Below are 55529 nucleotides of genomic sequence, written 5' to 3'. Positions count from 1 at the left end.
CGTTGCATCGGCTGCAAAACCTGCGTTGTCGCCTGCCCGTACGGGGCGATGGAGGTGGTGGTGCGCCCGGTGATCCGCCATAGCGGCGCCGGACTGAACGTCGTGGCGGAAAAAGCCGAAGCCAACAAGTGCGATCTCTGCTTCCACCGCGAGAGCGGCCCGGCCTGCATGGAAGTGTGCCCGACGCACGCCCTCGTGTGCGTTGACCGCAACAAACTTGAGCAGATGAATATCGAGAAACGTCGCCGTACGGCGCTGGCCTGGTAAGTCAAGGCATGAACGGGGTGCAAATCCGCATTCGCGGTAAAGTGCAGGGGGTCGGTTTCCGCCCCTTTGTCTGGCAGCTGGCCCGGGCGCAGGCCCGCTGCGGCGATGTCTGTAACGACGGCGACGGCGTACTGGTGCGGCTGGTCGGGGGCGACGACGGTTTTACTGCCGCTCTGGCTGACCACTGCCCGCCGCTGGCGCGGATCGACAGCACCGCCTGCATTCCCTATCGCTGGGCGGCCACGCCGCAGGATTTCACCATCCGCGAGAGTGGGGCGGGACGGATGCGGACTCAGATTGTGCCCGATGCCGCGACCTGCCCGGCGTGCCTCGCGGAGATGAACGATCCCCGGGGGCGTCGCTACCGCTACCCCTTTATCAACTGCACCCACTGCGGCCCGCGGTTGACCATTATTCGCGCCATGCCCTACGACCGGCCCTTCACCGCAATGGCGCCGTTCCCGCTCTGTTCCCCTTGTGAGGCGGAATTCCGCGATCCTGCCGATCGCCGTTTTCACGCCCAGCCGGTGGCCTGCCCCGACTGCGGGCCGCGACTGGAATGGCGGGCAGAGGGGGAAACGCTGGACGGCGAGGCGGCGCTGCAGGCGGCTATCGCCCGGCTGGCGGCGGGCGACATCGTGGCGATAAAAGGCATCGGCGGCTTTCATCTGGCCTGCGATGCCGGTAACCCCGCTGCCGTTGCCACGCTGCGGGCGCGAAAACACCGCCCGGCAAAACCGCTGGCGGTAATGCTGCCGACGGCAACGGGCTTACCCGCCGCCGCTGCGGCGCTGATGGGCTCCCCGGCGGCGCCCATCGTACTGATTGCCAAAGCGCAGGTCTCCGGCCTGTGCGACGAAATAGCGCCAGGGCTTGCGGAAGTTGGGGTGATGCTGCCGTCTAATCCGCTGCAGCATTTGCTTCTGCAGGGCCTGGCGCGCCCCATCGTAATGACCTCCGGCAATCTTAGCGGCCGTCCGCCGGCGTTAAGTAATGCTCAGGCGCTCAATGAGTTAGCCGACATTGCCGACGGCTTTCTCTTGCATAATCGCGACATCGTACAGCGGATGGATGATTCACTGGTGCGCTCAAGCGGTGAAATGCTGCGCCGCGCCCGGGGCTACGTCCCGGACGCGCTGCCGCTGCCGCCGGGGCTAGGAGACATCCCGCCGCTGCTGGCTCTCGGCGCGGATATGAAAAATACCTTCTGCCTGGCGCGCGGCAGCGAAGCGGTGCTGAGCCAGCACTTTGGCGATCTTGGCGAGGAAGGTGTTGAACAGCAGTGGCGCAGCGCCCTGCAGCTGATGCAGAGCATTTACGCGTTTGTGCCGCAGCGGGTGGTGGTTGATGCCCATCCCGGCTATCGCTCAACGCAGTGGGCGGCCTCCCTGCCCCTGCCGCTGGAGACAGTGCTGCATCACCATGCCCACGCCGCGGCGTGCCTGGCGGAGCACCGCTGGCCGCTTGACGGCGGGGACGTTATCGCCCTGACACTCGACGGTATTGGTATGGGGGAGAACGGCGCGCTGTGGGGCGGGGAGTGCCTGCGGGTCAACTATCGCGAATGCGAACATCTTGGCGGGCTGCCGGCCGTCGCGCTGCCAGGGGGGGACCTGGCGGCACGCCAGCCGTGGCGAAATTTGCTGGCCCACTGTCTGGCGTTTGTCCCTGACTGGCAGGATTATCCGCAGGCCGCCACCCTGCGCCAGCGCAACTGGCCGCTGCTGGCGCAGGCCATCGAGCGCGGGATTAACGCGCCGCGCGCCTCATCCTGCGGACGGCTGTTTGATGCCGTTGCCTGCGCCCTGGATTGCGCGCCGGAGAGTCTGAGCTATGAAGGCGAAGCGGCCTGTCGGCTGGAGGCGCTGGCCGCCAGCTGCCCCGGCGTCAGCCACCCGGTTACGCTGCCGTGGCGCGACGACGCGCTGGATTTAGCGACCTTCTGGCGGCAATGGCTGAGCTGGCAGGCGACTCCGGCGCAGAAAGCCTGGGCATTCCACGACGCCCTGGCCTGTGGGCTGGCGGCGATGGCCCGCGACTGCGCCACCGTCCGCGGCATCGACACGATGGTCTGCAGCGGCGGGGTGCTGCATAACCGCCTGCTGGCGGCGCGATTGACCTTTTATCTGGCGGATTTTACTCTGCTGTTTGCACAGCAGTTGCCGGCCGGCGACGGCGCAATCGCCTATGGTCAGGCGGTGATCGCCGCCGCCCGCGGGCAGGCTCAAGGAATACAACCATGATAATGACAGTTTTACGCCAGCAGCCGCGCGCCGCGGGTCTGGTGCTGGGGTTGATCGCGGCGAATTTTCTGACCTGGTGCTGGGCGCTGCAGGCCTTTGGCGACAGCGGCGCGCTGATGGCCGCCAGCCTGCTGGCCTGGGGCTACGGCCTGCGCCACGCGGTGGACGCCGACCATATTGCGGCGATTGATAACGTGACCCGCAAGATGATGCAGCAGGGGCGGCGGCCTTTCGCCGTCGGGGCGTGGTTTTCGCTGGGCCACTCATCGATTGTGGTGCTGGCCTCGGCGGCGATTGCCGCGACCGCCACCGCCTTCAGCACGCAGATGAGCTGGCTGCATGATACCGGTAGCGTTATCGGCACCGCCGTGTCGGCCCTGTTTTTACTGGCGATGGCCTTTATCAACCTGGTGATTTTACGCAGCGTGTGGCGCAGCTTTCGGGCATGGAAGCGCGGAGAGCCGGTGAGCGACGAAATCGTCAGCGGCGGCGGGGTGATGAGCTGGCTGTTTGGCAAGACCTTCCGTCTGATAAGCCGCAGCTGGCAGATGTACCTGGTCGGTTTCCTGTTTGGCCTCGGTTTTGATACCGCCACCGAAATCGGCGTACTGGGTATCTCCGCCGCCGGTGCGTCGAGCGGGATTTCCGTCTGGTCGATTATGGTCTTCCCGGCGCTGTTCGCCAGTGGTATGGCGCTGGTGGATACCCTCGATAACGTGCTGATGGTCGGCGCCTACGGCTGGGCGTTCAGCAAACCGCAGCGCAAGCTCTATTACAATATGACCATCACCGGCACCTCGGTGGTGGTGGCGCTGTTTATCGGCGGCCTGGAAGCGCTGGGTTTGCTGATGGATAAGTTTGCGCTCAGCGGCGGAATATGGCGCTGGGTAGGGGCGTTAAACGACAACCTCGGCGACGCCGGATTTGTGGTGGTCGGGTTGTTTGTCGCCTGTTGGGCGCTATCGGTGCTTAACTATCGCTGGCGCGGCTACGACAATCTGGCGCGCTAGGCTGGATATGTTCCCGGCTTGCGCTGCGCTTAGCCGGGCTACCAGGACAATACCGTAGCCCGGCTAAGGCGTTTACGCCGCAAGCCGGGAAAACCATCAACTTACCAGTTGTTTGAGCAGCGCAAAGGCTTCCTTCATTTTGTCTTCGCTGACCACAAAGGCGCGCAGCTGGTTTTCGGCATCCACGCCTTTCGCCACCAGCCCCTCTTTGGCGGCTACGATGTTCCACGTCAGATCGTCGCGGCGGGTGTCGCCGGCCAGATGCAGCGGCAGATCCGGGGTTTTCACCTTCACCAGCATTGGCGGCAGCTTGAGTTCTCCCGCCTGCGCCAGCAGATTTTTACTCAGGCACATGGCGCTGAGTAAAATCGGCTGCAGGAACGGCAGTACCACGCCGTTGATTTCCGCACAGTCGCCGAGCGCATAAATCGCCGGGTCGCTGGTTTGCAGCTGGCTATTGACCACAATACCGCGGTTAATCTGCAGTCCGGCGTGGCGCGCCAGCGACGTTTCCGGGCGCAGGCCGGCGGCGGCCACCACCGCATCGACGGTTATCGCGCGCTGGCGATCGAGACTGACGCGAATGCCGTCGGCGGTTTGCTCCAGCCCCTCCAGCTGCGTTTTCAGCATCAGATGTACGCCCATCTCGGTGAGCCGATGCTGCAGGCGGCTGCTGGCCTCCGGCGGCATCAGCGCCGCCAGCACGCTGGCGGAGTTATCGACTACCGTTACCGCTTTACCGGCGCGGCAGAAATCCATCGCCAGTTCGCAGCCAATCAGGCCGCCGCCGACGATCAGCACGCGCTTCGCGTCGTGCAGCTGGCTCTGCGCCGCGCCATATTCGCGCTGGCTATTGAGCGTTAGCATCAGCTCGCGCCCCGGCACCGACGGGATAAACGGCGTCGCGCCGGTGGCCAGCACCAGTTTGTCGTAGCGCCACTGGTTATCGTGGCTCTTCACTAACCGGTTTTCGGCGTCGATATCGCTTACCCAGGTATGGGGAAACAGACGCAGAGTGTACTGCTCGGCGAACTCGCCGGCACTTTGCAGGGTCAGATCGTCGGCCTTCTGTCCGCGGCTGATGACATGGCTGAGGTCCGGTTTGTTGTATTCATCCATGCTATCGGCGGCGATGAGGGTCAGCGGGATTTGCGCATCCTGCTTACGAATATTTTTCACCAGCTGGCGGGCCGCGAAGCCCGAGCCGATGATGACGATGCCATCACTCATTTTGCCTCCGTCGCCAGTACGTCAAAGACATCTTTGCCAAGAGAACACTCAGGGCAGAGGAAATTGTCCGGCACTTCGCTCCACGGCGTACCCGGCTGTACATCCTGATTAGGTTCGCCTTTCGCCGGGTCATAGACCCACTGGCACACGCTGCACTGCATCATGGGACCGAGATCGGCGGCCGCGGCCGCGGCACAGGCGCAGTCCTGTGGTTCCGGCGTTGTCGCTGCTTCAGCAACCGGCAGCGGCGAGAGGGCCCACTGGCGGGCGATGTCGCGACCGTGTTGGCGGCACAGCTCCAGCGCGTCGATATCCGGGCGCCATTTGGCTTTCAGGCTCAGCGACATCTCAAAGCCGGCATCCTGCAGGCGGGTGGACAGGCGGTCTACCGCGCCGCCGCTCCAGCCGTGCGAGCCAAAGGCGCTGGCGCGTTTATTGCGAAAACGCAGCCCGGTCATCTCTTCCACCAGCCCGGCGATTTTCGGCATCATCACGTTGTTCATGGTGGACGTGCCGACAAGTACGCCTTTCGAGCGGAAAACATTGGTGAGGATGTCGTTTTTGTCGCTGCGGGCGACGTTAAAGATTTTCACCGCTACCCGTGGGTCAACCTCGGTGATCCCCTGGGCAATGGCGTCCGCCATCATGCGGGTATTATTGGACATGGTGTCGTAGAAGATGGTGATGCGATCTTCCTGATAATCCGCCGCCCACTCGAGGTATTTCTCGACGATTTGCGTCGGGTTATCGCGCCAGACCACGCCGTGGGAGGTGGCAATCATCTCCACCGGCAGGTTGAAGCCGAGGATTTCAGTAATTTTCGGCGTCACCAGGCGGCTAAAGGGCGTCAGAATGTTGGCGTAGTAACGCTGGCACTGTTCGTACAGTTCAGTCTGGTCCACTTCGTCGTTGAACAGGTGTTCGTCGCAATAGTGCTGGCCGAAGGCGTCGTTGCTGAACAGCACCGCGTCGCCGGACAGGTAGGTCATCATGCTGTCCGGCCAGTGCAGCATCGGCGTTTCCACGAAGATCAGCTGTTTACCGTTACCGATATCGAGAGTATCGCCGGTTTTCACCACGTGGAAGTTCCACTCCGGATGATGATGGTGGCCGTTGATCGAGTCGATGGCGTTGGCAGTGCAGTAGATCGGCGTATCCGGGATCTGCATCATTAGTTCGGTCAGCGCGCCGGCATGGTCCTCTTCGGCGTGGTTAATGACGATATAGTCGAGGTCGGCGAGGTCGATTTCGCGGCGCAGGTTCTGTACGAACTCGCGGCTGAATTTATGATCGACGGTATCGATCAGCACGTTTTTCTCTTCGCGGATGAGATAGCTGTTGTAGCTGCTGCCGCGCAGCGTTTTATATTCGGTGCCGTGGAAATCACGCACTTCCCAGTCACGTTGGCCAACCCAAAGAATGTTATTTTTCACCACAATAGACATAGCAACCTCAATCAATACAGTGTGTTTAAACTCAGTTGACTGGCTTATATCAAGTTGCGTGCCAACTTTTTAATTCATTGATAATTATCTGTTTTTAATTTTTTCTGATTTTGGTTGTTGTCAAAATGACAATGGTTAAAATAGTCGATATGACAATGCGTATTGTCAAAATGACAATGGAGCGACAATGAGTTTTTCCGTCGACGAGCTGGCGAGAATCGCCATAGATTTACAAAGCGATATTGGTCACACCGACCGCTTTTCGCGCCTGATTACTACCCTGCGGCAAATTCTTGGCTGCGATGCCTCGGCGCTGCTGCGCTATGAGGCGCATCAGTTTGTGCCGCTGGCGATCGATGGCCTGGCGCAGGATGTGCTCGGTCGGCGCTTTGCCCTGGAAGGACACCCGCGGCTCGAGGCGATTGCGCGCGCCGGGGATGTGGTGCGCTTCCCGGCGGATAGCGACCTGCCCGACCCCTATGACGGGCTGATCCCCGGTCATGAGAGCCTCAAAGTCCATGCCTGCGTGGGACTGCCGCTGTTTGCCGGGCAGACGCTGATTGGCGCGCTGACCCTGGACGGCATGGATGCCGATCGTTTCGATAGCTTCAGCGATGAAGAGCTGCGGCTGATTGCCGCGCTGGTGGCCGGGGCGCTGAATAATGCGCTGCTTATCGCCCGCCTTGAAGCGCAAAACGTCCTGCCGGCGCAGGCGGTGAATTACCCGCTGCCGGAGCGCCAGGAGATCATCGGCCTGTCGGGGCCCATGCTGCAGCTGAAAAAAGAGATCGATATCGTCGCCGCCTCGGATTTAAACGTGCTGATCAGCGGCGAAACCGGCACCGGCAAAGAGCTGGTGGCGAAGGCGGTGCACCAGGGGTCGCCGCGAGCCGCCAACCCTCTGGTGTACCTCAACTGCGCGGCGCTGCCGGAAAGCGTAGCGGAGAGCGAGCTGTTCGGCCATGTGAAAGGGGCATTTACCGGGGCTATCAGCAACCGCAGCGGTAAATTTGAGATGGCGGATAACGGCACCCTGTTTCTTGACGAAATCGGCGAACTGTCGCTGGCGCTGCAGGCCAAACTGCTGCGCGTGCTGCAGTATGGCGATATTCAGCGCGTCGGCGATGACCGCAGCCTGCGGGTCGATGTGCGGGTGCTGGCGGCGACGAACCGCGATCTGCGCCAGGAGGTGGTGGAAGGGCGCTTTCGCGCCGATCTGTACCATCGGCTGAGCGTCTTCCCGCTGTCGGTTCCGCCGCTACGCGAGCGGGAAAGTGACGTGGTGCTGCTGGCGGGCTATTTCTGTGAGCAGTGCCGCCTGCGGATGGGGCTGGCGCGGGTCATTTTGGCTGAGGCGGCGCGAAACCGGCTGCAGCAGTGGTCCTGGCCGGGCAACGTGCGCGAACTGGAGCATGCTATCCATCGGGCGGTGGTGCTGGCGCGGGCCACCCAGGCCGGTGATGAAGTGGTCCTGGAGCCGCAGCATTTCCAGTTTGCGGTGGCGGCGCCGATGTTGCCGACTGAGACGGCGGCAGCGGCGCCCGCGACGGGAAACATCAATCTGCGCGAGGCGACCGACTCTTTTCAGCGAGAAGCCATTAGCCGCGCGCTGGAGGCGAATCAGGGCAACTGGGCGGCGACCGCCCGAGCGCTGGAACTGGACGTCGCCAACCTGCATCGGCTGGCGAAACGTCTGGGTCTTAAAGGATCCCCGCCTGGTAAAAGTTCTGCAGGTTAATGGCGCCGACCAGTTGGCCGTTCTCATCCACTACCGGCGCGGCGCTGATTTTGTGTTTCATCAGTCGCTCTTTGGCTTCCACCGCGCGGCTATCCGCCTGCAGCGTTACGCCATTGCGGGTCATCGCCCGAGTGACGCCATCGTTGAGCGTACCGCCAGCAACCAGCCAGCGGCGCAGGTCGCCGTCGGTGAAAACGCCCTGCACGCGGTTGGCTTCATCGCAGACCGCCACCAGGCCGAGCCCGGTTCGGCTTAGTTCGAGCATGGCGTCCATGACGTTGGCCTCGGTATTGACCCGCGGCACTTCTTCATCACGACGCATCAGGTGATGCACTTTGTTCAGCAGCCGCGCGCCGAGGGCGCCCGCCGGGTGGGAACGGGCGAAATCCTCTTCATTGAAACCGCGCGCCTGCATCACCGCCATCGCCAACGCGTCGCCCAGCATCAGCGTATTGACGGTGCTGGAGGTTGGCGCCAGATGCATCGGGCAGGCCTCGCGCTCCACGGCGATATCCAGCACCGCTTTCGCCGCCAGCGCCAGCGGCGAGGTGGATTTGCCGGTCATCGCCAGCAGCGGAATGCCTTTTTCTTCCAGCCGCGGCACGATGAGATCCAGCTCTTTCGCGCTACCGGAGTAGGAGATAAACAGCATCACGTCGCGGCTATCGAGCATGCCGAGATCGCCGTGCAGGGCTTCCGCCGGATGGACGAAAAAGGCCGGGGTGCCGGTGCTGGCGAAGGTTGCCGCCAGCTTTTTACCGATGTGGCCGGATTTACCGATACCGGAGACAATCAGTTTGCCCTCGCAGTGGATAATGGTTTCCGCCGCGCGGATGAAGTCGTCGCCCAGGCGCTCCGGCAGGCGGCTCGCCTCCTGCAGCTCAAGCATCAGGGTCTGGCGTCCGGCCTCTAACAAAAAGTTACTCATGATGTTCTCCAGTAATAATGACTTCAATGCCTTTGGCTTCCAGCGCCCGCTGGAATTCCGGGTCAATATCGGCATCGGTAATCAATTTATCCACGCGTTCAAGGCCGCAGACAATATTGGGGCTTTTACGACCAAACTTGGATGAGTCGGCCATCAGGATCACTTCGCGGGCGGCGTTGCACATCGCTTTGCTGACGGTATAGACCTCATTAAAGGTAGTGACTCCGGCGTTCAGATCGATACCGTCGGTGCCCATAAACAGCTTGTCGAAGCTGAACTGTTCGAAGGCGTTTTCCGCCAGCTGGCCGTGAAAAGAGGCCGATTTTTTACGGAAGGTGCCGCCCGGCATCAGGATGGTCTGCTCGTTATCGAACTCTGATAGCGCGTTGACGATATGCAGGCTGTTGGTCATCACCGTGATGTTATTAAAGTGACTCAGCAATGGCACCATCTGCAGCACGGTGCTGCCGGCGTCGAGGATAATTGAATCGCCATCGTGGATGTATCGCACGGCGGCCTCGGCAATCTGGGCTTTTTTATGGGTGTTGATCAGCGTTTTATGGTCAATCGGCGGATCGGCTTCATCCTTGTTGAGTACCACGCCACCGTAGGTGCGAATGACGGTGCCGGCGTTTTCCAGCGTGACCAGATCCTTGCGGATGGTGGTGCCAGTGGTATCGAAGTGTTGCGCCAGCTCTTCGACCGAGCATTTTCCCTGCGACTGCAGGAACTCGAGAATGGCTGCCTGGCGCTGACGTGGTTTCATAGGCGTCTATCCTGCGTTTAAGTTTCGAAGTGATAATTTCGCAAGATATTTACTTTTACAACGAAATTATCCATGTTTCGGATTAAGCGCTAATGATAGTGCATTCTGACAGCGCGGATCATGGGGAAAGATCACATCAGGCTGCAATTCCGCAATATGTTTGCCTGCCAGAGCCGGGATCTTTTGCGGACTGGCGAAAATGGTGAAGCCTTTCATCAGCAGCGTGTCGCTAATGCGGTCGTTATCATCGACGGCGATGGCGACGATGGCGCGCGGTTGAAAGCGCCCGGCGGAGCGGCCGACGCCCACCCGCCCCTGCTGGCACAGGCTATCAAAGGCGCGATTGAAGCGGCGGATCTGCCAGCCGCCAAAGGCCAGCTGGGTAAGCCAGGCGATGGCGGCGACGATGATTAATGCAGTAACCATAGGTCTCTCCTTAAGGGGGGCGGGAACAGCCCAGGTCACGGCGCGAGCGCCTAACCCGAGCGACCCGCGGTGCCGTTTTTTTGTCGGGTGGCGGCTAACGCCTTACCCGACCTACAGTTTTGTAGCCCGGATAAGCGCAGCGCCATCCGGGAACCTGTTAAAACATCACCTGGCCGCCGGTGACGTTGATCGACTGCCCGGTGCAGTACGACGCCTGTGGGCTAGCGTAAAACATCAATACGTTCAGCACATCCTGATATTCGCAGCCGCGCTTCAGCGGCACCTTGTCGATGTAGTACTGCTCGACTTCGCTCTCATCGATACCGAGCTTGGTGGCATACTGCGGCAGCAGCGACTGGAACATCGGCGACTTCAGCAGATTGCCGAGCATCAGCGAATGCACGGTAATGCCATATTCCGCCAGATCCAGCGCCAGCGACTGGGTCAGCCCGACGCCGCCGAACTTCGCCGCGCTGTAGCCGGAGTTGTGCTTACTGCCGACTTTGCCGGATTTCGAGTTGATCTGAATGATCCGCCCCTTAATGCCGTCGCGGATCATCAACCGCGAGAACTCGCGGGCGCAGAGAAAATAGCCCACCAGATTGACCTGCAGCGAGCGGTCGAAATCCCCCAGCGCGAAGTCGCTAATAAACGCCGCCTTGGCGATCCCGGCGCTGTACACCAGCAGGTCGACGCGCGAAAAAATCTCATCCACCCCGTGGGCCAGGGCGGTGACGCTGGCCTCGCTGGTGGCGTCGGCGCCGAAGCCGTACGCCATACCTTCGCCATACTCAGCGTTAATCTCCTGGGCGACGCGGCTGGCTTTTTCGCTCTGAATATCGACCACCGCCACGCGGTAGCCCTCGGCGGCCAGCCCGCGGCACAGAAACTCTCCTAAGGTTTGTCCACCGCCAATGACAACAGCAACCTGATTCATCTCTCTCTCCTTTTAAGCAACAAACTTCAGTACGCAGCCGGGCGCGATGGCGTCCGGCACCGGGCCCGCCACATGGACGGTACCTGGGAACTCCGCTTCACGATGGCCGTCAAAGCGCAGGGTGATGTGGCCCAGCTCGCGCAGGTTTTGTTCAGCGACCTCGCCGACGGCGGTCACCGGGTAGCGCTGTTCGCCAAGCTGCAGCTCTGCCCCCGGCTGCAGCGTGCCAGCAAGCTCGCCGTGGTTGTGAATAAAGCAGTACTCTTCGATATCCGCCGGGGCGCCCTCGCGGAAGGTGATCAGCATTTGCTCTTCCAGCGCCATCGTCGCGCAGGCGCCGATGTGCGTAATGGTGGTCTGGTAAATCACAGTCATCTGCAGGAACCTCTTACTGGTAAATAAATCCGGAAACGAACCACGCGATCAGCACCGTTGGTGCGCCGGTCAGAAAGCGGCTGACCAGCACCGACGGCACGCCGACGCGCACGGTATCCTGGCGGGCTTCGGCTAGCGACAGGCCTACCGGAATAAAATCGCAGGCGGCCTGGGCGTTAATGGCGAATAGGGCGGGCAGGGCGAGGTGCGGCGGAATGTTGCCGAGGCCGATTTGAACGCCGATCAGCACGCCGATCACCTGGGCAATAACCGCGCCGGGGCCGAGAAACGGCGACAGCAGCGGGAAAGAGCAAATCAGCGCCAGGGTTACCAGCCCCAGCGGATGGCTGGCGAGCGGCGCCAGGCCGTGGGCGATCCAGTCGCCGATGCCGGAGGCCATGATGATGCCGATCAGCGCCGAGACGAAAGCCATAAATGGCAGAATGGTTTTCAGCACCGTATCAATGGTGTCGCGCCCGGCCTGGAACAGCACCGCCACCACCGAACCCATGCCCATCCCGACCTTCGCCAGCAGGCCATCGCTCTGTTCAGTAATCTTCTTGCTGGTGTCGTAATCGCGACCCGCGCTCTTGTTTTCCGCCGGCGGCTCGGAAACCCCTGCGCTGTCGGGAGCGATGCACTGGATGTTGTCCTCTTTGACGCCGGAGACATAAATATCTTCCGTGATGTACTGGGCCAGCGGCCCTGATTTGCCGGTGGCATGGATATTCACCGTCGGGATGCGGCGTTTAGGATAGAGCCCGCAGCGCAGGGTGCCCCCGCAGTCGATAATCGCCACGCCGATCTCGCTTTCCGCTGGTTCTCCCTCTTTAAACCCGTCCACCGGCTGCCAGCCGGTCAGGCTGGCGATGCGGTCAACGATCGCCGGGCGGGTGCCGGCGGTGATATAGACGATCTTTTTGCCTTCGACGGCGTCGAGCTCAAGCGGGCCGCCCCAGCCGCCGGTGCCTTTCTCTATACGAATACGGGTCATGATGTCGCTCCTGACAGATGCACTTTCTGGGAAAGCTGAATCGCCATTTTTCTCTCGAAAATCGAGGTGGTCAGGTCGGTGACCCAGCCGCGGAAGAAGTTAGTCACCAGCCCGACCAGCAGGTAGCTCACCGCCAGCGGACCGAGCGGTAGGCCGAGGGTAGTGAGGCCGTTGGCGATGCCGAGATAGACGAACAGCTCGCCGGGGTTGATATGTGGAAACAGCCCGTTCATTGAGTGGCAGCTATACGACGCCGCCGCGTAATAGCTGGGCTTGTACTTCTCTGGCATAAACCGGCCGAGGCTTAACGTCATTGGGTTACAAAACACGAAGGTGCCGATGCAGGGTAGCAGCAGGTAGCGGGAGATTGGGTTTCCTGCGCAGCGCTGCGCCAGCTTCTCGATCCGCTGCTGGCCGATAAAGTTGATCAGCGCGTTCATGATCACCAGCAGGCTGATCAGCAAGGGGAGGATCCCGGTCACCATGCCGGTAAATACCTCGCCGCCTTTCTGAAACAGGCCGATAAACCACTCCGCGCCGTGGGTCACGACGTCAATCATTGTTCTCTCCTTCAGCATGTTATTTTTCTTGCTAATCGCAGGCTGATTTTAATCATTTTGAAAGGTTTAAAAGTGTTAAATGGATCGCAAAATGAAAGATAAATATTTTATTTTGAAAGATGATGCGGGCGAGATGAAATGTTGCAGGGCATAAAAGCACGCAGGGGAGGAGCCGTTGAAGGACTATTTTGTCTACAAACAGATTGTCGCTTTCTTGTTGGTCGTCGCATGCTTTACCATAATTATCCCTTGCTGAATTTGTTAAACGGAATTCCCATGTTGAAGCGTCGCTATCTGGCTTTACTTCCCCTTTGTGTGCTCCTCGCTGCCTGCAGCAGCAAACCCAAGACCCCCGCGGAAACGGAGATGGCGAGTGGAACCGGCGGCTTTTTGCTGGAACCGCAGCATAACGTGATGCAGATGGGCGGCGACTTCGCCAACAACCCGGCGGCGGCGCAGTTTATCGATAAGATGGTGGCGAAGCACGGCTTCGACAGGCAGCAGCTGCAGGAGATCCTGTCGCAGGCAAAGCGCCTGGATTACGTCCTGCGGCTGATGGATCGTCAGGCGCCGACCGGCCTGCCGCCAACCGGGCCGACCGGCGCCTGGCTGCGCTACAAGAAACAGTTCATTACCCCGGATAATGTGCAGAACGGCGTGGTGTTCTGGAATCAGTATCAGGACGCGCTCAACCGCGCTTATCAGGTTTACGGCGTGCCGCCGGAAATCATCGTCGGCATTATTGGCGTGGAGACTCGCTGGGGCCGGGTGATGGGCAAAACCCGGATCCTCGACGCGCTGGCGACGCTGTCGTTTAGCTACCCGCGCCGCGCCGAATACTTCTCGTCGGAGCTGGAAACTTTCCTGCTAATGGCGCGCAGCGAAAGCGACGACCCGCTGGATCTGAAAGGCTCTTTCGCCGGGGCGATGGGCTACGGTCAGTTTATGCCGTCCTCCTATAAGCAGTATGCGGTCGATTTTAACGGTGACGGACATATCAACCTGTGGGACCCGGTGGATGCTATCGGCAGCGTGGCCAACTACTTCAAACAGCATGGCTGGGTGAGCGGCGATCTGGTGGCGGTGCAGGCGCTGGGGCAGGCCCCGGGGCTGGAGAATGGTTTCAAGACTAAATACAGCGTTTCGCAGCTGGCGGCCGCAGGGCTGACCCCGACCCAGCCGCTGGGTAACCATCAGCAGGCCAGCCTGCTGCGGCTGGACGTCGGCACCGGCTATGAGTACTGGTACGGGCTGCCGAACTTCTACACCATCACCCGCTACAACCACAGCACCCACTACGCGATGGCTGTCTGGCAGCTGGGTCTGGCGGTTGCGCAGGCCCGCGGCGGTTATTAATCCTTTCATCCGGCTGACAATTTCCCAGCCTCCCCGGATAGCGGCGCGTAGCGCCTTATCCGGGCTACGGTCTGGTATCCGGTTGCTAGCCCCGGTAAGCGCAGCGCGACCGGGGGATGACGCCGGGGAGGCCGCGCTTATCCCCCCGTTTTTTCCCGTCTCCATGCCTCTTGTTGACCTTTGTTACATTTCCGCTGACTGACGCTGATTTACATTCTTTCTTCGCTTCGTTATTGTTATGTTATAACATTAAATTAAGGCGGGGATATGTTCACATCGATTTTTATGGCATCCGGCGCGGCGCGCGCGGCTATCGCAGGCGTGCTGCTGGCGGCGCTATGGTTAGCAACCTGGTGGGCGGTGACGCTGCCATGATTGAACTGGAGCAGTTGGTCGCCGGCTATGACGGGGTAGCGATCACCCCTCCGCTGAGCGGGATGATATGCCCCGGCAGCCTGACGGCAATTGTTGGCCTCAATGGCTGCGGAAAATCAACGCTGCTGAAAACCCTCGCCGGGTTTCTTCCGCCGGTCAGTGGCCGCCTGCGCTGGCAGGGAAAACGGCCGGTGATCGGCTGGCTGGCGCAGCGCCATGCCCTCGAGTCGCAGTTTCCTCTCAACGTGCAGGATGTGGTAAGCCAGGGCGCATGGCCTGGCGTGTCGCTGCTGCGCGGTCTGGGGGGCGGCACCCGGCGACGCATCGGCGCGGTGCTGGAGCGGGTCGGGCTGGCGGGCCTGGCGAAAACGCCGATCGAAGCGCTCTCCGGCGGCCAGTTTCAGCGCATGCTATTTGCCCGGGTGATGGTGCAGCAGGCGCCGCTGGTGATGCTCGACGAGCCCTTCACCGGTATCGACGAAGCGACCAGTCGCGAACTAATGGATTTGATCCTCGAGATGCACCGGCAGGGACAGACCATCCTGGCGGTGCTGCATGATAACCAGCGGGTGGCCGACTTTTTCCCCGAGACGCTGCTGCTGACTCCCCAGCGCGCCTGCTGGGGCGCTACCCGGGCGGTGCTCCCGGCCTTCAGTCATGTGAGGTCGGCATGATCTGGCACACCTTCTTTCAGCCTTTCATTGAATTCGGCTTTATGCGTCGGGCCCTCGTGGTGTGTCTGGCGCTGTCGCTGAGCACCACCATGCTGGGCGTCTTCCTGCTGCTGCGGCGCATGAGCCTGATGGGCGATGCGCTGTCGCACGCCATTCTCCCCGGCGTGGCGGTGGGGTATCTGCTGAGCGGCATGTCGCTGCTGGCCATGACCCTCGGCGGCTTCATCGCCGGTATCGTGGTTGCCCTGGTGGCCGGGTGGGTGAGCCGGCGGACACCGTTAAAAGAGGACGCCAGTTTTGCCGGATTTTATCTGGGCTCGCTGGCCCTGGGCGTCACCCTGGTGTCGCTGCGCGGCTCCAGCGTGGACCTCCTGCATCTGCTGTTTGGCTCCATTCTGGCGGTCGACCGCGATGCGGCGCTGTTTGTCAGCGGCGTCGCCAGCCTGACGCTATTGTGCATTGCGCTGTGCTACCGCGGTCTGGTCAGCGAGGCGTTCGACAGCGCCTGGCTGCAGGTGAATCACCGGCGGCTGCCTGCGCTGCTGCATGGGCTTTTTCTGGCGCTGCTGGTGCTTAATCTGGTGGCCGGGTTTCAGGTGCTCGGCACGCTGATGGCGGTAGGGGTAATGATGCTCCCGGCGGTCGCCGCGCGCTGCTGGGCGCGCACGCTGCCGGGCATTCTGCTGCTGGCGGCGGGAATGGGCGCGCTCTGCGCCTGGCTGGGATTAAGCCTCTCCTGGGCGATTAGTCTTCCCGCCGGGCCCGCTATTGTGCTGACCGCCAGCGCACTGTTTTTTGTTTCGCTATTTTTTGGCACGCGCAGCCGGCTGCTGGTCGGTTGGCGCACATTGATGGGGTAAGGAAATGATGAAACGTAGTGCAATAGTGGTCGCGCTGGCCCTCGGCCTGATGGCGCAGGGGGCCATGGCGAAAACGCTGAATGTGGTAAGCAGTTTTTCGGTGTTGGGTGATATAGCGCAGCAGGTCGGCGGGGAGCATGTCCATGTGGATACCCTGGTCGGCCCGGACGGCGATCCGCACACCTTCGAACCGTCTCCGAAGGATAGCGCGCTGCTCAGCAAGGCCGACGTGGTGGTGGTTAACGGCCTGGGGCTGGAAGGGTGGCTGGATCGCCTGATTAAGGCCTCTGGTTTTAAGGGCGAGCTGGTGGTGGCATCGAAAGGCGTCAAGACCCATACCCTTGATGAAGAGGGTAAAACGGTGACCGATCCCCACGCCTGGAACAGCGCAGCGAACGGCGCATTGTATGCGCAGAATATCCTCGATGGTCTGGTGAAAGCCGACCCTGAAGATAAAGCAGCGTTGACCAGCAGCGGCAAGCGCTATATCGACCAGCTGACGTCTCTCGACGGCTGGGCGAAAGCGCAGTTCAGCGCCATTCCGCTGGCCAAGCGCAAGGTCCTGACCAGCCATGACGCTTTCGGCTATTTTGGCCGGGCTTACCACGTGACCTTCCTCGCGCCACAGGGGCTCTCTTCAGAGAGCGAGGCCAGCGCGGCGCAGGTGGCGGCGCTGATTAAGCAAATCAAAGCGGATGGCGTCCATACCTGGTTTATGGAGAACCAGCTTGACCCGCGGCTGGTGAAGCAGATTGCCAGCGCCACCGGCGCGCAGCCGGGGGGCGAACTCTATCCGGAAGCGCTATCTAAGCCGGGCGGCGTCGCCGATAGTTACGTCAAAATGATGCGTCACAACGTTGAGCTTATCGCTAACAGCATGAAGTAACAGGTTGTCTGGTCGTCCTGGTTATCACAGGACGACCCATTTCTGGATCCCCCCTCGTAAAATCGCCACTTCATCCCCATATCTCTGTCGAAAGTGCTATCTTTGATGGCCTCTTTATCCAGAGCAAAGCGGGGCGATAATGACCGATTCAGAATTAATGCAGCTAAGCGAGAAGATTGGCCGGGCGCTGAAGGCGCGTGGGGCGACGGTGACCACGGCGGAATCCTGTACCGGCGGCTGGATTGCGAAAGCGATCACCGATATTGCCGGCAGCTCGGCGTGGTTTGAACGCGGCTTTGTCACCTACAGCAACGAAGCTAAATCGCAAATGATCGGCGTCAGCGAAGCGACGCTGCGCGACAACGGCGCGGTAAGCGAACCGGTGGTGGTGGAGATGGCGATTGGCGCGCTGCGCGCGGCGCGTGCGGATTATGCCATCTCCGTTAGCGGCGTCGCCGGGCCGGATGGCGGCAGCGTCGAAAAGCCGGTCGGCACGGTATGGTTCGGCGTCGCCAGCGTGAGCGGGCAAGGGGTGACGCGGCGGGAATGCTTTGCCGGAGACCGCGAAGCGGTGCGTCGTCAGGCGACGGCCTATGCGCTAAATCTGCTCTGGCAACAATTTCTACAAAACACTTGATACTGTATGACCATACAGTATAATTGCCTCAACTGAACAAATATTAACGGCGAAGCGAACACGCTTTACCCTGCATGATTAGGAGTAACAATGGCGATCGACGAAAACAAACAGAAAGCGTTGGCGGCTGCACTGGGCCAGATCGAAAAGCAATTCGGTAAAGGCTCCATCATGCGCCTGGGTGAAGACCGCACCATGGATGTGGAAACCATCTCCACCGGCTCGCTTTCTCTGGATATCGCGCTGGGCGCCGGCGGTCTGCCAATGGGCCGTATCGTCGAGATCTACGGTCCGGAATCCTCCGGTAAAACCACCCTGACGCTGCAGGTTATCGCCGCAGCGCAGCGCGAAGGTAAAACCTGTGCGTTCATCGATGCTGAACATGCGCTGGATCCTGTCTATGCACGCAAACTGGGCGTCGATATCGACAACCTGCTGTGTTCTCAGCCGGACACCGGCGAGCAGGCGCTGGAGATCTGTGACGCGCTGGCGCGCTCTGGTGCGGTTGATGTTATCGTCGTCGACTCCGTCGCGGCGTTGACGCCGAAAGCGGAAATCGAAGGCGAAATCGGCGACTCTCACATGGGCCTTGCGGCGCGTATGATGAGCCAGGCGATGCGTAAGCTGGCGGGTAACCTGAAGCAGTCCAACACGCTGCTGATCTTTATCAACCAGATCCGTATGAAAATTGGCGTGATGTTCGGTAACCCGGAAACCACTACCGGTGGTAACGCGCTGAAGTTCTACGCCTCTGTGCGTCTGGACATTCGCCGCATCGGCGCGGTGAAAGAGGGCGACAATGTCGTCGGCAGCGAAACCCGCGTCAAAGTGGTGAAAAACAAGATCGCCGCGCCGTTTAAACAGGCCGAATTCCAGATCCTCTACGGCGAAGGCATCAACTTCTACGGCGAGCTGGTAGACCTCGGCGTGAAAGAGAAGCTGATTGAGAAAGCGGGTGCCTGGTATAGCTACAACGGCGACAAAATCGGTCAGGGTAAAGCGAACGCGATCACCTGGCTGAAAGAGAACCCGGCGGCGGCGAAAGAGATTGAGAAGAAAGTGCGCGAACTGCTGCTCAACAATCAGGATGCGAAGCCAGACTTCGTTGTTGACGGCAACGACGCAGAAGAAACCGAACAGGATTTCTGATATCGTCTGCAAGACTGACAGGGCTGCTTAGGCAGCCCTTTTGCTTTGTGAGATTATCGAGGTGCCTGTGACTGAACCTTCATCACGCCGCTCCGGCTACGCCCGCCTGCTGGACCGTGCTATCCGCATTCTGGCGATGCGCGACCACAGCGAGCAGGAGCTGCGACGCAAGCTGGTCGCTCCGGTGATGAGCAAAAACGGTCCTGAGGCGCTGGACGCCACCCCCGACGAGCTGGAGCAGGTTGTCGCCTGGTGTATCGAAAACCGCTACCTTGACGACAACCGCTTCGTCGGCCAGTTCATCGCCAGCCGGAGCCGCAAAGGCTATGGTCCGGCGCGCATTCGCCAGGAGCTCAGCCAGAAAGGCATTGCGCGCCAGGTCGTTGACCAGGCGATGCGCGAATGCGATATCGACTGGGTGAGCCTTGCCAGGGAGCAGGCACAGCGTAAATACGGCGAACCGTTACCTTCCGCCTTTACTGAAAAAGTGAAAGTTCAGCGATTCCTGCTTTACCGCGGCTACCTGATGGAAGATATCCAGGAAATCTGGCGAAATTTTGCAGATTGACCCATCCGGGATTTTACTTCGCCGTAAAGAAAACTTATCTTATTCCCACTTTATTCCGTCGGGCCGCTGGTTGTGACTGTGCAGGCAGCGGCCTGGGCGATTATTCCTTTACACAAAATCATTCAAGCTGCATCAGGGCGGCAAGAGAGACTCTCTTTCGCAACGTACGTCAGTTCGGTGCCGGAAGAGCAAGCGCAGCCAGGACAGAGGCGACTTGAAGGATGACGTGTAGCTTGATTTCAGGATAATTATGAGCAAGAGCACCGCTGAGATCCGTCAGGCGTTTCTCGACTTTTTCCATAGCAAGGGACATCAGGTAGTTGCCAGCAGCTCCCTGGTGCCGCACAACGATCCGACCCTGCTGTTTACCAATGCGGGGATGAACCAGTTCAAGGATGTCTTCCTTGGTCTCGACAAACGTAATTATTCGCGTGCGACCACCGCACAGCGTTGCGTGCGTGCGGGTGGTAAACACAACGATCTGGAAAACGTCGGTTACACCGCGCGTCACCACACCTTTTTTGAAATGCTGGGCAACTTCAGCTTTGGCGATTACTTCAAGCAGGATGCCATCAAATACGCGTGGGAACTGCTGACCGGTGAGAACTGGTTCGCGCTGCCGAAAGAAAAACTGTGGGTTACCGTTTACGAGACCGATGACGAAGCTTTCGACATCTGGGCCAATGAAGTAGGCGTTCCGCGCGAGCGTATTATCCGCATCGGCGACAACAAAGGCGCGCCGTTTGCTTCTGACAACTTCTGGCAGATGGGCGACACCGGTCCGTGCGGCCCGTGCACCGAAATCTTCTTTGACCACGGCGATCATATCTGGGGCGGCCCTCCGGGAAGCCCGGAAGAAGATGGCGACCGTTACATTGAGATTTGGAACATCGTCTTCATGCAGTTCAACCGTCAGGCTGACGGTACCATGGAGCCGCTGCCGAAGCCGTCCGTCGACACCGGTATGGGTCTGGAGCGTATTGCCGCGGTGCTGCAGCACGTTAACTCCAACTATGACATCGACCTGTTCCGCGATCTGATCGCCAGCGTGGCGAAAGTCACCGGCGCGACCGATCTGACGAACAAGTCGCTGCGCGTTATCGCCGACCACATTCGCTCCTGCGCCTTCCTGGTTGCCGACGGCGTGATCCCGTCGAATGAAAACCGCGGCTACGTGCTGCGTCGTATCATTCGCCGCGCGATCCGTCACGGCAACATGCTGGGCGCGAAGGACACCTTCTTCTGGAAACTGGTTGCCCCGCTGATCGATGTGATGGGCTCCGCCGGCGACGAGCTGAAGCAGCAGCAGGCTCAGGTTGAGCAGGTGCTGAAAACCGAAGAAGAGCAGTTTGCCCGCACCCTCGAACGCGGCCTGGCGCTGCTGGATGAGGAGCTGTCGAAGCTGAAAGGCGACACCCTGGACGGCGAAACCGCCTTCCGTCTGTACGACACCTACGGCTTCCCGGTCGACCTGACCGCCGATGTGTGCCGCGAGCGCAACATCAAGGTTGATGAAGCTGGTTTTGAAGCCGCGATGGAAGAGCAGCGCCGCCGCGCGCGCGAGTCCAGTGGTTTCGGCGCCGACTATAATGCGATGATACGCGTTGACGGCGCCTCTGAATTTAAAGGCTACGATCATCTGGAGCTGAACGGCAAGGTTACCGCCCTGTTTATCGACGGCAAAGCGGTGGATAGCGTTAGCGCTGGCCAGGAAGCGGTGGTGATCCTTGACCAGACCCCGTTCTATGCGGAGTCCGGCGGCCAGGTGGGCGATAAAGGCGAATTAAAAGGCGCGGGCTTCTCTTTCGCAGTTAGCGACACGCAGAAGTACGGCCAGGCTATTGGTCATATCGGTAAAGTCGCCAGCGGCTCACTGAAAGTGGGTGACGCGGTGCAGGCCGACGTAGATGAGGCTCGCCGTCAGCGTATCCGTCTCAACCACTCCGCGACGCACCTGATGCACGCGGCGCTGCGCCAGGTGCTCGGCACCCATGTGGCGCAGAAAGGTTCGCTGGTCAATGATAAAGCGCTGCGCTTTGACTTCTCGCATTTTGAAGCGATGAAGCCGGAAGAAATTCGTGCGGTGGAAGACCTGGTCAACGCGCAGATCCGTCGTAACCTGGCTATCGAAACCAACATTATGGATATCGATGCCGCGCGCGCATCCGGCGCCATGGCGCTGTTTGGCGAGAAATACGACGATCGCGTGCGCGTTCTGCGGATGGGCGATTTCTCCACGGAACTGTGCGGCGGGACTCACGCGGCGCGTACCGGCGATATCGGCCTGTTCCGCATCACGTCAGAGTCTGGCACCGCTGCTGGCGTGCGCCGTATCGAAGCGGTGACTGGCGAAGGCGCGATGGCCATCCTGCATGCGCAGAGCGATCAGCTCAATGATATCGCTCAGCTGCTGAAGGGTGACAGCCACAATCTCGGCGAGAAGGTTCGCGCCGCGCTGGAGCGTACCCGCCAGCTGGAAAAAGAGCTGCAGCAGCTGAAAGAGCAGGCTGCGGCGCAGGAGAGCGCAAACCTCTCCAGCAAAGCGGAAGAGATTAACGGCGTTAAGCTGCTGGTCAGCGAACTGACCGGCGTTGAGCCGAAAATGCTGCGTACCATGGTTGACGATCTGAAGAACCAGCTCGGTTCGACGATCGTTGTATTAGCTACGGTAGCGGATGGTAAGGTTTCTCTGATTGCAGGTGTGTCTAAGGATGTGACAGACCGCGTGAAAGCAGGGGAGCTGGTTGGTATGGTCGCTCAGCAGGTGGGCGGTAAAGGGGGCGGTCGTCCGGATATGGCGCAGGCCGGTGGTACCGATGCGTCTGCTCTCCCTGCAGCGTTAGCCAGTGTGAAAGGCTGGGTCAGCGCAAAACTGTAATAACTATAAACGCATTTACCCTAAATAATTCGAGTTGCAGGAAGGCGGCGACGCAGCGAATCCCCAGGAGCTTACTCAAGTAAGTGACTGGGGTGAGCGAGGAAAGCCAACACGCATGCAACTTTAAGTATGAGGGGTATAGGTGCCATAACCAGAGGGTTATGGCACCTTGCGTCAGAAACACTGATAACGATAAAGTCGGGTTGAAATTGTGTATATCGGCTAAACTTAGGTTTAACAGAATGTGATGCCATGACTGCTTATACCCTAAGGTATTTGTCATCGCTTACTTTTTGGCGTTATATGATGGATAATGCCGGGATACGAGAGACCCGACTCTTTTAATCTTTCAAGGAGCAAAGAATGCTGATTCTGACTCGTCGAGTTGGTGAGACCCTCATGATTGGAGATGAGGTCACTGTGACAGTTTTAGGGGTGAAGGGTAACCAGGTTCGTATTGGCGTAAACGCCCCTAAAGAAGTGTCTGTTCACCGTGAAGAGATCTACCAGCGTATTCAGGCTGAAAAATCCCAGCAGTCCAGTTACTAAGGTTTCCGCGCCTCGCTGTGCAGTGAGGCGCATCACTTACCGCCGCTTTTTCCCTTTTTCTGTTTTTTCCCCCTGCGCCATAACGCTTTTCATTACCCTTTGCCGCTTTGGTCGTTTGGCGTTATGCCAGCGTCAGGGCTGATTTCCTGTTGATAAATTGCCCTTTTTGCCGTTTTTGCACGCGAATTGCGTGCGAAGTGTGCAAACGAAAAAAGGTCTCGAAAAAGTGTTTGACTTATAAGTACCAGAAAGTAATATGTGCGCCATCGCAGCGACGAAGAGCAGAAACAAGTTCTTCGAAGCACTCGAAAGAGGCGTGTGTGGTGAGGTGGCCGAGAGGCTGAAGGCGCTCCCCTGCTAAGGGAGTATGCGGTCAAAAGCTGCATCCGGGGTTCGAATCCCCGCCTCACCGCCATTTTGCATCCGTAGCTCAGCTGGATAGAGTACTCGGCTACGAACCGAGCGGTCGGAGGTTCGAATCCTCCCGGATGCACCATCTTCTTTCTGAATTAAGAGAGAAGAGCGCTGTGAAAGCAGCGGCCCGCAGTGCGAGGCATAATCGAGTCACTCTACCGATTAGGCCATCATACTCAGTGTGGCATGTGTTAGTTGTGACACTGACGCGTAGTAAAGCAAGTTTCCCGATGCATCCGTAGCTCAGCTGGATAGAGTACTCGGCTACGAACCGAGCGGTCGGAGGTTCGAATCCTCCCGGATGCACCATTCTTTAATAAGAATAGCAAATCGCGAAATTTGATATCAGAATTACAGCAGTAATCCCGATGCATCCGTAGCTCAGCTGGATAGAGTACTCGGCTACGAACCGAGCGGTCGGAGGTTCGAATCCTCCCGGATGCACCATATTCTCCTTGATAACAGCGACGATGTTGTTTTATGGTCTGCGAAATTATCGCCAGCACCAGGGAGGATAACGTTGCGTAAGCAACGGCCCGTAGGGCGAGGCGCAGCCGAGTAATCCTCCCGGATGCACCATATTCTCCTTAGTAACAGCAACATTGTTGTTATTTGGTTTGCGAAACCATCGTAAGTGCCAGGAGAGTAACCCCGCAGTAAAATAGCTTTCCCGATGCATCCGTAGCTCAGCTGGATAGAGTACTCGGCTACGAACCGAGCGGTCGGAGGTTCGAATCCTCCCGGATGCACCATATTCTCCTTAATAACAGCGACGACGTTGTTTTATGGTCTGCGAAATCATCGCCAGCACCAGGGGGGATAACGTTGCGTAAGCAACGGCCCGAAGGGCAAGGCGTAGCCGACTCATCCTCCCGGATGCACCATATTCTCCTTAATAACAGCGACGATGTTGTTGCGTAGGCTGCGAAATTATCGCCGCACCCGTTCTGAATGCATAATCTTCACTCTTCTCTCACCATCCCGATTACCTCGTTTTCCATCACTGGCTTCATCCTGACTTTTTTATTGGCAAGACGCGCTTTCCACTATAATTTATCCTTGTATATCAGCGTTATCAGGCTGAGATAAATGCAAGGAGAGAAATCCATGAAATGGTTCAAAGCAATACCTGCTTTTTGCGCGACGCTGCTGGTAACGACGGCCCTCGCTGGCTGTGCGGGATCGGCTACAAAGGAGAGTACGGGCGGCTATATTGACGATACCGTGGTGACCACCAAGGTGAAAACGGCGCTCTTTAACGATAAAGACATTAAGTCCTCAGAAATTAGCGTCCAGACCTTTAAAGGCCGCGTCCAGCTGAGCGGATTTGTCTCCTCCGCGGAGAGCGCTAAACGAGCCGTAGAAGTCACACGCCGAGTGCAGGGCGTGCGAATGGTCGAGAACGATCTGCGTATTAAATAAGGCTGGTTATCCGGCCTAATGTTTGGGGGCGCCTGAGGGCGCCTTTGTCGTCTGCGCCGCTGGCCGCGACAACGGCGGGCTTTTGCGTTACAGTAATCATTCCCAAACCGGTTGGTGAGAAGACAATGTACGAAGGTTACGCAGGACTGATCTTTGATATGGATGGCACCATTCTCGATACCGAGCCGACCCATCGGCAGGCATGGAACGAGGTGTTGGGCCGCTACGGTATGCGTTTCGACGAACAGGCGATGGTCGCGCTCAATGGCTCACCAACCTGGCGAATCGCCCAGGCGATTATCGAACTCAATCAGGCCGATCTCGATCCACATCGCCTGGCGCAGGAAAAAACCCAGGCCGTCAAAGCGATGCTGCTGGACAGCGTACGCCCGTTGCCGCTGATTGAGGTGGTTAAGGCATGGCACGGCCGTCTCCCGATGTCGGTGGGAACCGGCAGCGAGAGCGCCGTCGCCGAAGCGCTGCTGGCGCACCTGGGGCTGCGTCATTACTTCTCCGCGGTGGTGGCGGCCGATCATGTGGTCAACCATAAACCCGCGCCCGATACCTTCCTGCTGTGCGCCGAGCGCATGGGCGTCGCGCCGGAAAAATGCGTCGTCTTCGAAGATGCCGACTTTGGTCTGCAGGCGGCGAAGCGCGCGGGAATGGACGCAGTTGACGTGCGTTTGCTGTGAGCGACGCGCTGTCACTCACCTCGCTGTTTGCCAGTAGCTTTTTAAGCGCCACGCTGCTCCCCGGCAATTCGGAGGTTGTGCTGGTGGCTATGCTACTTGCGGGGGTCAGTCATCCGTGGTGGTTAGTATTAATAGCAACAATCGGCAATAGCCTTGGAGGGGTAACTAACGTTATTCTGGGGCGCTTGTTTCCGCTGCGCAAAACCTCGCGCTGGCAGGAGCGGGCGGCCGGCTGGCTTAAGCGCTACGGCGCGGTCACGCTCTTACTGAGCTGGGCGCCGGTTGTCGGCGATTTACTGTGTTTGCTGGCGGGATGGATGCGCATTTCCTGGGGACCGGTACTCTTTTTCTTATGCCTTGGTAAGGCGCTGCGCTATATCGCTATTGCGGCAGCGACGCTTCAGGGCATGACGTGGTGGCACTAATTGGACTGACAGTTCATCCATTACAATTATGCTTATTCAAACGATTTCGACAGGCGGGAGGTCAAATTGATCCCGGACGTATCACAGGCGCTGGCCTGGCTGGAAAAACATCCGCAGGCTCTGCAGGGTATTCAACGTGGTCTGGAGCGGGAAACGCTGCGCGTGAACGCAGACGGCACCCTTGCAACGACCGGTCACCCTCCGGCGTTAGGCTCAGCGCTAACGCATAAATGGATTACCACCGATTTTGCCGAAGCTTTACTTGAGTTCATTACGCCAGTAGATGGCGATATTGAGCATATGCTGACCTTTATGCGCGATGTCCATCGCTATACCGCTCGTCAGCTTGGCGACGAGCGGATGTGGCCGCTGAGCATGCCATGCTATATCGCCCCCGGTCAGGATATTGAGCTGGCGCAGTACGGCACCTCTAACGTGGGGCGCCTGAAAACGCTATATCGCGAGGGGCTGAAGAATCGCTATGGCGCGCTGATGCAGACTATCTCCGGCGTGCACTATAACTTCTCCCTACCGATGGCCTTCTGGCAGGCAAAATGTGGTGTGGAAGATGCCGAGAGTGGTAAAGAGGCCATTTCGGCGGGCTATTTCCGCTCAATTCGTAACTACTATCGCTTTGGCTGGGTGATCCCCTATCTGTTTGGCGCCTCGCCGGCGATTTGCTCCTCATTCCTGCAAGGCAAACCGACAACGCTGCCCTTTGAGGAAACGGGCAACGGCATGTATTACCTGCCGTATGCCACCTCGCTGCGCCTCAGCGACCTTGGTTATACCAATAAGTCGCAAAGCAATCTCGGAATTACGTTTAACGATCTGCACGAGTATGTGGCAGGATTGAAGCGGGCGATTAAAACGCCGTCGGAAGAGTACGCCAAAATCGGGCTGCAGAAAGACGGCAAGTATCTGCAGATCAACAGCAACATTCTGCAGATTGAAAATGAACTTTATGCGCCGATCCGCCCGAAACGCGTCACCCGTCGGGGCGAAACCCCGTCCGATGCGCTGTTGCGCGGTGGTATTGAGTATATCGAAGTGCGTTCGCTGGATATCAATCCGTTCTCGCCGATCGGCGTTGACGCCCAGCAGGTGCGTTTCCTCGACCTGTTTATGGTCTGGTGCGCGCTGGCCGACGCGCCGGAGATGAGCAGCGATGAGCTGCTGTGCACCCGCACCAACTGGAATCGGGTGATTCTGGAAGGGCGTAAGCCGGGCTTAACGCTGGGGATTGGCTGCGAAAGCGCGCAGTTCCCGCTGGCTCAGGTGGGCAAAGATCTGTTCCGCGATTTACGCCGCGTGGCGCAGACCCTGGACAGTATCCACGGTGGCCAGGCATATCAGCAGGTCTGCGACGAGCTGCTGGCCTGCTTTGACGATCCGGAATTAACCTTCTCAGCCCGCATTCTGCGTTCTATGATTGAAGAAGGCATTGGCGGTACCGGCCGTGCGCTTGCCGATCGTTACCGGACGCAGCTGCGCGAAGAGCCGCTGGAGATCCTGAGCGAAGACGATTTTATCGCCGAGCGCGACGCGTCGGTGGCGCGACAAAAGAAAGTGGAAGCTGAAGACAGCGAGCCGTTTGAGGCGCTGCTGGCGCGGCACGCGTAGCGCTGGAAAAGAAAAAGGCCACATCACTGTGGCCAAACTTTCATCTCTGATTCAGGGATGATGATGATAATAAATGCGCGTCTTTCATATACTGAGACTCGCAGCTGAACAAAGAGTACATTTTATTTTAAAAAAATTCACTCCCGGAGGTGACGAATGCCGTTGTTAGATAGTTTCACAGTCGACCATACCCGAATGGAAGCCCCAGCGGTGCGTGTCGCGAAGAAAATGAACACGCCGCATGGCGATGAAATCACCGTTTTCGATCTGCGCTTCTGCGTACCGAACCAGGAAGTGATGCCGGAACGCGGTATCCACACCCTGGAGCATCTGTTCGCGGGCTTTATGCGCGATCATCTGAACGGGAATGGCGTGGAAATTATCGACATTTCGCCAATGGGCTGCCGCACCGGCTTCTATATGAGCCTGATTGGTACGCCGGACGAGCAGCGCGTCGCTGACGCCTGGAAAGCGGCGATGGCCGATGTGCTGAAGGTGAAAGATCAGAACCAGATCCCGGAGCTCAACGTCTACCAGTGCGGAACCTACACCATGCACTCGCTGGAAGAGGCCCAGGACATCGCTCGCCATATCATTGAGCGCGATGTGCGCATCAACAGCAACGACGAACTGGCGTTGCCGAAAGAAAAACTGCAGGAACTGCACATCTAGTGCTTCCGCCACGGCCCGACGCCTGTCGCCGGGCCGCTCTTCTGACGCCGCGATGACGACGACGCTTTCCTTCTCCTTTCAGCACCGCCCACTGGTGCCCTTTGCCCATGATTATGCCCACGGTGACCAGGAAGACTGGCATCAGCATGACTGCGCCCAGCTGCTGCATATACTAAGCGGCGTGGTGCGGGTCGCGACGCCGGTAGGCTACTGGGTGGTGCCGCCCGGGCGCGGCGTCTGGCTGCCGGCGGGAACGCCGCACGCGCTGCGCATGACCGGCAACGTGGCGGCGCGCACCCTGTTTATCGATCCGCTGGCGCGCGCCGATCTTCCGGCGGGCTGCCAGATCGTACAGATCACGCCGCTGCTGCGGGAACTGATCGTGTCATCCCTGGCGCTGGCGGAACGCTATGCCCCCGCCAGCCGCGACGAAAGAATTTATGAACTGATCCTCGATGAGATCCGCGGGATGGCGATCCTGCCGTTTGGCCTGCCGGAGCCGCAAAGCGAAACGCTGCGTCGGCTGTGCCAGCAGGTACGCGAGGCGCCGGGCGAGGCCTGGAGCAGCGGCCAGGCGGCGAAGGCGTGCAGCATGAGCGAGCGAACCCTAAACCGCCATTTTCAGCAGCAGACTAGCCTGACGTGGAGCGAGTGGGTGCGCCGGGCGAAGCTAATGGAAGCGCTGGTGCGCCTGGCGCAGGGCCACTCCGTGCTGCGGGTGGCGCTGGAGCTGGGCTACGGTAGCCACAGCGCCTTCAGCGCCATGTTTCGTCGGGTGATGGGCGTCGCCCCCAGCGACTATTTTCGTCCCCCGGCCTGATCGGCGGCGCTGAGCGCATTGCACAGCGCCTGCAGCGAGGCGCGCGCCACGTCATTATCGATACCCACGCCCCAGTAGCTTTCTCCTTGCGGAAAAACGCAGCGGATATAGGCCACCGACCGGCTGTCGCTGCGCGCGCCGAGGGTATGCTCATGATAGTCCTTGATCATAAACGGCTGCCGAAACAGCGCGCTGAGCCCGCTGGCTGCGGCGGAGAGCAGGCCGTTGCCCTGGCCCTGCAGGCGTCGGGTTTCGCCGTGGTGACGCAGCGTTGCCTGCAGGGAAAGCTGGCCATCCTGCTGGCTGGCGCTCTGATAATCGAGCAGCGTCAGCGCCGGCTGCGCCTGCAGCCCGTAGCGCGTGCGGAACAGCTGCCACAGCGCATGGTGGGTCATCTCTTTGCCGTCGCTATCGGTGGCCTGCTGAACGTGCTGGCTGAAGTCCTGCTGCAGCCCGCGGGGCAGTTTCAGACCATGATTTTGTTCGATAAGCCAGGCGCTGCCGCTCTTCCCCGACTGGCTGTTGACGCGGATCACCGCCTCATAGCTGCAGCCTATATCCTGCGGGTCAATGGGCAGGTAGGGCATCTGCCACGGATCGCCAGGCTGACGGGCATCAAACCCTTTTTTGATCGCATCCTGATGGGAGCCGGAGAAGGCGGTGTAAGCCAGACTTCCCGCCCACGGGTGGCGCGGGTGAACGGGGATCTGGTTGCAGTTTTCCACCACCTCCACCACCCGGTTCATCTGCTCGAAGCGAAGCTCAGGGTCGATGCCCTGGCTGTAGAGGTTCATCGCCAAAGTCACCAGACAGACGTTGCCGGTGCGTTCGCCGTTGCCAAACAGGCAGCCTTCTACCCGATCGGCGCCGGCCATCACCGCCAGCTCGGCGCTGGCGACGCCGGTGCCGCGATCGTTATGCGGGTGCACGCTGATGCAGACCTCGCTGCGGCGGGAGAAGTGGCGGCAAAAATACTCGATCTGATCGGCATAGACGTTGGGGGTGTTGACTTCCACCGTCGCCGGCAGATTGACGATCATCGGTCGCTCGGCGCAGGGCTGCCAGACATCCGCCACCGCTTCGCAAATCTCAAGCGCAAACTCGGGCTCGGTGAAGCAGAAGGTTTCAGGCGAATATTCATATTGCCAGCGGGTCTCCGGCTGCTGTTCGCACTGCTGACGGATAAGCCGGGTGGCGCGGGTCGCGAGGGCGATCACCTCGGCCTTGTCCATGCCGAAAACCAGCTCGCGGAACAGCGGCGCGGTGGCATTGTAGAGGTGGACGGTAGCCCGGCGGGCGCCGCGCAGCGCCTCAAAGGTGCGCAGGATCAGCGGGTCTCGCGCCTGGGTCAGCACCTGGATGGTGACATCCTCCGGGATGCGCTGTTCGTCAATCAGCTGGCGGACAAAGTTGAAATCGGTTTGTGAGGCGGAAGGGAAGGCGACTTCAATCTCTTTAAAGCCGCACTCCAGCAGCAGATCCCAGAACTGCAGTTTGCGGGCGCTGTCCATGGGCTCCGCCAGCGCCTGGTTGCCGTCGCGCAGGTCAGTCGAGAGCCAGCGCGGGGCGTGACTGATTTGCCGGTCTGGCCAGCGGCGGTCAGGCAGGGCGATCGGCGGATAGGGACGGTACTTTTCAGCAGGATGGCTCAGCATAGTGTTCTCCTTAATGGTCAGCCTTTATCCTGCCCGAGCGCAGGGTGACGGGCTTTCGCAAACGAGACAGAAACTAGCGAGAACTGGACAACCTGACGCCGTAAAAAAGGGACCCGGAGGTCCCTTTATGTGAGGCTTAGTGCGCGCCGCCGCCGCCTCCGCCGGCGCTGAACGGTGGTCTGGCGAACCACACCAGCCCCAACAGCAGGATGAAAATAGCCGCAGAAATCCAGAAGATTTCGTTGGCGGAGATAATCAGCCCCTGGTTGGTTATCTGCTGCGCTATCCAGCCGGACGCCTGCTGCTGCGTCATTCCCATGCCCTGCAGCTGATCGTATATCTGCTGCGCGTTGGGGTTAAAGGGGGTCACCGATTCGGTGAGCTGCGCATGATGCAGCGCCTCGCGGTTGGTCCACAGGGTGGTGGTGATCGAGGTCCCGATGGAGCCGGCAAGGGTACGGGTGAAGTTCGACAGGCTCGACGCCGCCGCCAGCCGCTCCGGCGGCAGGCCGGAGAGGGTGATGGTGGTCAACGGCATGAAGAAGCAGGCCACCGCGAAGCCCTGGATAAACTGTGGCCACGCCGAGGCGCCAAAGTCCATCCCCGGTTCGAAGGTCCAGGCGCGCCAGTAGAAGCAGACCGCGTACATAATAAAGCTGAAGGTGACCAGCCGCCGCATGTCGAGCTTATGCGCGAAGCGGCCGATAATCGGCGACAGAATGACCGGGATCACTCCCACCGGCGCCGACGCCAGGCCGGCCCAGGTCGCGGTGTAGCCGTAGACCTCCTGCAACAGCTGCGGCAGCAGCACGATGGCGCCGAAGTAGAGCATATAGGCCAGACTGATACAGAGGCAGCCGATGGTGAAGTTGCGCGACTTAAATAGCGATAGATCGACAATCGGGTTATCGTCGGTTAGCTCCCAGACGATCAGGAAGCTTATCGCCACCACCGCCACGATGGTCAGAATGATAATCTCATTGGAGGAGAACCAGTCCAGCTCTTTACCCCGGTCCAGCATCACCTGCAGGCTACCGATACCGATGATCAGCAGCGCCAGACCGACACCGTCGATCCGCCGCTGTTCGGTTTTGGTTTCCCGGTTGCGCAGGGTCTGCAGGGTCATCAGCACCACCGCCACGCCAATGGGCACGTTGATAAAGAAGATCCAGCCCCAGTGATAGTTATCGCTGATATAGCCGCCGAGGATCGGACCGCAGATGGGCGCGACAATCACCGTCATTGACCACAGCGCCAGAGCGATAGAGCGCTTCGCCGGGGGATAGTTGCTGAGCAGCAGACTTTGCGACAGCGGGATCAGCGGTCCGGCGACGATCCCCTGAATGACGCGGAAGAAAATCAGCATCGTCAGGCTGTTGGAGACGCCGCAGGCCCAGGAGGCAATGGCGAAGGCGGTGGTTGACCACAGGAACAGCTTCACCTCGCCGACGCGCTTGGCCAGCCAGCCGGTGATCGGGATGGAGATGGCGTTAGCGACCCCGAACGAGGTGATGACCCAGGTCCCCTGGCTCAGCGACGAGCCAAGGTTGCCGGCAATGGTCGGGATCGCCACGTTGGCGATAGTGGAATCCAGCACCTGCATGAACGTCGCGAGCGACAGCGCAATGGTCATAATGACCAGCTGCGCGCCTTCCAGCGGTTTTTGCTGTTGCATTACACTCACCCCGAATTATCCGGCGTTGGCCTGAATGATCTCGTCTATCAGCTTATTAACCGGATCGAGAGCGATTTCGCGGGCATTGCTCTCGTAAACCGGGGAGCTCCGCACCTGGCTGGCCAGCATTTCACCATCGCGATCGGTGGTGTTGACTTCCACCAGCGTCGAGAGGCCGATGCGCAGCGGGTGTTCCGCTAGTTGTTTTTCATCCAGCTCGATACGAACCGGCAGGCGCTGTACCACTTTGATCCAGTTGCCGGTGGCATTCTGCGCCGGCAGCAGGGAGAAGGCGCTGCCGGTACCCATATCCAGACCGACCACTTTACCGGTGTATTTCACGTCATCGCCATAGATATCGCTGATCACGGTGGCCGGCTGGCCGATACGCATATGCGCCAGCTGAGTCTCTTTAAAGTTAGCATCGATCCACAGGTTGGTCGCCGGGACCACCGCCATCAGCGGCGTGGTGGTGCCGATCTGCGCGCCAGGCTGTACCGAGCGACGGGAAACGTAGCCGCTAATCGGGCTGACGATCTGCGTACGCTGCAGGGCCAGCCAGGCGTTACGCACTTCAGTGGCCGCCTGGAGCACCGCCGGCTGCTGTTCCAGCCTGGTGCCCAGCACGATCGCCTGGTTGGCGTTGTACTGCTGGATTGCCACGTCGAGTTCGGCCTGTGCGCTGGCGACGGTATCGCGGGCGTGCTGCAGCTCTTCGCGGCCAATGAGGTTCGCGGCGCCCAGCGGGATGCGGCGGTTCAGGTCAGCCTGCGCCTGGGAGAGGGCGGTTTTTTTGACGTCGATATTTGCCTGCAGCTGCTTGCTGTTGATCATCTGCTGGCGGGTCTGACGGACGCTGGCGGCCAGTTGGGTCTTAGCCTTTTCAAACGCCTGTTGGGCATCGGTCCGATCGAGAGTGACCAGCGGATCGCCTTTCTGCACGTAGTCCGTGTTGTCAGCCCAGACTTTGGTCACGCTGCCCGCGACCTGAGCCATAATTTGTACCTGATTCCCTGCCACGTAGGCATCGTCGGTCTCTTCGTAGTGACGCAGTACCAGAAACCAGTAAATCCCATATGCCACGGCAATAATAATGAAGAGCAATGTCAGCAACAGAAGGGCGCCTTTACGCTTTCCTTTTTTGCTGCCTGGTTGCTGCGGGGTTTGGCTCTCCGCATTTGCACTCATGTTATTCTCCACGATCTTATTATTTCACATCGGCTGAGCCGACCTGTTTATCAGAAAGGCCAGCAGAGATCTGCTGGCCTGGCTGTTTTCCTTGCAACGTAAAAATGGGCTGAGCGACGCCGCCCTTAGCGTAGAGAGTCCGCTAGCACGCCTTCTTCTTCCATCTGATCAAGGCGGCTCAGGAGTTTGCGGGTGATGTGTTCGAGCTGATCTTTTTCGCTGGTGCTAAGTGAAGACCACAGCTGATGCAGGCAGTTATGCTGCGGCGGCAGGACTTCACGCAAAAACTGATGGCCCTTTTCGGTCAGTTGCAGATGCAAACAGCGACGATCGTTATCGCTCTCGCGGCGCTCAATCCAGCCGCGTTTTTCCAGTTCATCAGCGATACGGGTGGCGTTGGTACGTGACGAGCCCAGCGCACAGCTCAGCTCGGACGGCTGGATGCTGTGGTTTTCCTGTGACTCCAGCGTAATCAGCGCCATAAATAATGTCTCGTTAATTCCCTGCGCTTTGAGCATTTTATTGCGATTTTCCAGCAGCTTACCTTGCATATGCATGCAAAGACGAGTTAACAGGATCTCCTGAAACGGGAAATCTTCATGGCGGCTGGCGCGGAACTTGAGCATTTGCTCAATGGGAGTAAACGAACTATCCATTTGGGTATGACCTCATTAATTACAGCCGATATAATAACTATTGTGACAAATAAATCAAATGAATTATTGACCAAAATTGATACGTAAAGCTTAGAGCCCGTTGGTGATTTTCCATGCCAGACCATAGGCAAACGCCGACAGCAGGGTCGGGACAATGATGCTGCGGGTTTTCCAGAAGGCGGCGCCCAGCACCAGGAAGCCGGTCAGCGTCGGCGCCAGACGATGGGCATCGGCGAGGATCTCCGGCACGCTGGAGACCACCAGCAGCGCGCAAATCGAGGCGATGCCAATGGTATCCAGCAGCACGCTGACCGGGCCGCGGCGGGCAGGACGGGCGTGGCCGACGCGCAAACGCAGAGGAAGATAGCGAAAGAGATAGTTGACGCCGCCGACTATCACCCCGAGCAGAAGGACTTCACTGTTCATCCGGCATCCCCTTGAGCATGGCCTGAAGCAGCGCCGTCAGACACCCGCAGACAATTCCGGCGAGGATCGCCGCCGGAATGGAAAATAACAGAATGCCGCCCAGCGCGCCCGCCAGCGCCGCCGTGACGCAGAGTGACTGCTGACGCTGGAAAGAGGCCAGCAGGAAGCTCATAAACAGCGCCGGCAGCATAAAGCCGAGGGCGGCTTCCACCGCCGGATAATCCACCAGCAGGCCGTTGCCGGACCAGGCGCCGGCCAGCGTGCCGCACACCCACGATGCCCACGAGGTAAAAGCGAGACCAAGCATCCAGTTTTCGCTCCAGCGGCGGTTATCGCGAACCAGCCTGGCGGTAGCGGCGGCGAAAACCTCATCGGTCAGGCCGAAGGCCCAGAGGGCGGTTTTCTTTTTATCCAGCGCTGAGCGAATGCGGCTGCGCAATGAGGGGCCATACAGCACGTGGCGGACATCCATCGCCATTACCGTCAGGGCGGCGACCCACAGCGAACTGCCGGCGGCCAACATGGCGGTGATCACAAACTGGCTGGCGCCAGCGTAAATAATGCAGGAGAAGAACAGGCTTTCCAGCGGGGTGAAGCCCAGCCGGGTGGCATTGAGTCCGAAGGCGAATGCCACCGGAAGGTAGCTGATGACGATGGGGAGACTGTCTTTGACGCCTTCGCCGACGGTGGCGACGCGTTCAGGTAAGGCACAGGTTAAGGGTGCGGGGTTTTCCATATGAATAACTTATCGCTGGATCCATGTGAAGATGGCAATTTGACCGATGTCTCCACCTTAACAGAGCGCGATGCGCCTTAACACTATGGAAATTCCTGGAATCGCGTTTCTATGACCTGGCCACGAGAAAGGGGGCAAGGGGGCCGGATAAGGCGCTGGGCCTTATCCGTGAGCGGGTTTACTGCTGCGCGGCGAGGGCGGTTTTCACCCAGCTGTCGAACAGCGGCTGGTGGGCTTTGATCCAGCCATCAACGTGGCCGTTAATGTCGGCTTCGGAAGCATGGCCTTCGTGCATCATCGCATTCTCGGCGTTGATGTCGGCGATCGGCAGCTTCATGACGCTAAACAGAGTGGCGGCGGCCGGATTTTTCTCCGCCCAGGCTTTGTTAGCGACGATGTGCATGGTGTTCACCGGGAAGCCATAGTTGGCGCCGTTGGCCAGTTTGGTGTCGATGTTTTTCTGTTCGCCCGGCAGGGAGGAGAACGGCACCTGCAGCCAGACGACGTCCTTGCCAGGCTTCAGCACGTCGCTAACCCAGTACGGCGTCCAGGTGTAGTAGAGCACCGGTTTACCCTCTTTATACCGGGCAATGGTGTCGGCCATCATCGCCGCGTAGTTGCCCTGGTTATGGGTGACGGTTTTGCTCAGGCCATAGGCGTCAATCTGATGGTTAATCACTGCTTCGCAGCCCCATCCTGGGGTACAGCCGGTGAGATCCGCTTTACCGTCATTGTTGGTATCAAACAGTTTGGCGATCTGCGGATCTTTGAGCTGATCGATGGAGGTGATGTGGTACTGCTCAGCGGTTTTTTTGTCGATCAAATAGCCCTGGGCGGCGCCTGAGACGTACACTCCTTTGCGATAGAATTTGTTATCACCGCCCGCCGCGGCGTACATGTCATCGTGCAGCGGTTGCCAGTTGGTGGCGATAAAGGTGGTATCTCCGGCGGCAATCGACGTATAGGCAACGTTATAGTCCACTTCGCTGGGTTTCTCGACGGTGTAGCCCAGCTTCTCCAGCGCGCGACTGACCAGCAGGGTCTGGAAGCTCTCTTCGGAGATAGTGCTCTGAGCGGGCTTCACCGTAATCCCTTTACCCGGCAGGTCGGCGGCGAAGGCGCTGGTGGCGAGCAGGGTGGCAAAGGCGGCGGTGGCCAACATCGTACTATGTCGCATGGTGGTTCCTCTTATTGTTTAACGGGAAGGGCCGCTCCCGGGCATCGGCTGGTGTCGGGGAGCGGCGCTGTTATCGACTTATCGACAGAAAGGGCGAGTGATAAGCCCCAGCGGGCCGGTGGTGTACCAGCGGCGGTTGCCGCGACTGCGGGCGTCGCGACCGACGGCCTGGGTGAGGCGGTCAAGAATAATCGCCAGGATCACGATCCCCACCCCGCCGACGGTCGCCAGGCCCATATCCAGGCGACCGATACCGCGCAGCACCATCTGGCCGAGGCCGCCGACGGCGATCATCGAGGCGATCACTACCATCGACAGGGCCAGCATCAGGGTCTGGTTAACCCCGGCCATAATGGTGGGCATGGCCAGCGGCAGCTGCACCTTAAACAGCAGCTGGCGCGGGCTGGCGCCAAATGAGCGCGACGCTTCGATCAGATCCGCAGGCACCTGGTTTATCCCGAGGATGGTCAGACGGACGATCGGCGGCAGGGCGAAGATAATCGTCACCACCACGCCCGGTACGTTGCCGATGCCGAACAGCATCACGATCGGCACCAGATAGACGAACGCCGGCGTGGTCTGCATGGCATCCAACAGCGGGCGGATGATTTTCGCCGCCCGCGGGCTGCGCGCTAGCCAGATCCCCAGCGGCAAGCCGATAACCATGCAGAACAGCAGGGCGGTGAGGACCAGCGCCAGAGTGACCATGGCTTGCGACCACGCGCCGATGGCGCCGATGGCAATCAGCGATACCAGAGTGGCGACCCCCATGCCGAGGCTGGAGATCTGCCAGGCGATTAGCGCGAAGACGATAATCGCCACCGGCGCCGGCATCCCCAACAGCAGCTGCTGGAAGGCGCTGAGGATGTAGTCGATCGGCACGCGGATCCCCTGGAACAGCGGACGGAAGTGCAGCACGATCCAGTCGATGGCGTGGGTCACCCAGCTGTCGAGCGGGATCAGGGTCTTATGGAACGGATCCATGATATTGAACTGTTCCGGTTGCGGCGCCGGGGCGCTGTGCAGCCAGTCGGCGCCGCCGCCATTAGCCGGCGCGGCAGTAGAGGCGCCACCCCAGGCGTCGGCAGCCTGCGCGGCGCTGTCGGTTGACGGGGCGCTGCCCCATGGATTGGTCTGATCAGCCATGATTCACCCCCTCGCGATCTAAAGCCTGGAGCAACATCCGTTTGGAAATGATGCCAATATATTGTTGTTCTTCATCCACTACCGGCACGGCGCACGGAGCGTGGCCGACGTGGGAGAGCAGATCGCTGAGCGGGGTTTGCGCTTCCACCGCCAGCGGGGCGTCAATCAGCGCCGCCTCGATCCCCTGCCCGGCGCTGAGGGCTGTTTTCAGAGAATCAATCGAGACAATCCCGACAAAGCGATTACCGCGCTCTATGACATAGCCATATTCCCGGTCTTCATCCTGTAATAATTTCAGCGCCGAACGGGGGCCAAAACCAGGCGTTTTACGAATCAGGCCAACCGGGCTGCGGCGGGCAATATCTTTCGCGCTGAATACCTGGCTAATATCCACGCCGCGGAAGAAGGTGCGCACATAATCATTGGCCGGATTATTTAATATTTCATCCGGAGTGCCGACCTGGACCACTTCGCCATTTTGCATAATGGCGATACGATCGCCAATTCGCATGGCTTCATCAAGGTCATGGGAAATAAAGACGATAGTGCGTTGATGCTTCGCCTGTAATTTGATGAGCTCATCCTGCATTTCGGTACGAATGAGCGGATCGAGCGCAGAGAAGGCTTCATCCATTAACAGAATATCGGGATTAATCGCCAGGGCGCGAGCTAAACCGACGCGCTGGCGCATGCCGCCGGAGAGTTCATCCGGCCAGGCGTGGGCATAATTCTCCAGCCCCACCTGACGCAGCGCCTCCCGGGCTTTTTGCTCTCGTTCGGCGGCGGGAACGCCGGCAAGCGCCATGCCAAACGCCGTGTTGTCGAGCACGCTCATGTGCGGCATCAGCGCAAAGGACTGAAAAACCATCGCAATTTTCTTGCGACGCACCTCGCGCAGCTCGGCATCCGACATTTTGGCGATATCGACCCCGTCAATCAGCACCTGGCCGCGGGTGGGTTCAATCAGGCGATTGAGAAGGCGAACCATGGTGGATTTCCCCGAGCCGGAGAGCCCCATGATGACGAATATCTCGCCTTCTTCAATGGCCAGACTGGCGTCTTTGACGCCAAGCGACAGCCCCGTTTTTTCCAGTATTTGCGCTTTGTTGAGTCCTTTCTCAATATATTTGAAAGCACGGTGTGGATGCTCGCCAAATATCTTATAAAGATTTTTGATTTCTAATTTAATTGCCATGCAATAGAGAAGTTCCTGTTATTTGTTTATTGCGATATGATACCCGATGGTGATTATGATCTTTTTACACCCTAACATACTCAGATTCTGTGACAACCCTCAATGGCAAACTCTCGGCAAAATCAGATGGGGACAACTGTGGCTAAGCCCCCGTGATATAAGGGCTGGGCGGTAATTTGTTGTTGGTAATATTTTTTGATTATCTTTGGATAATTCGACTGAAATGGACCGGTTTTCTGCTAAATATGACGAAGTGATGACGGTTAGGTCATGGAGAGAATATTTGGTGGATTAAACGCTATTTTTTGAAATTAATCACCAGGAATCCGCCTGCGATATTCCTGGTGAAAGTACGGTTAAAAGTCCCAATCGTCGTCGGCGGTCTCTTCCATTTTTCCTATCACGTAGGAGGAGCCGGAACCGGAGAAAAAGTCATGGTTTTCGTCGGCGTTGGGCGACAGCGCTGCGAGGATTGCCGGATTGACCGCCGCCATCTCCGCCGGGAACAGCGCCTCGTAGCCGAGGTTCATCAGCGCTTTGTTGGCGTTGTAGCACAGGAAAGCGCTGACGTCGTCGAACCAGCCGCTCTCGCCGTACAGCTCCCGGCTGTAGGCCAGTTCGTTGTCGTAAAGATCCATCAGCAGATCGAGGGCGAAATTTTTCAATTCTTCGCGCTTGCCGGGGCTGACGATCTCCAGTCCTTTCTGGTACTTGTAGCCGATGTAATAGCCATGCACCGCTTCATCGCGAATGATCAGGCGGATCAGATCCGCAGTGTTGGTCAGCTTTCCCCGGCTGGAGAAGTACATCGGCAGCCAGAAGCCGGAGTAGAAGAGAAAGGATTCGAGGAACACGCTGGCGATTTTTTTCTTCAGCGGCTCGTCGGCCTGATAGTAACCCAGCATCAGCTGCGCCTTGCGCTGCAGGGGATCGCAGCTTTCGCTCCAGGCGAAGGCGGCATCCACCTCCTTGCTGTGGCACAGCGTGGAAAAGATGGAGCTGTAAGAGCGGGCATGAACCGCCTCCATAAAGCTGATGTTCGACAGCACCGCCTCCTCATGCGGGGTTAAGGCGTCCGCCATTAGCGCCGGGGCGCCGACGGTGTTCTGAATGGTGTCAAGCAGGGTCAATCCGGTAAAGACGCGAATGGTCAACTGCTGCTCCGCCGCGCTGAGGGTTTGCCAGGCGGGAATGTCGTTCGACAGCGGCACTTTCTCCGGCAGCCAGAAGTTGCTGGTGAGACGGTTCCAGACCTCAAGATCTTTATCGTCATCAATGCGGTTCCAGTTGATTGCGCTGACGCGCGTTAAATGGGTCATCCTGTTCTCCTTACAGCGCGCAGGACACGCAGCCTTCAATTTCAGTGCCTTCCAGCGCCAGCTGGCGCAGACGGATGTAGTAGAGCGTCTTGATGCCTTTCTTCCAGGCGTAAATTTGCGCCTTGTTGATATCGCGGGTGGTGGCGGTATCGGGGAAGAACAGGGTCAGCGACAGCCCCTGGTCGACGTGGCGCGTCGCCTCGGCGTAAGTGTCAATGATCTTCTCCGGCCCTATCTCATACGCATCCTGGTAGAGGGCCAGATTGTCGTTATTCATAAATGGCGCGGGGTAGTACACCCGTCCGGTTTTCCCCTCTTTGCGGATCTCAATCTTCGAGACGATCGGGTGAATGCTGGAGGTGGCATGGTTGATGTACGAGATCGAGCCGGTGGGCGGCACCGCCTGCAGATAGCGATTGTAGATGCCATAGCGCATGACATCGTCGCGCAGCTGGCGCCAGCTTTCCCGGTCGGGCAGAGAGATGCCGGCGCGGGCGAACAGCGTGCGCACCCGTTCGGTTTTCGGCTGCCACTCCTCCTGCAGATATTTGTCGAAGTACGCCCCGCTGGCGTAGCGCGACTGCTCGAAGCCGGCGAAGCGCTGGCCGCGCTCGCGGGCCAGCTGCATCGAGGTGTGCAGCGCGTGCCAGGTCACGGTGTAGAAGTAGATATTGGTGAAGTCCAGCCCCTCCGGGCTGCCGTAGGCAATGCCTTCCCGCGCCAGGTAACCGTGCAGATTCATCTGCCCCAGGCCGATGGCGTGGGAGGCCGCGTTGCCGGCCGCCACCGAGGGAACCGACTGAATATCGCTCATGTCGGACACGGCGGTCAGGGCGCGCACCGCGGTGGCGATTGTGCGGCCGAAATCCGGCGAGTCCATGGTATGGGCGATGTTCAGCGAGCCGAGGTTGCAGGAGATATCTTCCCCGATATGGGCATAGCTGAGGTCTTCACTATAGGCGGACGGCGTACTGACCTGCAGGATCTCCGAACACAGATTGCTCATGGTGACCCGCCCGGCCACCGGACTGGCGCGGTTCACGGTGTCTTCAAACATGATGTACGGGTAGCCGGATTCAAACTGGATCTCCGCCAGGCGCTGGAACAGGTCGCGGGCGCGGATCCAGCGCTTGCGGACCCGCTCGTCGGCCACCAGCTGCGGATAGAGGTCGCCGATGGCGCAATCGGCGAAAGGTTTGCCGTACAGCCGTTCGACGTCATAAGGCGAGAACAGGGCCATCTGCGCATCTTCTTTCGCCAGCTGGAAGGTGATATCAGGGATCACCACCCCCAGCGACAAGGTTTTGATGCGGATTTTCTCATCGGCATTTTCACGCCGGGTATCAAGAAAGCGTAAAATATCGGGATGGTGAACATGCAGCCAGACCGCACCCGCCCCCTGGCGGGCGCCGAGCTGATTGGCATAGGAGAAGGCGTCCTCCAGCATCTTCATCACCGGCACCACCCCAGAAGACTGGTTTTCGATGCGCTTGATCGGCGCCCCGGCCTCGCGCAGGTTGGAGAGTAAAAAGGCCACCCCGCCGCCGCGCTTCGACAGCTGTAGCGCCGAGTTCACCGCCCGGCCGATGGACTCCATATTATCCTCAATACGCAGCAGGAAGCAGGAGATCAGCTCCCCGCGCTGCTGTTTGCCAGCGTTAAGGAAGGTCGGTGTGGCGGGCTGAAAGCGGCCGTTGAGTATCTCCTCCGTCAGCTGCCGCGCCTGCTGTTCATCGCCCCGGGCCAGCGTCAGGGCCACCATCACGCTGCGTTCGGCGAAATCCTCGAGGTAGTGCTTGCCGTCAAAGGTCTTCAGCGCATAGCTGGTATAGAACTTCCAGGCGCCGAGGAAGGTCTGAAAGCGAAACGGAGCGCGCCGGGCATGGGCGAACAACGCCAGCACAAACCCGCGGTCATAGCCGGCCAGCACCTGCGGATCGTAATAGCCCTCGCTGACGAGCCAGCTGAGCTTATCCTCCTGGCTGGGGAAGGTGAGGGCGTTGGGCTGAACCTGGGTCGCCATAAAGGCCTCAACCGCCTGGCGATCTTTTTCAAACGGGATGCGGCCCTCGCTGTCGTACAAATTCAGCATCGCGTTGAGGGCGTGAAAATCCACGGCGGCGGTTATACGTTCTGCGGTTGTCGTTGCCAAAATTCGCTGACTCCTTTACGCACGGTGTTGATATCGTCGGGGGTTCCCATCAGCTCGAAGCGGTAGAGATAGGGCACGGCGCATTTTTGCGCGATGACATCTCCGGCACGCCCCCAGCCGTCGCCAAAGTTGCGATTGCCGGCGGCAATCACTCCGCGGATCAGCTGGCGGTTATGCACGTCGTTTAAAAAGCGGATCGCCTGACGCGGTACCGCGCCGGCGGTGCCGCCGCCGCCATAGCTGGGAACGATGAGAATATAGGGCTCGTCTACCCGCAGATGTTCACGCTCGTTCAGCGGGATGCGCACCGCCGGCAGCCCCAGGCGCTGCACAAAGCGATGGGTATTCTCCGAACGGCTGGAGAAGTAGACGATGAGGCTCATGCGCTGGCCGCCGTAAAGGAGGGGCGCAGGCGATTGATCATATCCGGGCGGAAGCCGCTCCAGCGCAGCTCACCGGCGATCACCACCGGCAGCTGGCGAAATCCCTGCTCGCGCAGGGTGTCGGCGGCATCCGGCTGCTGGTCGACGTTGACCATTTCAAAGGCCAGTCCCCGGCTCTCCATGGCTCGCCGGGTGGCATGGCACTGCACGCAGTCATTTCGAGTGTAAATAATAATGCGCATGATTCGTATTTCCATTTAAGATAACAGCACGGCGCTAAACATAGCGTCGAACGTAGTGGGCCATTCGATAAGGAAATACTAGATGTAGTTATTTAAAACTTCAACCACTCAATATATAGCGTTTTTGGCAAGCGAGTCCCCCGCCGGGATAGATCGGCGGAGGAGGGGGGAGGCTGTGCGGAACTACAGGCGCATGGCCACGGCGAGGCGGTTAAAGGCGTTCATCAGACTGACGGCGAAGGTCAGATCGCTTATCTGACGCGGGGTAAAATGTTCGCGCAGCGGCTGGTAAACCTCATCTTCCGCATGGCTGGTGGCAATGTCGGTGACCGACTCGGCCCAAGCCAGCGCCGCGCGTTCGGCCGGAGTAAAGTGGGCGCTTACCCGCCAGCCCGCAAGGGCATCCAGTTTGCTTTGCGCCATGCCGCCTTTGCGCAGCGCCTGGCTATGTTTCTCAAGACAGAAGGCGCAGCCGTTGATCTGCGAGACGCGTAAATAAACCAGCTCTACCAGGGCGTTGCCCAGCTCGCTTTTCTCCAGCGCGATGCTGGCCTGTACCAGCCCTTTATAGACTTCCGGGCTCAGTTCACTGAATGGCTGACGTAATTGGTTCATGGTGTTCTCCTCTCTAAGACGGCAGCCAAAATAGCACTATAATGGACTGCAAAAGATAGCCATATTCTGATGAAAAAAGCAGACCATAATGGAAGCAATTAACCTCCCGCTTTATCAGCGTATCGCCCGCCAGTTGAAATCGGCGATTGAACGTGGCGAACTGACCCCGGGCAGCCGTTTGCCCGCCAGCCGGGTGTACGCTCAGGAGCAGGGCGTCTCCCGGGCGACCATCGAAAACGCCTGGGGAGAGCTGGTCGCCCAGGGATGGCTCGAGCGGCGTGGGCAGGCGGGGACCTTTGTCAGCGAGCGGCTCAGCCCGCGCCAGCTGGCGCCGGTACCGCCAGTGCAACCGGCCGCGCCGACGGAGCCGCTGCCGTTTCAGATGGGGCTGCCGGCGCTGGATCTCTTTCCGCGCGGGCAGTGGGCGCGGGTGATGGGGCGTCGGCTGCGGACGCAGTCGCGGTTCGATCTTGCACCCGGCGATCCCGGCGGCGATCCGCTTCTGCGCCAGGCTATCGTCGATTATCTACGCCTGTCGCGTAGTATCGACTGTCAGCCGGATCAGGTGTTGATCACCGGCGGCTATGCCGCCTCCATGAACCTTATCCTGCGTACCCTGGCGCAGCCGGGACAGCATATGTGGATGGAAGATCCGGGGTATCCCTTTATCCGGCCGGTCGTCGAGGCTGGGCAGCTGGCGGTGGATGCGATTCCCGTGGACGACGAAGGGATGGACGTCGGCTGGGGCCAGCGTCATCACCCGCAGGCGCGATTTGCCCTGCTCACACCAGCCCATCAGAGTCCGCTGGGGGTCGCGCTGTCGCTTCCCCGACGCCGCCAGCTGCTGGCGTGGGCCGCGGAGCGCGACGCGTGGATCATTGAGGACGATTACGATAGCGAGTTTCGCTATCACGGCAAACCGCTGCCGCCGCTGAAAAGCCTTGATGCGCCGCAGAGGGTCATCTACGCGGGCACCTTCAGTAAGTCGATGTTCCCGGCGCTGCGCACCGCCTGGCTGGTGGTGCCGACCCCGCTGGTGGCGCGTTTTCACCAGACCGCGGAGCGCCAGTCCTGCACCGTTCCCACCCTGTGGCAGCAGACGCTGGCGGATTTTATCCAGCAGGGACATTTTTGGCGTCATTTGAAGAAAATGCGTGCCAGCTATAGCCAGCGTAGACAGTGGCTGGAGTCGGCTCTGCAGGCGCAGGGCTTTCAGGTCACGCCGCAGCTGGGGGGAATTCAACTGGTTATGTCGGTCAGCGGCGACGATCGGCTGCTCGCGCGGCGGGCGGTTGTGGCCGGGCTGGCGGTGCAGGCGCTGAGCGACTGGCGGATTCGCCACGCGGGCGAGGGGGGATTACTGATGAGTTTTACCAATATACGTTCGCCGGCGATGGCTGACGGACTTGCCCGACGGCTGAGAGAGGCGATTGCGATTTGATGGCGCTTAAGTCGGGGAAGCAGAAAAACCCCTGCGGCCAGAGGCGCGCAGGGGCTGACGCGTATTTGTTATCTTCATTGCCTTCCGTAAAGCTCGCGGGCTACCGCGCGCCAATCGCGCGGCGGCAGCCGACGCTTAAGCTATTATCGACGTAAATTGAGCAATACGCCAATAAATACCCCGACGGCGGCGGCGGCGCCCACACTGTGCCACGGTTTATTGCGCACGTAGGTATCGGCACAGCCCAGCGCATCGCACGCTGCCTGGCGCGCATCCAGCGCCGCCTGCTGCACCCGGTTGTGGCCATTAAGGCGGGCACGAGTCTCTTTTAACAGCGACTGCGCTTTGACACGCGCCGCTTCCGCTTCCTCTTTGGCGTCACTGCCCCATGATTTCAGCACCTCTTCCAGCGTATCCGCTAATTGGCTGACATCGTTATGAATATCTTCGGCGTTCTCGTCAAAATTGTTGCGGTTCACATGGTTAGCCATCGTTATCTCCCTTAATTCCATCGAGTGAGTAAGTGTAGGACAAGATTTTGAATTATGCTTACTGTTGTGGTTTCTGGAATTTTCCGAAAGCACTGTCCTTAATGAATAAGGTAAGGTCAATGTGCGGTAAAAGATAACGAGGAATCAGTATGTATTTAAGACCCGATGAGGTGGCGCGTGTTCTTGAAAAAGCCGGCTTCACCATGGATGTTGTGACGCAAAAAGCGTACGGCTATCGCCGCGGCGATAATTATGTTTATGTGAACCGCGAAGCGCGCATGGGGCGAACAGCGTTAGTTATTCATCCGGCGTTAAAAGAGCGCAGCAATATGCTGGCCGAACCGGCTTCAGATATCAAAACCTGTGATCATTATGAACAGTTTCCGCTGTATTTAGCCGGGGATGCGCAACAACATTATGGTATTCCGCATGGATTTAGCTCACGCATGGCGCTTGAGCGTTTTCTGAATGGGCTATTTGGCGAAGCCCAGCCGGCAATGTCGACGAATTAATACGGCGATAGGCATTTAAGGATCCAGGCGAGGCGGGCTGGCGGGAAGAGGCGACTGGCAGAGCCAGTCGCTGCTAACGCGTTGGTCAGGCCTTCGCCTGCTGATAGGGCGCCACGCGGAACAGGCGGCGGCAATAGTCGAGGAAGTAGCCGTAGGCGGCGCCCATCATCATCGATACCGCCAGGTTCGAGCTCACCGCGGCGACAATCTGGTGCCAGTCAGCACCCACGCTCCACAGAATAGCGACATACACCGGCGACTGAAAGGTGACGTAGGCCAGCACGTCGGCCATATTTTTCATCCACCTGGCCGGGCTGATGCGCCGGGCCTGACGCATGGCGAAATCGCGATAAATCCCATAGGGTACGGCAATAATAATGTTGACCGGGATCGCCACCAGACGCGACGATAACGACTGCTCAAACGTCATACCAGAGAGAAAAATTTCGATCATCATGTTGACGACGGTGCAGTAAACCACCATCGCAAAGGTGTCTGCAACCGCATGCCGCAAGCGGGAGTGCGCAGAGAACATCGGAGTGCTCCTCGAAAATGAAGTCATTAACGCCGAAAAATGCGCGTTGGTATAGCGTTTTTGGGCTGCCTGTTTTGATGTGCGTAGAGTATATCTCTGCATTAAAAGTGGCAACTAGCTATAAATTTTTATTTATCGCCTTTTTGTCGATAAAATACTCTGCGCTGGTTTGTTTTTTGTTCGTTACGCTACTTTTATTCCTGTTTTTGAAAATATCAATATTTATCAATGTGTTACTCTTGATTGCGAAATCGAGACTGGCCGAGGGAACGGCGCCTGATAGCCAACCATGGCGCAACATCACGCGAGTGTGTGATTCCGCTCTCTTTTAGGATTTTTTATGCCGTAAGTCGCGTTTTTATGGTGAAAAATTCTGAATTGCGAATTGTTGTTTTATTCCCATTTTCTGATTAACTATTCACTGTGGCCAAAGGTATGTATCAGTGCGTCCACGTATGAACAGCAGGTAACCCGCTGACCATAAAGCTAATATTCCTGGCGAGAACGGTGGTTTTTCCCGTCATTCTGCCTTTTTTATTTATTCACTCTCTTTTTTGCCTGTGCTTATGAAAAAGGCTCAGGTATTTGCCAATATAGTTCCAGGGGATAACCGCTAATATCCACCTTATATATTTATCTGGACAACCGAAGGCTGGAAATAAATAAACGTTTCTATTACACTTGCCGCGTTGTATCTTTTAATTTGCTATTTGGAATTTTTTAATTTTATGTCTTCAATGTTACACAAACTGAATAATATCCGTTCACTGCGTGCCCTGTCCCGTGAATTCTCCATTGACGTGCTTGAAGAGATGCTGGAAAAGCTCAGGATCGTCACTGAAGAAAAACGTACGCAACAGCAGCAGGCAGCTCAGCAGCAGGCTGAATATCAGGAGAAAGTGAATACCTGGCTTGAACTGATGCGCGCCGACGGTATTTCTCCTGACGAGCTGGTGGCCGATATTCAGCCGCCAAAGGCGGGAGGCAAAAAGCGTCAACCGCGCCCGGCGAAATATCGTTATACCGATCATACTGGCGCAGAGAAAACCTGGACCGGACAGGGAAGAATGCCGAAGCCGATTGCCGAGGCTGTCGCCCAGGGTAAATCGCTGGATAGCTTTTTAATTTAACGCCTTCGGGCCAGCGCCAGGCCGGTGGTGAGAGACCCACCGGCCTGGCCTTATGACTTTAAGCGAGGGGCTTTAGCAGACGCCGAAGTCTCCCTCTTCCTGATACGGCGTGACCTCGTCCGACTTCAGCGAATAGCGCTCTCCCTGCTCCTGTGCGGCCTGAACCACCACCAGTTGCTCCCCTTGCACTTCCACCACTTTCAGTTTTGGTCCGCCCGCTCGGGGTTGTACCAGATCGCCGACAGCAAACATAATTCACTCCTCACTGTTAACACCATGGATAAACCTAAACCATAGCTCAACGCCCGCTCACTGAACACCGGGCGTGCTGTTTTTTGTTAAAACAATTTGGAGTTATATGTATTAACATTGTTAATGTTTTGCTGGCGCCATACCGCTGCTGAGAAAGGGGGACGGCGAGGGTAGGGTTACCACCAATCAGGTCAGGAAAGACACCATGAAGTATATCATTCTGTTGATCATTGTTATTGCTGTACTGTATGTCCATTACCGCGGACGGGTGCGCTATCGTTTCTGGCGGCAGCTCTCCGACCATTCCACATTTACCGCGCCGCTGAATGGATTTATGTATTTATTTTCCCGCGTGCCGAATACGCCTTATCTGCGGCCGGAGATGTTTCCCGAGCTGGCGATATTGCAGCAAAACTGGCAGGTTATTCGCGACGAAGGTCTCCACCTTCAGCAGCTGGAGCAGATTAAAGCGGCCGATAAATATAACGATGCCGGGTTTAACTCATTTTTCAAAACCGGCTGGAAACGCTTTTATCTGAAATGGTATGAGGATGCCCATCCTTCCGCCAGCCAGCTCTGTCCGCAAACTACCGCGCTGCTGCGCGATATCCCGTCGGTGAAAGCGGCCATGTTTGCCACTCTGCCGGACGGTAGCCGTCTGCCGCGCCATCGTGACCCCTACGCCGGCTCGCTACGCTTTCATCTGGGCCTGGCAACGCCGAACGATGACCGCTGCTTTATCGAGGTGGATGGCCAGCGTTACAGTTGGCGCGATGGAGAAGGCGTGCTGTTTGACGAGACCTATATCCACTATGCGGAAAATACCAGTGGTGAGAATCGCCTGATTCTGTTCTGCGATATTGAACGGCCGATGCGCTACCGCTGGGCGCAGAAAGTTAACCACTGGCTGGGACGCCATCTGATGAGCGCCGCTTCGGCGCCCAACGATATCGGCGATCGCACCGGCGGGATTAACCGGGCGTTTCGCTATATTTACCAGATCCGTATTGTTGGTAAGCGGTTGAAAAAATGGAATAAGACGGTCTATTACATCGTCAAATGGCTGCTCTTCGGCGGCATTGCCTGGCTTATCTGGAGCGCGTTTTAACCCCCTGGCGCCGGTTCCACGGCATGGTCGCCAGCAGACGCGCCATGCCGCAAAAGCCGGTTACGCCGGCGAAGGTGAGCCCGGCGCCGACCGCGCCGCTGAGCAGGAAAAAGCCGCCGTTAACGGTATAGCCCAGCAGCACCCCCAGTAAAATCAGGGTGCCAGCGGCAATTTGCACCTGGCGCATCAGCGGCAGCGGCTGTGATGAATCTTCCACTACCGGCAACCCCGCGGCTTTCCACGCCTGAATTCCTCCTGCCAGCAGGCAGGCCTGCGCCGGCGCGGCGGCCGCGGCCAGACGAATCGCATTATTCTGCGTCCGGGAACCCGCCTGGCAGTGAAAGATGACCGTCTCTCCGGCCCGGGCATTGAGGGGCGCACCGCTGGTCAGAGTGGCGAGCGGCACCAGCTCGGCATCGGGGATATGTTCGCGCGCATATTCATCCGCATCGCGGATATCAATCAGTCTGGCGCCCTGGGCAATCTGCGCCTGGGCCTCGGCGGGAGTTAAGGTGGCGATGGTCATAGGATCCTCACGGGCAATAGAGCGTTTTCAGCGTATTGATCACCTGCTGTACCGCAGGGTGGGTGATGGAATAGTGGATACGCTGGGCGTCGCGCTCGCTGTCGATCAGCCCCTCGTCACGCATCCGCGCGAGGTGTTGCGAGGTGGCGGAGGGGCTCAGCCCTGTAGCCCGGGCGAGTTCGCCGGCGCTGGCCCTGGGCGCATCGCACAGCATGCACAGGATCAGCAATCGGTGAGGATTGCTCATCGCTTTCATCAGCGCGGCGGCTTCTCCGGCGCGGGCCTGCAGGTCTTCAGGTGTGGTCATTTATTTTATCTTTGTCTAAATTTAGATAACTCTAAAATAAAAAGGCCGCCAGCGCCAGCACAATTTCTCCACGACTCAGGCCGGAACGGCGAGCCGGGCAATCTGCGCCCGGGCGCTGGCGATCCCGGCGTCGCGACCATGCGGGCGATTGTCCAGCCCTTCGGCATAGATAAATTCCACCTCCTGGATCCCCATCAGCCCCAGTACCGCGCGCAGATAGGGCGTGACGGCGTCGGTAGTTTCTCCCTGGTGAATACCGCCGCGGCTGCTGACGACCACCGCCCGGACGCCCTCCACCAGCCCCTGCGGCCAGCTCTCGGTGTAGCGAAAGGTTTCCCGCGCCCGCGCCACGAGGTCGAACCATTTTTTTAGATCGGTCGGGACGTTGAGGTTATACATCGGCGCGCCAATCACCAGCAGGTCGCTGGCCTTTAACTCGGCGATAAGCTGGTCGGAGAGGGCGACCGCCTCGCGGATAGCAGGCTGCGGATCCACTGCCCCGCGCAGGGCGGCGAACAGGGGGCGATCCAGCGTTGGCAGCGCCATGGCGCTGAGATCGTGTTCGGTGAGCCGATCACCGTGTCCCGCCGCCTGGCGCGCCGCGAGAAATTCGTTAATCAACTGATTGGTCAGGGATGTTTCGCCATTAATGCTGGATTTTAAAACCAGAACGTTAGCCATGATGAGTGCCTCAAATGAAAGATAGAAGCAAAGACTAACACTGTCTTTTTTGTCTCAGGAGTGACATTATTTTTCCCTATTGTATCCCGTAAGGAACCAATCTGTGCGCGACGATCTGAATGCGATCCCGGTATTTGTCACCGTGGTCGAGAGCGGCAACTTTGCCAGCGCGGCGGCGATCCTCCATGTGACGCGTTCGGCGGTGGGAAAAACCATTGCCCGGCTGGAAGCGCGTCTCGGCGTGGCGTTATTCCAGCGTACCACCCGACGGCAACTGCTGACGGAAGAGGGGGAGCAATTCTATCTCCAGTGCCGGGAAGCGCTGGAGCGCATCCGCGAGGCCGAAGAGACGCTGCAGCGCGGCAAAGATGAGGTGCAGGGGCGGCTGCGGGTGTCGCTGCCGGTGCTGTTTGGCCAGCGCTGCGTGGCACCGCTGCTGTTCCGCCTCAGCCAGCGCTATCCGTTACTGAAGCTCGAGCTCCACTACAGCGACCGGCAGGTCAATCTGCTGGAGGAGGGGTTTGATCTTGCGGTGCGTATCGGGAGCCTGGCCGATACCGGGTCGCTGCGGGCCCGGGCGCTGGGAGAGCACGGCATGGTGCTGTGCGCGGCGGCGGAGTACCTGCGCCAGCAGCCAGCGCCGCAGACTATTGCCGGGTTGAACGAGCACCGTACCCTCGGCTATCTGCACAACGGCCAGCTGCAAAAATGGCAACTGTATGACCCGCAGCAGGGCGAAGTGCGCTTCAGTCCGCAGACGTGGCTGATACAGGATGATTTTGCCGCCATCGCGGCGGCAGTGCAGCAGGGGATGGGCATCGCCTGGCTGCCGGACTGGCTGGTGGCGCAGGCGCTTGCCGATGGGACATTGCAGCAGGTGTTGGCGCCCAGCGCTCAGGTGCGTTTCGCCATCCACGCGGTATGGCCGGAGGGGCCGTGGCTGCCGCAAAAAACGCGGGCGGCGATCGATGCCCTGCGGGAAGGGCTACCTCTTACCGCAACACCTGGTTAGCGCAGAGAGAAATAACCGCCATCTATGGCGGCGGAGGTTTTCCGACAGCGTGCAAGCTACCGGCGCGCTTTACGCCATAGCCTCAGCGACGAGGCCGTCCGGCACGGGCGGCACGGCGGTACAACGTGCTGCGGGCGATACCCAGTATCTGCGCCGCCCGGCTGACGTTGCCGTTGACCCTGGCCAGGGTATCGACAATCAACTGCTCATCATGGGCCTGCAATCCCCCGCGCGGCAACGGCGCAGGCGCGGCGCGATACGCCTCCGGCAGCGCGTCGGGCGTCAGCGTGTCGCCCTCATCGGCGAGAGCCAGCATTACCTTCAGGACGCTCTGCAGCTGGCGTACGTTTCCCGGCCACGGCAGCTGGCTGAGGTGAACCAGCAGCGCGTTTGAAAGCGTCACCCGGCGTGAAGCACCGCCCAGGTCGTGCCACAGGGTGGCGATAAAGGTTTCCAGCGCCGGCCACTCGCGCAGCGGAGGCAGCGCCAGGGCGTATTCCCGGAGGCGCCACAGCAGATCTTCACGGAATTCTCCGGCGCTGACCCGCTGGGTCAGGTTGCGGTGGGTGGCGCAGATCAAGGCGAAATTCACCGGCACGCTGCGGCTGGCGCCCAGCGGAGCGACCTCTTTCTCCTGCAGGACGCGCAGGAGGCGGGTCTGCAGCGCCAGCGGCATATCGCCGATCTCATCAAGAAACAGCACCCCGCCGTCAGCCTCGCGGATTTTACCGATATAGCCATTTTTGCTGGCGCCGGTAAACGCCCCCGGCTGGTAGCCGAAGAGCTCGGATTCGATCAGCGATTCCGGAATGGCGGCGCAGTTAATGGCGACAAATTTACCGCTGCGCCAGCGGCTGTGCCGGTGCAACGTGCGGCTGACATACTCTTTGCCGCTGCCGGTTTCTCCTTCAATGCACAGGGCGATGCCGGCGTTGAGCAGCCGCAGCAGCTTTTCGCCTTCGCGCGGACTGGTAAAGGGGAGATGCATGGCCGGCGGGGCGCTTACCGCCACCCGGCGGCGGGTGGGCTCCCGCAGGCGATAGTGGTAGCGGCCCTGCGGCGTGGTCAGCGGCAGCGGGACGCTGACCGCCGTTTGCGTCAGCGTCGGAAAAAGCGAGGCAAAGGTGAGCTGGCCAAACTGCGCCGCGCTCAGGCCGAACTCGCGCATCGCCAGCCGGTTGCCGGCGGTGAGGACGTTGTCGGAAAAGACCAGCAGCAGCTCCTCGACGCTGTCGAGTTTGTCCACCTGCCGGTGCAGGCTCATCAGCCACTGCTCAGGATGCAGACTCTGTTTCACCCACAGATATTCAATTTGCTTTGCCGCCGCTTTTACCCAGCCAAAGGTGTGCTGGTGGGGAAAATTCGCCGGGCCGGAGATATCCAGCACCCCGGCGATGCTTCCGTCCGGTCGCTGGAGCGGCATCGCCGCGCAGTACAGATTCTGGTTGCGGGTAAGAAAGTGCTGACGGCCATCGATCTCGCAGCCATCGTCAATCGCCAGCGCGGTGCCGATGGCGTTGGTCCCGCGCCCGCTTTCACTCCACAGATTGCCGGGAGCCAGCGCCACGCGCTGGGCCTTTTGCAGCGCCTGGGTATCGCCGAGAGTATGCAGCACCAGGCCGTCGGGGTCGGAAAGGATCACCACCGACTGCAGGTCTGCGACCTGGCGCGACAGGGCTTCCACCACCGGCTGCGCCAGCTGCTGCAGGCCGCGGTGGCTGGCGAGCCGGTCCGCCAGCTCGCCGGCGCCGAGGCGGGGAAAATCCTCGGTGGCGGGATCCAGCCCGTAGCGCTGGCAGCGAGACCACGAATCGCTCAGCAGGGGATTCGCATTAACCTCTGGTGCGAGAAGAAAGGGATTGCCTGCCACAGGGCACCTCTGGGTCGATGTTGCTGTGTTGCAATATTGTAGCCATTTGGTTTATTTGGTGTTGCGATTTGCAACACATAAGTGGAAACCCGTGCGACAGTGGCTGACCATCTGCTCGGTTAGTGAAGGCAACGTATTAATAAATAAAAATATTTAAAGAAAATAAAAAACTGGCATAACCCCTGCACAGTGAGAAGCGTTCGGCGGCAAATTTAAAAAATCAATATGCCGCTGCGTCTCAACCCTACAGAAGGAGATTTGCGATGCGTTATGCACATCCTGGCCAGCCCGGCGCCGTGGTTTCATTTAAATCGGCTTACGGCAACTTTATTGACGGTAGATTTGTCGAGCCGCTGAGCGGTGAATTCTTTATGAATACTTCGCCGGTCGACGGCAGCAACATTGCGCAGTTTCCCCGCTCGGATGCCAGAGACATTGACTTCGCCCTCGACGCCGCCCATCGCGCGGCGCCGGCGTGGGGTAAAACCTCAGTGCAACAGCGCTCCAGGCTGCTGCTACAGGTCGCCGATCGTATTGAACAGCATCTGGAATATCTGGCGGTGGCGGAGAGCTGGGACAATGGGAAACCGATCCGCGAAACCCTGAATGCTGACCTGCCGCTGGCGGTGGATCATTTTCGCTACTTCGCCGGCTGCCTGCGCGCTCAGGAGGGAAGCACCGCCGAGATTGACGAAACCACGGTGGCCTATCATTTCCATGAACCGCTGGGGGTGGTCGGGCAGATTATCCCGTGGAACTTCCCGCTGCTGATGGCCGCGTGGAAGCTGGCCCCGGCCCTGGCGGCGGGGAACTGCGTGGTGCTCAAACCGGCGGAACAGACGCCGCTAAGCATTACCCTGCTGCTGGAGCTGATCGGCGATCTGTTCCCGGCCGGGGTGCTTAACGTGGTGCAGGGTTTCGGCAAAGAGGCGGGCGAGGCGCTGGCCACCAGCAAGCGTATCGCCAAGCTGGCGTTTACCGGCTCCACGCCGGTCGGGCGGCATATTCTCGCCTGCGCGGCGGAAAATATTATCCCCTGCACCGTCGAGCTGGGGGGGAAATCGCCCAACATCTACTTCGCCGACGTGATGGACGGAGAAGAGGAATTTATCGAGAAGGCGGTGGAGGGGCTGGTGCTCGGCTTCTTCAACCAGGGTGAGGTCTGTACCTGCCCGTCGCGGGCGCTGATCCATGAATCCATCTATGAGCCCTTTATGGCACGGGTCATGGAGAAGGTGGCGCAGATCCGCCGCGGCGATCCGTTAGATACCGACACCATGATCGGCGCTCAGGCTTCCCGCCAGCAGTTCGACAAGATCCTCTCCTATATTCAGATTGCCCGGGAAGAGGGTGGGCAAATTCTGACCGGAGGCGAGCGGGCGGCTATCGCGCCGGCGCTGGATAATGGTTTTTATATTCAGCCCACGCTGATTAAAGGTCGCAACGATATGCGCTCCTTCCAGGAGGAGATCTTTGGGCCGGTGATCGGGGTGACCACCTTTAAGGACGAAGCGGAAGCGCTGGCTATCGCCAATGAGACCCAGTTTGGTCTCGGCGCCGGGGTGTGGACGCGGGATACCAACCTCGCCTATCGCATGGGTCGCGGCATTAAAGCCGGTCGCGTGTGGACCAACTGCTATCATGTCTACCCGGCGCATGCGGCGTTCGGCGGCTATAAACAGTCCGGCGTCGGGCGGGAAACGCACAAGATGGCGCTGGATGCCTATCAGCAAACCAAAAACCTGCTGGTGAGCTACGGCACCGCGCCGCTGGGCCTGTTCTGAAGTCCATCTCATTTCTGACCGATCCTCAGTCCGCAATCCATTCGGGTTGCGGTATTTTTTTTACTCAAAATAACCATGGCTTTGTTGAATAAATCGAACTTTTGCTGAGTTGAAGGATCAGATCGGCTTTGTTGAATAAATCGAACTTTTGCTGAGTTGAAGGATCAGATCACGTATCTTCCCGACAACGCAGACCGTTCCGTGGCAAAGCAAAAGTTCAAAATCACCAACTGGCCCACCTACAATAAAGCCCTCATCAACCGTGGCTCCATAACTTTCTGGCTGGATGATGAAGCTATTCAGGCCTGGTATGAGTCAGCAACACCTTCTTCACGAGGCAGACCTCAGCGCTATTCTGACCTTGCCATCACGACTGTGCTGGTCATTAAACGCGTG

56 protein-coding genes and 5 tRNA genes (1 of these 61 only partly in view) are annotated in these 55529 nt (G+C 59.0%); 31 read left to right on the top strand and 30 right to left on the bottom strand.

The window, feature by feature from the left end:
- The 3 genes in view from hydN to HMPREF1024_RS14890 are tightly spaced (at most 8 nt apart) and all read left to right on the top strand, a layout consistent with a single transcriptional unit that may run on beyond the window.
- Positions 1-267: the 3' portion of an electron transport protein HydN gene (gene hydN, locus HMPREF1024_RS14880; protein ID WP_002914875.1), read on the top strand. It extends 261 nt beyond the left edge of the window; the window shows 267 of its 528 coding nt (coding positions 262-528); its start codon lies off the left edge, out of view; its stop codon occupies positions 265-267.
- An 8-nt stretch (positions 268-275) separates the two neighbouring features.
- Complete coding sequence (hypF, locus tag HMPREF1024_RS14885; RefSeq protein WP_009308479.1) at positions 276-2510, top strand: carbamoyltransferase HypF; 2235 nt, start codon at positions 276-278, stop codon at positions 2508-2510.
- A complete protein-coding gene (locus HMPREF1024_RS14890) occupies positions 2507-3520 on the top strand; it encodes a HoxN/HupN/NixA family nickel/cobalt transporter (protein ID WP_009308478.1) in 1014 nt (337 codons plus the stop codon). The genes hypF and HMPREF1024_RS14890 overlap by 4 nt, the downstream gene beginning before the upstream one ends.
- A 96-nt stretch (positions 3521-3616) precedes the next feature.
- Here HMPREF1024_RS14890 and norW read toward each other — a convergent pair whose 3' ends face one another.
- Both norW and norV read right to left on the bottom strand, forming a co-directional pair.
- The gene (norW, locus tag HMPREF1024_RS14895; protein WP_004890235.1) at positions 3617-4750 is read right to left on the bottom strand and encodes an NADH:flavorubredoxin reductase NorW; all 1134 of its coding nucleotides are present in this window, start codon (positions 4748-4750) and stop codon (positions 3617-3619) included.
- Positions 4747-6195, bottom strand: coding sequence for an anaerobic nitric oxide reductase flavorubredoxin (norV, locus tag HMPREF1024_RS14900; protein ID WP_004211582.1), 1449 nt, complete (start codon positions 6193-6195; stop codon positions 4747-4749). Before norV ends, norW begins: the two co-directional genes overlap by 4 nt.
- A gap of 187 nt (positions 6196-6382) precedes the next feature.
- On the opposite strand from norV, the gene norR reads away from it, so the two are divergent.
- Complete coding sequence (gene norR / locus HMPREF1024_RS14905; protein WP_004890240.1) at positions 6383-7933, top strand: nitric oxide reductase transcriptional regulator NorR; 1551 nt, start codon at positions 6383-6385, stop codon at positions 7931-7933.
- Here norR and gutQ read toward each other — a convergent pair.
- The 7 genes from gutQ to HMPREF1024_RS14940 all read right to left on the bottom strand — a co-directional run bounded on the left by gutQ (position 7896) and on the right by HMPREF1024_RS14940 (position 12919).
- Entirely contained in the window at positions 7896-8861 is a 966-nt protein-coding gene (gutQ, locus tag HMPREF1024_RS14910; protein ID WP_004174691.1) for an arabinose-5-phosphate isomerase GutQ, read from the bottom strand. The two genes, norR and gutQ, sit on opposite strands and share 38 nt — an antisense overlap.
- Complete coding sequence (locus HMPREF1024_RS14915) at positions 8854-9627, bottom strand: DNA-binding transcriptional repressor (protein ID WP_002914817.1); 774 nt, start codon at positions 9625-9627, stop codon at positions 8854-8856. The genes gutQ and HMPREF1024_RS14915 overlap by 8 nt, the downstream gene beginning before the upstream one ends.
- 66 nt (positions 9628-9693) lie before the next feature.
- Positions 9694-10053, bottom strand: a complete 360-nt coding sequence (gene gutM / locus HMPREF1024_RS14920) for a transcriptional regulator GutM (RefSeq protein ID WP_004145754.1) — start codon at positions 10051-10053, stop codon at positions 9694-9696.
- A gap of 157 nt (positions 10054-10210) precedes the next feature.
- A complete protein-coding gene (srlD, locus tag HMPREF1024_RS14925; RefSeq protein ID WP_002914815.1) occupies positions 10211-10990 on the bottom strand; it encodes a sorbitol-6-phosphate dehydrogenase in 780 nt (259 codons plus the stop codon).
- A 12-nt stretch (positions 10991-11002) separates the two neighbouring features.
- Complete coding sequence (gene srlB, locus HMPREF1024_RS14930) at positions 11003-11365, bottom strand: PTS glucitol/sorbitol transporter subunit IIA (protein ID WP_004174693.1); 363 nt, start codon at positions 11363-11365, stop codon at positions 11003-11005.
- A 13-nt stretch (positions 11366-11378) separates the two neighbouring features.
- Positions 11379-12359: a PTS glucitol/sorbitol transporter subunit IIB gene (locus tag HMPREF1024_RS14935; protein ID WP_004890251.1), complete on the bottom strand. Its 981-nt coding sequence runs from the start codon at positions 12357-12359 to the stop codon at positions 11379-11381.
- Positions 12356-12919, bottom strand: coding sequence for a PTS glucitol/sorbitol transporter subunit IIC (locus HMPREF1024_RS14940; RefSeq protein ID WP_002914812.1), 564 nt, complete (start codon positions 12917-12919; stop codon positions 12356-12358). The genes HMPREF1024_RS14935 and HMPREF1024_RS14940 overlap by 4 nt, the downstream gene beginning before the upstream one ends.
- A 276-nt stretch (positions 12920-13195) precedes the next feature.
- Between HMPREF1024_RS14940 and mltB the strand changes: the two genes are divergently transcribed.
- The 20 genes from mltB to HMPREF1024_RS15040 all read left to right on the top strand — a co-directional run bounded on the left by mltB (position 13196) and on the right by HMPREF1024_RS15040 (position 28919).
- Positions 13196-14275, top strand: a complete 1080-nt coding sequence (gene mltB, locus HMPREF1024_RS14945) for a lytic murein transglycosylase B (RefSeq protein ID WP_004174694.1) — start codon at positions 13196-13198, stop codon at positions 14273-14275.
- Between the two features lie 338 nt (positions 14276-14613).
- A complete protein-coding gene (locus HMPREF1024_RS14950; RefSeq protein ID WP_015958867.1) occupies positions 14614-15324 on the top strand; it encodes a metal ABC transporter ATP-binding protein in 711 nt (236 codons plus the stop codon).
- On the top strand, positions 15321-16184 hold the full coding sequence (locus tag HMPREF1024_RS14955) for a metal ABC transporter permease (RefSeq protein ID WP_004149458.1): 864 nt from the start codon (positions 15321-15323) through the stop codon (positions 16182-16184). The genes HMPREF1024_RS14950 and HMPREF1024_RS14955 overlap by 4 nt, the downstream gene beginning before the upstream one ends.
- A 7-nt stretch (positions 16185-16191) precedes the next feature.
- Positions 16192-17070 carry a metal ABC transporter substrate-binding protein gene (locus tag HMPREF1024_RS14960; RefSeq protein WP_004174698.1) on the top strand — a complete coding sequence of 293 codons (879 nt, stop codon included), beginning with the start codon at positions 16192-16194 and terminating at the stop codon, positions 17068-17070.
- Positions 17071-17209: 139 nt separating this feature from the next.
- Positions 17210-17707, top strand: a complete 498-nt coding sequence (pncC, locus tag HMPREF1024_RS14965) for a nicotinamide-nucleotide amidase (protein ID WP_002914771.1) — start codon at positions 17210-17212, stop codon at positions 17705-17707.
- Positions 17708-17797: 90 nt separating this feature from the next.
- Entirely contained in the window at positions 17798-18856 is a 1059-nt protein-coding gene (gene recA, locus HMPREF1024_RS14970) for a recombinase RecA (protein ID WP_002914769.1), read from the top strand.
- 67 nt (positions 18857-18923) lie between these two features.
- Complete coding sequence (gene recX, locus HMPREF1024_RS14975; protein ID WP_002914767.1) at positions 18924-19424, top strand: recombination regulator RecX; 501 nt, start codon at positions 18924-18926, stop codon at positions 19422-19424.
- A gap of 250 nt (positions 19425-19674) precedes the next feature.
- On the top strand, positions 19675-22302 hold the full coding sequence (alaS, locus tag HMPREF1024_RS14980; RefSeq protein WP_004174700.1) for an alanine--tRNA ligase: 2628 nt from the start codon (positions 19675-19677) through the stop codon (positions 22300-22302).
- Positions 22303-22665: 363 nt separating this feature from the next.
- The gene (gene csrA, locus HMPREF1024_RS14985) at positions 22666-22851 is read left to right on the top strand and encodes a carbon storage regulator CsrA (protein ID WP_000906486.1); all 186 of its coding nucleotides are present in this window, start codon (positions 22666-22668) and stop codon (positions 22849-22851) included.
- Positions 22852-23173: 322 nt separating this feature from the next.
- A tRNA-Ser gene (locus HMPREF1024_RS14990) sits at positions 23174-23266 on the top strand.
- A 4-nt stretch (positions 23267-23270) separates the two neighbouring features.
- Positions 23271-23347, top strand: a tRNA-Arg gene (locus tag HMPREF1024_RS14995).
- 150 nt (positions 23348-23497) lie between these two features.
- Positions 23498-23574 (top strand) — tRNA-Arg (locus HMPREF1024_RS15000).
- Positions 23575-23635: 61 nt separating this feature from the next.
- Positions 23636-23712, top strand: a tRNA-Arg gene (locus HMPREF1024_RS15005).
- A 228-nt stretch (positions 23713-23940) separates the two neighbouring features.
- Positions 23941-24017 (top strand) — tRNA-Arg (locus tag HMPREF1024_RS15010).
- 355 nt (positions 24018-24372) lie between these two features.
- Positions 24373-24687: a BON domain-containing protein gene (locus tag HMPREF1024_RS15015; RefSeq protein ID WP_002914359.1), complete on the top strand. Its 315-nt coding sequence runs from the start codon at positions 24373-24375 to the stop codon at positions 24685-24687.
- A gap of 125 nt (positions 24688-24812) precedes the next feature.
- Positions 24813-25379: a fructose-1-phosphate/6-phosphogluconate phosphatase gene (gene yqaB / locus HMPREF1024_RS15020; RefSeq protein ID WP_009308477.1), complete on the top strand. Its 567-nt coding sequence runs from the start codon at positions 24813-24815 to the stop codon at positions 25377-25379.
- Positions 25376-25804: a YqaA family protein gene (locus tag HMPREF1024_RS15025; protein ID WP_002914355.1), complete on the top strand. Its 429-nt coding sequence runs from the start codon at positions 25376-25378 to the stop codon at positions 25802-25804. Before yqaB ends, HMPREF1024_RS15025 begins: the two co-directional genes overlap by 4 nt.
- Positions 25805-25870: 66 nt before the next feature.
- On the top strand, positions 25871-27427 hold the full coding sequence (gene gshA / locus HMPREF1024_RS15030) for a glutamate--cysteine ligase (protein WP_002914353.1): 1557 nt from the start codon (positions 25871-25873) through the stop codon (positions 27425-27427).
- 156 nt (positions 27428-27583) lie between these two features.
- Positions 27584-28099 (top strand): S-ribosylhomocysteine lyase, encoded by a 516-nt coding sequence (gene luxS, locus HMPREF1024_RS15035; RefSeq protein WP_002914351.1) that lies wholly within the window; start codon positions 27584-27586, stop codon positions 28097-28099.
- A 52-nt stretch (positions 28100-28151) separates the two neighbouring features.
- Positions 28152-28919, top strand: coding sequence for a helix-turn-helix transcriptional regulator (locus HMPREF1024_RS15040; RefSeq protein WP_004149452.1), 768 nt, complete (start codon positions 28152-28154; stop codon positions 28917-28919).
- Here HMPREF1024_RS15040 and leuA read toward each other — a convergent pair.
- The 14 genes from leuA to HMPREF1024_RS15110 all read right to left on the bottom strand — a co-directional run bounded on the left by leuA (position 28898) and on the right by HMPREF1024_RS15110 (position 43484).
- Positions 28898-30574: a 2-isopropylmalate synthase gene (gene leuA, locus HMPREF1024_RS15045; RefSeq protein ID WP_002914344.1), complete on the bottom strand. Its 1677-nt coding sequence runs from the start codon at positions 30572-30574 to the stop codon at positions 28898-28900. The two genes, HMPREF1024_RS15040 and leuA, sit on opposite strands and share 22 nt — an antisense overlap.
- A 136-nt stretch (positions 30575-30710) precedes the next feature.
- Complete coding sequence (emrB, locus tag HMPREF1024_RS15050; protein WP_002914342.1) at positions 30711-32249, bottom strand: multidrug efflux MFS transporter permease subunit EmrB; 1539 nt, start codon at positions 32247-32249, stop codon at positions 30711-30713.
- 15 nt (positions 32250-32264) lie between these two features.
- Positions 32265-33437 (bottom strand): multidrug efflux MFS transporter periplasmic adaptor subunit EmrA, encoded by a 1173-nt coding sequence (gene emrA / locus HMPREF1024_RS15055; protein ID WP_009308476.1) that lies wholly within the window; start codon positions 33435-33437, stop codon positions 32265-32267.
- Positions 33438-33562: 125 nt separating this feature from the next.
- Positions 33563-34093, bottom strand: a complete 531-nt coding sequence (gene mprA / locus HMPREF1024_RS15060; RefSeq protein WP_002914337.1) for a transcriptional repressor MprA — start codon at positions 34091-34093, stop codon at positions 33563-33565.
- Between the two features lie 90 nt (positions 34094-34183).
- The gene (gene ygaH, locus HMPREF1024_RS15065) at positions 34184-34519 is read right to left on the bottom strand and encodes an L-valine transporter subunit YgaH (RefSeq protein WP_002914335.1); all 336 of its coding nucleotides are present in this window, start codon (positions 34517-34519) and stop codon (positions 34184-34186) included.
- Complete coding sequence (locus HMPREF1024_RS15070) at positions 34509-35255, bottom strand: AzlC family ABC transporter permease (RefSeq protein ID WP_002914333.1); 747 nt, start codon at positions 35253-35255, stop codon at positions 34509-34511. Before HMPREF1024_RS15070 ends, ygaH begins: the two co-directional genes overlap by 11 nt.
- Before the next feature lie 178 nt (positions 35256-35433).
- The gene (gene proX / locus HMPREF1024_RS15075) at positions 35434-36432 is read right to left on the bottom strand and encodes a glycine betaine/L-proline ABC transporter substrate-binding protein ProX (protein WP_002914330.1); all 999 of its coding nucleotides are present in this window, start codon (positions 36430-36432) and stop codon (positions 35434-35436) included.
- 78 nt (positions 36433-36510) lie between these two features.
- Positions 36511-37578: a glycine betaine/L-proline ABC transporter permease ProW gene (gene proW / locus HMPREF1024_RS15080; RefSeq protein WP_004174727.1), complete on the bottom strand. Its 1068-nt coding sequence runs from the start codon at positions 37576-37578 to the stop codon at positions 36511-36513.
- On the bottom strand, positions 37571-38773 hold the full coding sequence (gene proV, locus HMPREF1024_RS15085) for a glycine betaine/L-proline ABC transporter ATP-binding protein ProV (protein ID WP_002914328.1): 1203 nt from the start codon (positions 38771-38773) through the stop codon (positions 37571-37573). The genes proW and proV overlap by 8 nt, the downstream gene beginning before the upstream one ends.
- 356 nt (positions 38774-39129) lie before the next feature.
- The gene (nrdF, locus tag HMPREF1024_RS15090; protein ID WP_002914327.1) at positions 39130-40092 is read right to left on the bottom strand and encodes a class 1b ribonucleoside-diphosphate reductase subunit beta; all 963 of its coding nucleotides are present in this window, start codon (positions 40090-40092) and stop codon (positions 39130-39132) included.
- 10 nt (positions 40093-40102) lie between these two features.
- Positions 40103-42244, bottom strand: a complete 2142-nt coding sequence (nrdE, locus tag HMPREF1024_RS15095) for a class 1b ribonucleoside-diphosphate reductase subunit alpha (protein WP_009308475.1) — start codon at positions 42242-42244, stop codon at positions 40103-40105.
- Entirely contained in the window at positions 42217-42627 is a 411-nt protein-coding gene (gene nrdI, locus HMPREF1024_RS15100) for a class Ib ribonucleoside-diphosphate reductase assembly flavoprotein NrdI (RefSeq protein WP_002914321.1), read from the bottom strand. Before nrdI ends, nrdE begins: the two co-directional genes overlap by 28 nt.
- On the bottom strand, positions 42624-42869 hold the full coding sequence (gene nrdH, locus HMPREF1024_RS15105; protein WP_002914320.1) for a glutaredoxin-like protein NrdH: 246 nt from the start codon (positions 42867-42869) through the stop codon (positions 42624-42626). Before nrdH ends, nrdI begins: the two co-directional genes overlap by 4 nt.
- A 183-nt stretch (positions 42870-43052) precedes the next feature.
- Positions 43053-43484, bottom strand: a complete 432-nt coding sequence (locus HMPREF1024_RS15110) for a carboxymuconolactone decarboxylase family protein (protein WP_004145727.1) — start codon at positions 43482-43484, stop codon at positions 43053-43055.
- Positions 43485-43572: 88 nt separating this feature from the next.
- Here HMPREF1024_RS15110 and HMPREF1024_RS15115 point away from each other — a divergent pair, with 88 nt between their 5' ends.
- On the top strand, positions 43573-44925 hold the full coding sequence (locus HMPREF1024_RS15115; protein ID WP_004900038.1) for a PLP-dependent aminotransferase family protein: 1353 nt from the start codon (positions 43573-43575) through the stop codon (positions 44923-44925).
- Positions 44926-45068: 143 nt separating this feature from the next.
- Here the strand turns inward: HMPREF1024_RS15115 and HMPREF1024_RS15120 are convergent, their stop codons facing one another.
- Positions 45069-45416, bottom strand: a complete 348-nt coding sequence (locus tag HMPREF1024_RS15120) for a DUF883 domain-containing protein (protein WP_002914293.1) — start codon at positions 45414-45416, stop codon at positions 45069-45071.
- A 149-nt stretch (positions 45417-45565) separates the two neighbouring features.
- Here HMPREF1024_RS15120 and HMPREF1024_RS15125 point away from each other — a divergent pair, with 149 nt between their 5' ends.
- Positions 45566-45928 carry a DUF2002 family protein gene (locus tag HMPREF1024_RS15125; protein WP_002914291.1) on the top strand — a complete coding sequence of 121 codons (363 nt, stop codon included), beginning with the start codon at positions 45566-45568 and terminating at the stop codon, positions 45926-45928.
- An 85-nt stretch (positions 45929-46013) separates the two neighbouring features.
- Here the strand turns inward: HMPREF1024_RS15125 and alaE are convergent, their stop codons facing one another.
- Positions 46014-46463, bottom strand: coding sequence for an L-alanine exporter AlaE (gene alaE, locus HMPREF1024_RS15130; protein ID WP_002914289.1), 450 nt, complete (start codon positions 46461-46463; stop codon positions 46014-46016).
- Between the two features lie 728 nt (positions 46464-47191).
- Here alaE and stpA point away from each other — a divergent pair.
- Positions 47192-47593, top strand: a complete 402-nt coding sequence (stpA, locus tag HMPREF1024_RS15135; protein WP_002914287.1) for a DNA-binding protein StpA — start codon at positions 47192-47194, stop codon at positions 47591-47593.
- A 72-nt stretch (positions 47594-47665) separates the two neighbouring features.
- Here stpA and HMPREF1024_RS15140 read toward each other — a convergent pair whose 3' ends face one another.
- Entirely contained in the window at positions 47666-47845 is a 180-nt protein-coding gene (locus HMPREF1024_RS15140) for a hypothetical protein (RefSeq protein ID WP_002914284.1), read from the bottom strand.
- A gap of 205 nt (positions 47846-48050) precedes the next feature.
- Here HMPREF1024_RS15140 and lpxO point away from each other — a divergent pair, with 205 nt between their 5' ends.
- Positions 48051-48953 carry a lipid A hydroxylase LpxO gene (gene lpxO / locus HMPREF1024_RS15145; RefSeq protein ID WP_002914281.1) on the top strand — a complete coding sequence of 301 codons (903 nt, stop codon included), beginning with the start codon at positions 48051-48053 and terminating at the stop codon, positions 48951-48953.
- Here the strand turns inward: lpxO and HMPREF1024_RS15150 are convergent.
- From HMPREF1024_RS15150 to HMPREF1024_RS15160, 3 genes are all read right to left on the bottom strand, one after another.
- Positions 48934-49479: a rhodanese family protein gene (locus tag HMPREF1024_RS15150; RefSeq protein ID WP_004900029.1), complete on the bottom strand. Its 546-nt coding sequence runs from the start codon at positions 49477-49479 to the stop codon at positions 48934-48936. The two genes, lpxO and HMPREF1024_RS15150, sit on opposite strands and share 20 nt — an antisense overlap.
- Positions 49480-49486: 7 nt before the next feature.
- On the bottom strand, positions 49487-49786 hold the full coding sequence (locus tag HMPREF1024_RS15155; RefSeq protein WP_009308474.1) for a helix-turn-helix transcriptional regulator: 300 nt from the start codon (positions 49784-49786) through the stop codon (positions 49487-49489).
- 75 nt (positions 49787-49861) lie between these two features.
- On the bottom strand, positions 49862-50467 hold the full coding sequence (locus tag HMPREF1024_RS15160; RefSeq protein WP_004212889.1) for an FMN-dependent NADH-azoreductase: 606 nt from the start codon (positions 50465-50467) through the stop codon (positions 49862-49864).
- Positions 50468-50570: 103 nt separating this feature from the next.
- On the opposite strand from HMPREF1024_RS15160, the gene HMPREF1024_RS15165 reads away from it, so the two are divergent.
- Complete coding sequence (locus HMPREF1024_RS15165; protein WP_004145715.1) at positions 50571-51479, top strand: LysR family transcriptional regulator; 909 nt, start codon at positions 50571-50573, stop codon at positions 51477-51479.
- 82 nt (positions 51480-51561) lie between these two features.
- Here the strand turns inward: HMPREF1024_RS15165 and HMPREF1024_RS15170 are convergent, their stop codons facing one another.
- Positions 51562-53349, bottom strand: a complete 1788-nt coding sequence (locus HMPREF1024_RS15170; protein WP_004151036.1) for a sigma-54-dependent Fis family transcriptional regulator — start codon at positions 53347-53349, stop codon at positions 51562-51564.
- Positions 53350-53612: 263 nt separating this feature from the next.
- Between HMPREF1024_RS15170 and HMPREF1024_RS15175 the strand changes: the two genes are divergently transcribed.
- Entirely contained in the window at positions 53613-55133 is a 1521-nt protein-coding gene (locus tag HMPREF1024_RS15175) for an aldehyde dehydrogenase family protein (RefSeq protein ID WP_004174747.1), read from the top strand.
- Between the two features lie 156 nt (positions 55134-55289).
- Positions 55290-55529 (top strand): transposase (locus HMPREF1024_RS0126390; RefSeq protein WP_170956250.1); only part of this gene is annotated, 240 nt, incomplete at its 3' end.

The organism is Klebsiella sp. 4_1_44FAA, from assembly GCF_000238715.1.
GTDB lineage: Bacteria > Pseudomonadota > Gammaproteobacteria > Enterobacterales > Enterobacteriaceae > Klebsiella > Klebsiella pneumoniae.
Note: the sequence above shows the minus strand (reverse complement) of the source record. Positions and strands in the feature narration are given on the sequence as shown.

Bases quoted from the DNA above. Each gene is read 5' to 3' on its own strand.
- HMPREF1024_RS14935 (WP_004890251.1), bottom strand. From the start codon at position 12,359: ATGACCCGTATTCGTATAGAGAAAGGCACCGGCGGCTGGGGCGGCCCG.
- pncC (WP_002914771.1), top strand. From the start codon at position 17,210: ATGACCGATTCAGAATTAATGCAGCTAAGCGAGAAGATTGGCCGGGCG.
- HMPREF1024_RS14940 (WP_002914812.1), bottom strand. From the start codon at position 12,919: ATGATTGACGTCGTGACCCACGGCGCGGAGTGGTTTATCGGCCTGTTT.
- alaS (WP_004174700.1), top strand. From the start codon at position 19,675: ATGAGCAAGAGCACCGCTGAGATCCGTCAGGCGTTTCTCGACTTTTTC.
- HMPREF1024_RS15140 (WP_002914284.1), bottom strand. From the start codon at position 47,845: ATGTTTGCTGTCGGCGATCTGGTACAACCCCGAGCGGGCGGACCAAAA.
- lpxO (WP_002914281.1), top strand. From the start codon at position 48,051: ATGAAGTATATCATTCTGTTGATCATTGTTATTGCTGTACTGTATGTC.
- gutQ (WP_004174691.1), bottom strand. From the start codon at position 8,861: ATGAGTAACTTTTTGTTAGAGGCCGGACGCCAGACCCTGATGCTTGAG.
- mltB (WP_004174694.1), top strand. From the start codon at position 13,196: ATGTTGAAGCGTCGCTATCTGGCTTTACTTCCCCTTTGTGTGCTCCTC.
- HMPREF1024_RS15120 (WP_002914293.1), bottom strand. From the start codon at position 45,416: ATGGCTAACCATGTGAACCGCAACAATTTTGACGAGAACGCCGAAGAT.
- HMPREF1024_RS15150 (WP_004900029.1), bottom strand. From the start codon at position 49,479: ATGACCATCGCCACCTTAACTCCCGCCGAGGCCCAGGCGCAGATTGCC.
- HMPREF1024_RS15015 (WP_002914359.1), top strand. From the start codon at position 24,373: ATGAAATGGTTCAAAGCAATACCTGCTTTTTGCGCGACGCTGCTGGTA.
- srlB (WP_004174693.1), bottom strand. From the start codon at position 11,365: ATGACTGTGATTTACCAGACCACCATTACGCACATCGGCGCCTGCGCG.
- HMPREF1024_RS15115 (WP_004900038.1), top strand. From the start codon at position 43,573: ATGGAAGCAATTAACCTCCCGCTTTATCAGCGTATCGCCCGCCAGTTG.
- HMPREF1024_RS15125 (WP_002914291.1), top strand. From the start codon at position 45,566: ATGTATTTAAGACCCGATGAGGTGGCGCGTGTTCTTGAAAAAGCCGGC.
- HMPREF1024_RS15070 (WP_002914333.1), bottom strand. From the start codon at position 35,255: ATGGAAAACCCCGCACCCTTAACCTGTGCCTTACCTGAACGCGTCGCC.
- gutM (WP_004145754.1), bottom strand. From the start codon at position 10,053: ATGGTTACTGCATTAATCATCGTCGCCGCCATCGCCTGGCTTACCCAG.
- norV (WP_004211582.1), bottom strand. From the start codon at position 6,195: ATGTCTATTGTGGTGAAAAATAACATTCTTTGGGTTGGCCAACGTGAC.
- HMPREF1024_RS15110 (WP_004145727.1), bottom strand. From the start codon at position 43,484: ATGAACCAATTACGTCAGCCATTCAGTGAACTGAGCCCGGAAGTCTAT.
- hypF (WP_009308479.1), top strand. From the start codon at position 276: ATGAACGGGGTGCAAATCCGCATTCGCGGTAAAGTGCAGGGGGTCGGT.
- mprA (WP_002914337.1), bottom strand. From the start codon at position 34,093: ATGGATAGTTCGTTTACTCCCATTGAGCAAATGCTCAAGTTCCGCGCC.
- proX (WP_002914330.1), bottom strand. From the start codon at position 36,432: ATGCGACATAGTACGATGTTGGCCACCGCCGCCTTTGCCACCCTGCTC.
- HMPREF1024_RS15155 (WP_009308474.1), bottom strand. From the start codon at position 49,786: ATGACCACACCTGAAGACCTGCAGGCCCGCGCCGGAGAAGCCGCCGCG.
- emrB (WP_002914342.1), bottom strand. From the start codon at position 32,249: ATGCAACAGCAAAAACCGCTGGAAGGCGCGCAGCTGGTCATTATGACC.
- HMPREF1024_RS15040 (WP_004149452.1), top strand. From the start codon at position 28,152: ATGACGACGACGCTTTCCTTCTCCTTTCAGCACCGCCCACTGGTGCCC.
- alaE (WP_002914289.1), bottom strand. From the start codon at position 46,463: ATGTTCTCTGCGCACTCCCGCTTGCGGCATGCGGTTGCAGACACCTTT.
- HMPREF1024_RS15160 (WP_004212889.1), bottom strand. From the start codon at position 50,467: ATGGCTAACGTTCTGGTTTTAAAATCCAGCATTAATGGCGAAACATCC.
- norR (WP_004890240.1), top strand. From the start codon at position 6,383: ATGAGTTTTTCCGTCGACGAGCTGGCGAGAATCGCCATAGATTTACAA.
- leuA (WP_002914344.1), bottom strand. From the start codon at position 30,574: ATGCTGAGCCATCCTGCTGAAAAGTACCGTCCCTATCCGCCGATCGCC.
- nrdF (WP_002914327.1), bottom strand. From the start codon at position 40,092: ATGACCCATTTAACGCGCGTCAGCGCAATCAACTGGAACCGCATTGAT.
- emrA (WP_009308476.1), bottom strand. From the start codon at position 33,437: ATGAGTGCAAATGCGGAGAGCCAAACCCCGCAGCAACCAGGCAGCAAA.
- srlD (WP_002914815.1), bottom strand. From the start codon at position 10,990: ATGAATCAGGTTGCTGTTGTCATTGGCGGTGGACAAACCTTAGGAGAG.
- nrdI (WP_002914321.1), bottom strand. From the start codon at position 42,627: ATGAGCCTCATCGTCTACTTCTCCAGCCGTTCGGAGAATACCCATCGC.
- proW (WP_004174727.1), bottom strand. From the start codon at position 37,578: ATGGCTGATCAGACCAATCCATGGGGCAGCGCCCCGTCAACCGACAGC.
- stpA (WP_002914287.1), top strand. From the start codon at position 47,192: ATGTCTTCAATGTTACACAAACTGAATAATATCCGTTCACTGCGTGCC.
- proV (WP_002914328.1), bottom strand. From the start codon at position 38,773: ATGGCAATTAAATTAGAAATCAAAAATCTTTATAAGATATTTGGCGAG.
- luxS (WP_002914351.1), top strand. From the start codon at position 27,584: ATGCCGTTGTTAGATAGTTTCACAGTCGACCATACCCGAATGGAAGCC.
- HMPREF1024_RS14950 (WP_015958867.1), top strand. From the start codon at position 14,614: ATGGTTAGCAACCTGGTGGGCGGTGACGCTGCCATGATTGAACTGGAG.
- ygaH (WP_002914335.1), bottom strand. From the start codon at position 34,519: ATGAACAGTGAAGTCCTTCTGCTCGGGGTGATAGTCGGCGGCGTCAAC.
- yqaB (WP_009308477.1), top strand. From the start codon at position 24,813: ATGTACGAAGGTTACGCAGGACTGATCTTTGATATGGATGGCACCATT.
- HMPREF1024_RS14955 (WP_004149458.1), top strand. From the start codon at position 15,321: ATGATCTGGCACACCTTCTTTCAGCCTTTCATTGAATTCGGCTTTATG.
- HMPREF1024_RS14960 (WP_004174698.1), top strand. From the start codon at position 16,192: ATGAAACGTAGTGCAATAGTGGTCGCGCTGGCCCTCGGCCTGATGGCG.
- HMPREF1024_RS15175 (WP_004174747.1), top strand. From the start codon at position 53,613: ATGCGTTATGCACATCCTGGCCAGCCCGGCGCCGTGGTTTCATTTAAA.
- recA (WP_002914769.1), top strand. From the start codon at position 17,798: ATGGCGATCGACGAAAACAAACAGAAAGCGTTGGCGGCTGCACTGGGC.
- nrdH (WP_002914320.1), bottom strand. From the start codon at position 42,869: ATGCGCATTATTATTTACACTCGAAATGACTGCGTGCAGTGCCATGCC.
- csrA (WP_000906486.1), top strand. From the start codon at position 22,666: ATGCTGATTCTGACTCGTCGAGTTGGTGAGACCCTCATGATTGGAGAT.
- HMPREF1024_RS14915 (WP_002914817.1), bottom strand. From the start codon at position 9,627: ATGAAACCACGTCAGCGCCAGGCAGCCATTCTCGAGTTCCTGCAGTCG.
- norW (WP_004890235.1), bottom strand. From the start codon at position 4,750: ATGAGTGATGGCATCGTCATCATCGGCTCGGGCTTCGCGGCCCGCCAG.
- HMPREF1024_RS14890 (WP_009308478.1), top strand. From the start codon at position 2,507: ATGATAATGACAGTTTTACGCCAGCAGCCGCGCGCCGCGGGTCTGGTG.